The organism is Streptomyces yokosukanensis (assembly GCF_001514035.1).
GTDB lineage: Bacteria > Actinomycetota > Actinomycetes > Streptomycetales > Streptomycetaceae > Streptomyces > Streptomyces yokosukanensis.
Genome location: NZ_KQ948211.1, coordinates 489,446 through 535,545, shown reverse-complemented (window position 1 = coordinate 535,545; position 46,100 = coordinate 489,446). Strand labels below are relative to the sequence as shown.

General features: G+C 69.3%; 34 protein-coding genes and 2 tRNA genes. 32 read left to right on the top strand and 4 right to left on the bottom strand.

Annotation, left to right across the window (positions count from 1 at the left end; translation table 11 throughout):
• The 9 genes from AQI95_RS17890 to AQI95_RS17850 all read left to right on the top strand — a co-directional run.
• The coding region (locus tag AQI95_RS17890) for an ADP-ribosyltransferase (RefSeq protein WP_279617006.1) at positions 1–1,602 on the top strand (1,602 nt) is incomplete at its 5' end.
• Positions 1,603–1,649: 47 nt separating this feature from the next.
• The gene (locus tag AQI95_RS17885; RefSeq protein WP_067124029.1) at positions 1,650–2,051 is read left to right on the top strand and encodes a hypothetical protein; all 402 of its coding nucleotides are present in this window, start codon (positions 1,650–1,652) and stop codon (positions 2,049–2,051) included.
• Between the two features lie 4 nt (positions 2,052–2,055).
• Positions 2,056–2,769 carry a DUF6508 domain-containing protein gene (locus AQI95_RS17880; RefSeq protein WP_067124027.1) on the top strand — a complete coding sequence of 238 codons (714 nt, stop codon included), beginning with the start codon at positions 2,056–2,058 and terminating at the stop codon, positions 2,767–2,769.
• 112 nt (positions 2,770–2,881) lie between these two features.
• Entirely contained in the window at positions 2,882–3,391 is a 510-nt protein-coding gene (locus AQI95_RS17875) for an HD domain-containing protein (RefSeq protein ID WP_067124025.1), read from the top strand.
• Positions 3,392–3,432: 41 nt separating this feature from the next.
• Positions 3,433–3,726: a hypothetical protein gene (locus tag AQI95_RS17870; RefSeq protein WP_067124024.1), complete on the top strand. Its 294-nt coding sequence runs from the start codon at positions 3,433–3,435 to the stop codon at positions 3,724–3,726.
• Between the two features lie 13 nt (positions 3,727–3,739).
• A complete protein-coding gene (gene eccD / locus AQI95_RS17865; RefSeq protein WP_067124023.1) occupies positions 3,740–5,095 on the top strand; it encodes a type VII secretion integral membrane protein EccD in 1,356 nt (451 codons plus the stop codon).
• Between the two features lie 25 nt (positions 5,096–5,120).
• Positions 5,121–6,617 (top strand): nucleotide-binding protein, encoded by a 1,497-nt coding sequence (locus tag AQI95_RS49025; RefSeq protein ID WP_079071303.1) that lies wholly within the window; start codon positions 5,121–5,123, stop codon positions 6,615–6,617.
• A gap of 48 nt (positions 6,618–6,665) precedes the next feature.
• Complete coding sequence (eccCa, locus tag AQI95_RS17855) at positions 6,666–10,643, top strand: type VII secretion protein EccCa (protein WP_067124022.1); 3,978 nt, start codon at positions 6,666–6,668, stop codon at positions 10,641–10,643.
• 10 nt (positions 10,644–10,653) lie between these two features.
• The gene (locus AQI95_RS17850; RefSeq protein WP_067124019.1) at positions 10,654–12,078 is read left to right on the top strand and encodes a DUF6177 family protein; all 1,425 of its coding nucleotides are present in this window, start codon (positions 10,654–10,656) and stop codon (positions 12,076–12,078) included.
• A 62-nt stretch (positions 12,079–12,140) separates the two neighbouring features.
• Here the strand turns inward: AQI95_RS17850 and AQI95_RS17845 are convergent, their stop codons facing one another.
• On the bottom strand, positions 12,141–13,217 hold the full coding sequence (locus AQI95_RS17845; protein WP_244188766.1) for an acyltransferase family protein: 1,077 nt from the start codon (positions 13,215–13,217) through the stop codon (positions 12,141–12,143).
• 533 nt (positions 13,218–13,750) lie between these two features.
• On the opposite strand from AQI95_RS17845, the gene AQI95_RS17840 reads away from it, so the two are divergent.
• Both AQI95_RS17840 and AQI95_RS17835 read left to right on the top strand, forming a co-directional pair.
• Complete coding sequence (locus AQI95_RS17840; protein ID WP_055703542.1) at positions 13,751–13,945, top strand: hypothetical protein; 195 nt, start codon at positions 13,751–13,753, stop codon at positions 13,943–13,945.
• 93 nt (positions 13,946–14,038) lie between these two features.
• Positions 14,039–14,269, top strand: a complete 231-nt coding sequence (locus AQI95_RS17835) for a hypothetical protein (protein ID WP_067124133.1) — start codon at positions 14,039–14,041, stop codon at positions 14,267–14,269.
• Positions 14,270–14,344: 75 nt separating this feature from the next.
• Here the strand turns inward: AQI95_RS17835 and AQI95_RS17830 are convergent.
• Positions 14,345–14,418 (bottom strand) — tRNA-Gly (locus tag AQI95_RS17830).
• A gap of 161 nt (positions 14,419–14,579) precedes the next feature.
• Between AQI95_RS17830 and AQI95_RS17825 the strand changes: the two genes are divergently transcribed.
• The 5 genes from AQI95_RS17825 to clpX all read left to right on the top strand — a co-directional run bounded on the left by AQI95_RS17825 (position 14,580) and on the right by clpX (position 19,321).
• Positions 14,580–14,656: transfer RNA gene (locus tag AQI95_RS17825), tRNA-Pro, on the top strand.
• A 176-nt stretch (positions 14,657–14,832) separates the two neighbouring features.
• Complete coding sequence (gene tig / locus AQI95_RS17820) at positions 14,833–16,203, top strand: trigger factor (protein ID WP_067124015.1); 1,371 nt, start codon at positions 14,833–14,835, stop codon at positions 16,201–16,203.
• A 321-nt stretch (positions 16,204–16,524) separates the two neighbouring features.
• A complete protein-coding gene (locus tag AQI95_RS17815; protein WP_067124131.1) occupies positions 16,525–17,130 on the top strand; it encodes an ATP-dependent Clp protease proteolytic subunit in 606 nt (201 codons plus the stop codon).
• A 67-nt stretch (positions 17,131–17,197) separates the two neighbouring features.
• Positions 17,198–17,863: an ATP-dependent Clp protease proteolytic subunit gene (locus AQI95_RS17810; protein WP_067124013.1), complete on the top strand. Its 666-nt coding sequence runs from the start codon at positions 17,198–17,200 to the stop codon at positions 17,861–17,863.
• A gap of 171 nt (positions 17,864–18,034) precedes the next feature.
• The gene (clpX, locus tag AQI95_RS17805) at positions 18,035–19,321 is read left to right on the top strand and encodes an ATP-dependent Clp protease ATP-binding subunit ClpX (protein ID WP_067124011.1); all 1,287 of its coding nucleotides are present in this window, start codon (positions 18,035–18,037) and stop codon (positions 19,319–19,321) included.
• 155 nt (positions 19,322–19,476) lie between these two features.
• Here the strand turns inward: clpX and AQI95_RS17800 are convergent, their stop codons facing one another.
• Positions 19,477–20,481, bottom strand: coding sequence for a hypothetical protein (locus AQI95_RS17800; RefSeq protein ID WP_067124005.1), 1,005 nt, complete (start codon positions 20,479–20,481; stop codon positions 19,477–19,479).
• 137 nt (positions 20,482–20,618) lie between these two features.
• On the opposite strand from AQI95_RS17800, the gene AQI95_RS17795 reads away from it, so the two are divergent.
• From AQI95_RS17795 to AQI95_RS17730, 14 genes are all read left to right on the top strand, one after another.
• Entirely contained in the window at positions 20,619–23,249 is a 2,631-nt protein-coding gene (locus tag AQI95_RS17795; RefSeq protein ID WP_067124004.1) for a valine--tRNA ligase, read from the top strand.
• Positions 23,250–23,378: 129 nt separating this feature from the next.
• The gene (gene folC / locus AQI95_RS17790; RefSeq protein WP_067124003.1) at positions 23,379–24,893 is read left to right on the top strand and encodes a bifunctional tetrahydrofolate synthase/dihydrofolate synthase; all 1,515 of its coding nucleotides are present in this window, start codon (positions 23,379–23,381) and stop codon (positions 24,891–24,893) included.
• A gap of 9 nt (positions 24,894–24,902) precedes the next feature.
• On the top strand, positions 24,903–25,265 hold the full coding sequence (locus AQI95_RS17785) for a DUF4233 domain-containing protein (protein ID WP_067124002.1): 363 nt from the start codon (positions 24,903–24,905) through the stop codon (positions 25,263–25,265).
• A gap of 67 nt (positions 25,266–25,332) precedes the next feature.
• Entirely contained in the window at positions 25,333–25,746 is a 414-nt protein-coding gene (gene ndk, locus AQI95_RS17780) for a nucleoside-diphosphate kinase (protein WP_067124001.1), read from the top strand.
• Positions 25,747–26,068: 322 nt separating this feature from the next.
• A complete protein-coding gene (locus AQI95_RS17775; protein WP_020940056.1) occupies positions 26,069–27,088 on the top strand; it encodes a rod shape-determining protein in 1,020 nt (339 codons plus the stop codon).
• Positions 27,089–27,250: 162 nt separating this feature from the next.
• On the top strand, positions 27,251–28,186 hold the full coding sequence (gene mreC, locus AQI95_RS17770; RefSeq protein ID WP_067123999.1) for a rod shape-determining protein MreC: 936 nt from the start codon (positions 27,251–27,253) through the stop codon (positions 28,184–28,186).
• 12 nt (positions 28,187–28,198) lie between these two features.
• Positions 28,199–28,876 (top strand): rod shape-determining protein MreD, encoded by a 678-nt coding sequence (mreD, locus tag AQI95_RS17765; RefSeq protein WP_067123997.1) that lies wholly within the window; start codon positions 28,199–28,201, stop codon positions 28,874–28,876.
• A 167-nt stretch (positions 28,877–29,043) separates the two neighbouring features.
• Positions 29,044–31,293: a penicillin-binding protein 2 gene (mrdA, locus tag AQI95_RS17760; protein ID WP_067123994.1), complete on the top strand. Its 2,250-nt coding sequence runs from the start codon at positions 29,044–29,046 to the stop codon at positions 31,291–31,293.
• Entirely contained in the window at positions 31,290–32,489 is a 1,200-nt protein-coding gene (gene rodA / locus AQI95_RS17755; protein ID WP_067123993.1) for a rod shape-determining protein RodA, read from the top strand. Before mrdA ends, rodA begins: the two co-directional genes overlap by 4 nt.
• Positions 32,490–32,639: 150 nt before the next feature.
• Positions 32,640–34,166: a CYTH and CHAD domain-containing protein gene (locus tag AQI95_RS17750; protein ID WP_067123990.1), complete on the top strand. Its 1,527-nt coding sequence runs from the start codon at positions 32,640–32,642 to the stop codon at positions 34,164–34,166.
• Positions 34,167–34,236: 70 nt separating this feature from the next.
• Positions 34,237–36,192 (top strand): TIGR03960 family B12-binding radical SAM protein, encoded by a 1,956-nt coding sequence (locus AQI95_RS17745; RefSeq protein WP_067123989.1) that lies wholly within the window; start codon positions 34,237–34,239, stop codon positions 36,190–36,192.
• Between the two features lie 247 nt (positions 36,193–36,439).
• The gene (locus tag AQI95_RS17740; RefSeq protein ID WP_067123988.1) at positions 36,440–37,621 is read left to right on the top strand and encodes a helix-turn-helix domain-containing protein; all 1,182 of its coding nucleotides are present in this window, start codon (positions 36,440–36,442) and stop codon (positions 37,619–37,621) included.
• A gap of 323 nt (positions 37,622–37,944) precedes the next feature.
• Positions 37,945–38,217 (top strand): hypothetical protein, encoded by a 273-nt coding sequence (locus tag AQI95_RS17735; protein ID WP_159056537.1) that lies wholly within the window; start codon positions 37,945–37,947, stop codon positions 38,215–38,217.
• Between the two features lie 1,082 nt (positions 38,218–39,299).
• Positions 39,300–40,790, top strand: a complete 1,491-nt coding sequence (locus tag AQI95_RS17730) for a replication initiator (RefSeq protein WP_244188765.1) — start codon at positions 39,300–39,302, stop codon at positions 40,788–40,790.
• A gap of 221 nt (positions 40,791–41,011) precedes the next feature.
• Here AQI95_RS17730 and AQI95_RS17725 read toward each other — a convergent pair whose 3' ends face one another.
• A complete protein-coding gene (locus AQI95_RS17725; RefSeq protein ID WP_067123985.1) occupies positions 41,012–42,631 on the bottom strand; it encodes a recombinase family protein in 1,620 nt (539 codons plus the stop codon).
• Between the two features lie 616 nt (positions 42,632–43,247).
• Here AQI95_RS17725 and AQI95_RS17715 point away from each other — a divergent pair.
• Together AQI95_RS17715 and AQI95_RS17710 are read left to right on the top strand one after the other, a co-directional pair.
• Entirely contained in the window at positions 43,248–45,308 is a 2,061-nt protein-coding gene (locus tag AQI95_RS17715) for a restriction endonuclease (protein WP_067123979.1), read from the top strand.
• A 287-nt stretch (positions 45,309–45,595) separates the two neighbouring features.
• Positions 45,596–46,066 (top strand): hypothetical protein, encoded by a 471-nt coding sequence (locus tag AQI95_RS17710; RefSeq protein ID WP_159056536.1) that lies wholly within the window; start codon positions 45,596–45,598, stop codon positions 46,064–46,066.
• Positions 46,067–46,100 lie beyond the last annotated feature (34 nt).

Sequence of the window (46,100 nt, the reverse complement as noted above, 5' to 3'; positions counted from 1 at the left end):
GTCGGCGACATCGCGAAGGGCATCAAGGGCATCGGCAAGATCGACATCCCGGCCCTTCCCGACGGCGCCGTGCACATCCCCGACGGCTCCGTACACATCCCCGACGGCTCTGTGCACCTGCCCGACGGGCGCGTCCTGGAACCGAACGGGAATCTCCTGGACCACGCGGGCAACGTCGAGACGACGATCCCGAAGGAAGTCGCCCCCGGGCTCCCGTCCCACTGGACCATCCCGACATCGGAACCGGCCTCCGTGGGCATCCCCCATGGTGGTGTGGAAAGCGGCGGACACGGAGCCCTCCCGCACACGACGGACGGCGTGTACGGCGGAATGCCGTCGGCCGCGAACGATGGCATCCACGGTGGAGTTCCCCAGCCCGTGGCCAACGGCGTCCATGGCGGGATGCCCCATGTCCAGGGCAGCGGCATTCACGGTGGGATGCCCCATGTCCCGGACAACGGCATTCACGGTGGGATGCCCCATGTCCCGGACAACGGCATTCACGGCGGGGTTCCACACGTCCCCGACAACGGCATCCACGGAGGTCTCCCGCACGGCGCCGGCGACGCGGCCTCCGCGGGCGGGCACGCCGGTACGACGCCCTCGGCGTGGTATCACGACGGGCCGACGGCCCCCGCGCACGACGTGCCGCACGCCACCCCGCACGAGGCACCGACGACCGCCCCGCATCCCGGCGGCCACGACGCCCCGGGCGCGGGCGGCCACCCGGACCACGGCGCCGGTCACGGCGGTCACGACGGCACCGGTCACACACACGACGCCGGGCACGTCGTTGATCACGGTGGCTTCGACCACACCGGACTCGGGCACGACACGGCTGACCTCGCCGGGCACGACGGCGCGGACGCGGCGGCGCACGGGCACTCGGGCACGGAGGTGCCGGGGCACGGTGGGGCCGGGGAGCCGTTCGAGTACAAGCCGTCAATGTCGGACACGGACTTCGACGCCCTCAGCGACGCCGACAAGCACGCGGTGGCCGAGGCCGAACTCGCGCACGGCACGAACACCGCGCCCAGCGCCACCAACGCGGCGGGACTGAACTACGGCAATTCGTACTGGAACAAGTTCCTGGACGACCTTTCCCCCGAGTCGAGGGAAGCGCTGCGCACGTACAGTGGTAACGAGTACGACCAGATCAACAGCCATCTGCGCTTCGGCCACGACCTGGATCCCTCGCTCAAGCACACCATCGAGGAGATGGACAAGGTCATGGGGGCCCGCCCCGTGCCTGAGGACATCATGATCGTCCGCGGCACCGGGGTCGACCACGTCAAGGTCGGTGGCCATCCGATCGACTCACCGCTCGACATGCTCGGCGGTACGTTCGACGACAAGGCGTTCACCTCCACGGCGCTCGGCAGGACACCGCCGCCGCCGTTCGACTCGAAGCCCGTGTGGATGCACCTGCGCGTGCCGAAGGACACCCCCGCCCTCTGGATCGACCACCTCTCCAAGTACCCCGGAGAACGCGAGCTGCTCCTCGCTCGGGGCTCCGAGTACAAGGTGACGCGTGTCTTCTTCGACGAGGCACAGGGCAAGTGGCACATCTACGGCGAGGTCCTGCCGAGGCCGAAGCCGTAGCGTTTGCCGCGTTGAGGAAAAGGCAGAGTAAAGGGAACGTGGATTTCATGAGCAGCGAACGACCGATCAACCGGCGCTTCGACGAGGACATGCACCTCAACCTCGTCGCGCCGGGCCCGTCGCGGTACGCGACGCGGACCGACAAGCCGGTGCGGTACTTCACGGTGGTCGACAAGGAGGGCGGCGCGGCCCTCGGGTATGTCTGGGCGAACGACGAGGACGACGCCGCCGCATGGGTACCTCGTGCGGCCGCCGGTGGCAGGGCCCTCGCCGAGGGCGGTCACTGGCATGCCCGGTTGCAGGAGGCCAAGGGGCGGGGGATCCCGCCGTCGCAGGCCCTCGCGGAGATGCTGTCCAACCCGGAGGGCAACCGTGGCCGGGCCCTGCCGGGTGCCCTCGCCGACGCCCCCGACGCCGCGGCGGTCAAGGCCCTCGCCCAGGAGGCCTGACCGCGTGCCGCACGCCGTGCAGTACGTGGCGGTCGAGGCTCCCGACGGCGAAGTCGTCGGGTACGTCTGGGCCGACTACACCGCAGGCACCCTGAAGTGGGCCCAGCGCGCCGCCACCGGAACCGACGGACACCGCCTCGGCGCGACCTGGTCGGCCAAGGTGGCGCAGGCCGGTGAGCGGGGCCGGCCCCTGGCCGGTGCGCTGACCGGGCTCGCTCGCGACGCCGGCACCGGCCCCCCGGTCGACGCCCCCGGCCCCGAGGCCGTCGCGGAACTCGCCCGCACCGTCACGGACGCCGACGACCGGCGGCTGCTCGCCCAGCTCGACCACGGCGACGCACCGGCCTGGCGGGAACTGGCCGAGGCCTACGCCGCCCTCACCGACGACGACCGCGACATCCGCTGGGGCGGCGGTGAGAAGAACGCGAACGGGTCGATCCAGGTGGCGTACCCGGTCTACAGCAAGCCGCTGTGGCGGGTCGTCGCGGCGCTGTGGGGCATCGGTGCCGTGACCCCGGAGCACCGATTGAGCGCCAGTGCCGATCCCGCGGTGCCACCGCGCGGACGGCTCCAGCCCGCGGACGCCGTACGCGCCGCCACCCTTCTCGCCGCCGGCGAGCGCATCAGCGAGGGGACGGTGGACGAAGCCGTGCGGAGCGGCCTGTTCGACGCCATGGTCCGCGCACTCCTGGACCACCACGCGACACGCGCTCCCTAGGTGTGCAGATTCTGCGGAGGTTTGCCCGACGTCCTGTCGGCCCGGCCGCCCCGGGTGTGCCGCCCGCGCATCCATGTTCTATGTTGCACGGGCAAGGTGAGGGGGACACTGGATGTCGTACGACGGGCGTTCCGCTCCGGTCATGACGCTCGCCGAGGTCGAGGCCGTCGCCCGCGCCGCGCACGCCGCGCAGCGGGACAAGGCCGGGCGGCCCTACACCGAACACCTGCAGGCCGTCGCCGAAGGCGTACGTGCCCGCGGTGGCGGTGACGAACTCGTCGCCGCCGCCTGGCTGCACGACGCGGTCGAGGACGGCGTGCTGAGCGAGGAGTGGCTGGCGGCGGCTGCGCTCACCCGGCGCACCAAGGACGTCGTACGGGCCGTGACCAAGCGGCCGGACGAGGAGCCGCGGGCGTACGCCGAGCGGATCCTGGCCACCGAGGGCGCACGGCTCGTCAAGGCGGCCGACCTCGCGCACAACGCGGACCCGCGCCGACTGGCCGCTCTCGACGAGCCCACCGCACGGCGGCTGACCCAGAAGTACGCCACCATGCGGCAGTACCTCGGCCTCACCCCCGAAACCTCCGGAACCTCCGAAACCTCCGACGACCGACACACCTGACACACCTGACCCACAGAGAGCACAGGCACAGGACCAACTCAATGGCACGGGACTACGACAGCCAACTGCTGGAGTCGGTGGCGGTGCGCCGGCGCCGGATGCGCGACGCCCTGCTGTTCGGCGCACAGCGCGCCCGGCGCTCGGCGGACGAACGGCTCGGCAAGGTGTTCGCGGGCATCGCCATCGCGGCCGTACTGTGCGCCGGCTGCGTCGGGTGGTCCTTCCTGCAGACCACCCTGGCCAAGCAGAAGCAGCAGCAACAGCAGCAGGAACAGCAGTACGGCACTCCCTCCGCACAGCCGTCCTCGGCATCCTCGGCCACAACTTCGCGATGATAGGTTCCGGTAAGTGGTGAGCACAGCAACGACGTCCCGGACGCATCTGAGCCGGGTCACGCTGGTCGGTGAACGACGGCGTGCCGACATCGTCCTGCCGTCGGACACTCCGATCGGCCAACTGCTGCCCGACATCCTGCAGTTGCTCGACGACCGGGCCGCCTCGCGGCCCATGACCCGGCAGCTGATCACCTCCGACGGCTCGGTGCTGCCCCAGGAGGCCACCCTGTCGTCGGCCGGGGTGCCCGACGGCGCCGTGCTCCAGCTCGTGCGCGCCCATGCCGCGCCGCCCGCGCCCGTCGTGCACGACGTCACCGACCAGGTCGCCGACGACCTCGATCTGCGCGCCTGGCGCTGGCGGCCCGCCGCCCGCCGGGCCAGCGCCGGGGTGGCCACCGTCGTGTTCGCCGTGGCCGCGGCCCTGCTGGCCCGGCGCGAGTTCACGCTCGAGTCCGTCACCGCCGTACTCGCGGCCGTCACCGTCGTGTTCCTGATCGCCGGCGCCCTCGTCTCGAAGATCGGCGACGGCAACCGCGGACTCGCCACGGCCCTGCTGCTCGCCTCCGGCGGACTCGGGCTGCTCGCCGCCTGGACCGCCGCCGACGCCTACGGCTGGTCCGGCCCCGCCCGGCTGGCCGCCGTCGTCGCGGCGCTGGTGCTCACCCTGGTGCTGCTCGCCTACTGCTCCCCGCTCGGCCGCGGCGCGCTCCTCGGAGCCGGGGCGACCGCTTCCATCGCCCTGGTGTGGGAGGCCGTCGCCGCCGTACAGGACCGGTCGGACCGGCTCGGTGCGGTGATGGCGGTGTTCTCCGTCGTGCTGCTCGGACTGCTGCCCCGGCTCGCGCTGATGGCCTCGGGCCTGACGGGACTCGACGACCGGCGCTCCGCGGGCGCCTCGGTCAGCCGCCACCAGGTCGCCAACGCGCTCGCCGCGACCCACCGCGGGCTCGCGCTCGCCACCATCGCCACCGTCGTCTCCGCCGCCGCCGGCGGCTGGCTGCTGACCACGTCCGGCCGGCCGACCGCGTGGACGGTGGCCCTCACCTCGCTCACCGCCGTCGTGCTGCTGTCCCGGGCCCGCGCCTTCCCGCTGGTCGCCGAGGTCGTGGCGCTGTTCGGCGGGGCCGCGCTGCTCGTCGTGCGGCTCGCGGTGGAGTGGGTGGACCACGCGGGCGGCGCCGGGGCGCTGGTGCTGCTGTGCGTGGCCGGAGCGCTGCCGCTGCTGGTCCTCGCGGTCCAGCCGCCCGAGCATGTGCAGGTACGGCTGCGGCGGATCGGCGACCTGATCGAGTCCGTCGGCGTGATCGGGCTCTTCCCGCTCGCCGTCGGAGTGTTCGGCATCTACGGGCAACTGCTCAACAAGTTCTGAGGCCAGGGCAGGAGTGAAGGGCGACATGCCGAGCGGGGACAACTGGCAGGGCGATGTGCTGCGCGAGCTGAGGGACGGCTCGCCCCGGCAGCAGCCCGCGCCGGAGCAGCAGCAACAGGGGGCCGGCGCCCCGGGACAGCCGGGCACTCCCGCGCAGGGTCCCGAGCCGGCGTACGGCTACCCGCCGCAGCAGGCGTACGGCGATCCGTCCGCGGCCCACGCGCAACAGGCACCGCGGCAGGGCGGCCCCGCGCAGGGGCCCACCCCGGCGTACGGCTACCCGCAGCAGCAGCCGTACACCGACCCGTCGGCCCACCAGCAGCAGGCCTACGCCGCCGAGCAGCAGGCCTATGCCGAGCAGCAGGCGTACGCCGAGCAGCAGGCCTACGCCGCCCAGCAGCAGCGGTATGCCGAGCAGCAGCAGTACGCCCAGCAGCAGTACGCCGAGCAGCAGCGGTATGCCGAGCGGCAGCGGCACGCGGAGCAGCAGAGGTACGCCGAGCAGCAGCGGCAGGCCGAGCAGCAGCCGTACGCCGAGCCGCAAGCCGTTGCGCCGCAGGCCCAGGCACGCCCGCAGCAGGGACGGGCCGCGCAGCGCGGTACGCCCGACTCCCGGCCGGTGCTCGACAAGCGGGTCGCCGCCGCCGCGCTCAAGCCGCGCCACGGTGAGGCGTTCGGCGCCCGTGCCCTGCGTGCCGTACGCCGTACCGTTTCCTCCTCGGCGGCCCGCGAGGTCGCTGGCGCCGCGGCGACCGCCGAGGTGCTGCAGCAGGCCGTCACCACCGGCCGCCAGATCGCGGTGACCTCCATCCGCGGCGGCTCCGGCAAGACGACCCTCGCCGCCCTGCTGGGCGCCACGTTCGCCCACTACCGCCAGGACCCCGTGCTGCTCGTCGAGGCCGACCCGGCGCTCGGCTCGCTGCCGCTGCGGCTCGGCGCGGAATCGCTGCGCTGGACCACCGGAGACCTCGCCGCACTGGTGGAGCCGCAGATGTCGCTGCTCGACGTCACCGGATACCTGGTGCAACTCCCCGGCAACGCCTGGCTGCTGCCCGGCAGCCAGGGCCAGGTCGGCGCCATGCTCGACACCAAGGGCTACGAGCGGGTCATGGTGGCGCTGCGCCGCTACTTCGGGGTGACCGTCGTCGACTGCGAGACCCTGCCCGCCGAGGTCGCCCGCACCGCGCTGTCCGCCGCGCAGGCCCGGGTGCTCACCGTGCCCGCGACGCTGGAGGGCATCGCCAGCACCCGCGCCGTCCTGGAGTGGATGCGCAACCTGCCCCGGCATGTGCTGGCCTCCACCGTCCTCGTGCTGACCGAGATCGCGCCGCACCCCGGCCTCGACCTCGCCAAGGCCACCGAGGAGCTGACCGCGACCGGAGTCACCGTGAAGGTCCTGCCCTACGACCGTCATCTCGCGGCCGGCGGCGTCATCCGCACCGATCTCCTCGCCCGGGCCACCCGCGACGCCGTCACCCGCCTGGCCGCCGACGTCTTCCAGCTCTCCCAGAAGCAGCGCTGACCGCCCGACAGGAAGGGACCCGAGGAACTCGAGGACGAGGCAACGAAGATGAGCACCCGACTGATCCACCGCCCCGCGCGCACCACCCGGCCGCCGGCCGCCCCCGAGCCGCGCACCATAGAGGCACCGCCCAACCTGCCCGAGGGCAAGGCCGGCTCCGTGCTGCACTCGCTGCTGCCCATCGCCGGGGTCATGTCGTCCGTCGTGATGATGACCATCGTGCGCAACAGCCAGTTCGCCGGGCTGGGCGCGATCATCCTCGTCGTCACCCTGACCGGCTCCCTCGCCATGGCGTTCTCCCAGCGCGGCAAGGCCCAGCGCACCCGCCGCACCCAGCGCGAGGCCTATCTGGCCTACCTGGAGGACCTGCGGGAGCAGCTGGCGGGGGAGGAGCGCGAACGGCGCGAGAGCACCCAGGTGCTCAACCCGCCGCCGGACGCGCTGTACGACATCGTGCGCGACCCGGCCCGCCTGTGGGAACGGCGACGGACGGACGGGGACTTCCTGCGGGTGCGCGTCGGCACCGGACAGATGCCGGTGCGCGATCTGAAGGTCGCCCAGCAGGGCTCCTCCGTGCTCACGCCGCCCGACCAGTTCATGCTCAACGAGGCCTCCGCGCTCAGCTCCCGGTTCAGCACCGGCACCGAACTCCCGCTCACCGTTCCGCTCGACCGGGTCGGCAACATCAGCCTCATCGGCCCGCGCGAGGACACCCTGCGCGTCGTCCGCGCGCTGCTCGTGCAGGCCGCCGCCACCCACGCGCCCGACGACGTGGCCCTGGCCGTGGCGGCCCCCGGCGACCGGCTGGCCGACTGGGAGTGGGCCAAGTGGCTGCCGCACATGCTCGACGCCGAGCAGTTCGACGGCCCGGTCGCCGCCCGCCGGATCGCCCCCTCGCTGCCCCAGCTCGCCCGGCAGATCAACGGTGAGCTGCGCCGCCGCGCCTCCTACGCCGCCGAGGTGCGCCGCGGCCTGTCCGGCCAGGACGCCCTCGCCATGACCTCCCGGCTGCTCGTCGTCGCCGACGCGCACGGCGACGACGCCGTCGACCTGCCGCGCCCCGACGACGCGGTCGGGCTGCGGGACATGAGCGTCACCGTGCTGCATCTGCTCGACGAGCGGGTGCAGGAGCCCGGCAGCGTCGGCGTACGCATCACCGTCGACGGCGTCCGGATCCTCATCGAGGACCTCCGTGAGGCCGAGCCGATCAGCGCCCACGGCACGGTCGACGAGGTCGGCACCGCCCTCGCCGAGGGACTGGCCCGGATGCTCGCCCCGCTGCGGCTGTCCGCGGAGTCCCTGGTCGACGCCCCGCTGACCGGCCCGGTCGACTTCGCGGAGCTGCTCGGCATCGACGACGTCGCCCAGCTCGACCTGCACCGGCTGTGGGCGCCGCGCGGCGAACGCGCCTTCCTGCGCGTCCCGATCGGTGTCAGCGACAGCCACGAACCCGTGCTTCTCGACCTGAAGGAGTCCTCCGAGCTGGGCATGGGCCCGCACGGCCTGTGCGTCGGCGCCACCGGCTCCGGCAAGTCCGAGCTGCTGCGCACCCTCGTCCTCGCGCTGGTCGCCACCCATCCGCCGGAGGATCTCGCGCTGGTCCTCGTCGACTACAAGGGGGGCGCCACCTTCGCGCCCTTCGCGGACCTCCCGCACGTGGCGGGTGTGATCACCAACCTGGAGAACCAGGCCGGTCTCGTCGAACGCGTCCACGCCTCGCTCGCCGGTGAGGTCAAGCGGCGCCAGCAGGTCCTGAAGGAGGCGGGCAACGTGGCCGACATCGGCCACTACGCCGCCCTGCGCGCCGAGCGCCGCCCCGACCTCGACCCGCTGCCGCACCTGTTCGTCGTCATCGACGAGTTCGGTGAACTCCTCACCGCCAAGCCGGACTTCATCGATCTGTTCCTGTCCATCGGCCGTATCGGGCGCTCCATCGGCGTGCATCTGCTGCTGTCCAGCCAGCGCATCGAGGGCGGCAAGCTCAAGGGCCTGGACACCTATCTGTCGTACCGGCTCGGCCTGCGCACCTTCTCCGCGGACGAGTCCCGCACGGTCCTCGACACCACGGACGCCTTCCACCTGCCCCCGCTGCCGGGCTTCGGCTACCTCAAGGTCGACACCAGCCACTACGAGCGGTTCAAGGCCGGCTATGTCTCCGGCGGCTACCGCGGGCCCGTGCAGCGCGACACCGAGGACACCGGGCCGCTGGCCCTGGAGTACACGGCGTACAACTCGCTGGGCCAGGACGAGAGCGCGGGGCCCGAGGAACCGCAGATGCGGCGCCGGGAGACCGGGCCGACCGAGATGGGCGTCATGGTCCGGCAGATCGAGGACGCCGGCACCCGGCCCGTACGCCAGATCTGGCTGCCCCCGCTGCCCGACGCCGTCGCCCTCGACCAGGTCGCCGGGCCCGTCGAGGTGGGCCCGCGCGGTATGCAGCTGGCCCGGCGCCAGGGCCCGCTCCAGGTGCCGCTCGGCGTCCTGGACGACCCGACCCGGCAGTGGCAGGGCCAGTGGTACCTGGACCTGACGGTGGCGGGCGGTCACGCGGCGGTCATCGGCGGCCCCCAGTCCGGCAAGACCACCCTGCTGCGCACCCTGGCCCTGTCCCTGGCGCTCACCCACACGCCGCAGGAGGTCGGCATCTACGGCCTCGACCTGGTCGGCGGCGGTCTGCAGGCGCTGTCCGGACTGCCGCACGTGGGCGGCGTGGCCGGCCGGGCGGACCGGGAGCGGTGCGCCCGCACCATCGACTCCGTGCGCGGCATGCTGGACCAGCGCGAGGAGCTGTTCCGCCTGCACAACGTCGACTCCCTGGAGCAGCTGCGCACCCTGCGGGCCGCGGGCCGCGTCCCCGAGCTGGCCTCCACGGAGATCGTGCTGCTCATCGACGGCTTCGGCGCCCTGCGCGACGACTTCGAGGAACTCGACGACGCGGTCGGCGACATCCTCAAGCGCGGCAGCGGCTACGGCATCCACGTGGTCGCCGCCATGCTGCGCTGGAACGACGTGCGCATCGCCGCCCAGTCCCAGTTCGGCACCCGGGTGGAGCTGCGGCTCAACGACGCCGGCGAGTCCAGCATCGAGCGCAAGCTCGCCCAGACCCTCTCGCCCGAGGAGAAGGGCCGCGTCCTCACCGACGGCAAGCTCTTCGCCCAGGTCGCGCTGCCCCGCACGGACGGCGTCGCCGACACCGCCGACCTCGGCGCGGTCCTGGAGCGCACGGCCCGTACGATCCGCGCCACCTGGACCGGCGAGACCGCCCAGCCGGTCAGGGTGCTGCCGCACCTCCTGGAGCCGCAGCTGCTGCCCGGCCCGGCGGCCGAACCGCGCCGGGTCCCGATCGGCCTGGACCAGACCCAGCTGGCACCCGTCCTGCTCGACCTGTTCCGGCACGACCAGCACCTGGTGATCATGGGCGACAGCGAGTGCGGCAAGACCAACCTGCTCAAGGCGGTCGCCCAGGGCCTGATCGAGCGCTACGGCGAGGACGAGCTGGTCTTCGGCGTCATGGACCCGCGCCGCGGGCTGCGCGGCGCCATCCCGGAGGAGTACCGGGGCGGCTACGCCTACAACGCCAAGCTCTGCGCGGGCCTGTCCGCGGGCATCGCCACCGAACTGGAGAAGCGACTGCCCGACGAGAGCGCGGGCGGCGAGGACCTGGAACCGGGCAGCTGGGGCTCGGGCCCGCGGATCGTGATCCTGGTCGACGACTACGACGTCCTCACCACAGCGGGCCAGCAGCCGCTCGCCCCCTTCCTGCCGTACATCCCCTCGGCCCAGGACATCGGCCTGCACTTCGTCCTCACCCGCCGGGTCGCGGGTGCCTCGCGCGGCCTGTACGAGCCGCTGCTGCAGAGCCTGCGCGAGTCCGGTGCCTCGGCGCTGGTGATGGCGGGCGACCGCAGCGAGGGCCAGCTCTTCCCCGGCGTGTACGCCGGCCAGCAGCCGCCCGGCCGCGGCGTCCTGGTCCGCAGGGGCGAGCCGAACCGGCTGATCCAGACCGTCTACGCGGGGAACAGGTGAGAGGTAACCCATGACGAAGGATGTCGTCGCGCTCACCAAGGCGATGCCCGACCCGCTCAGCGTGCTCGCGGGGCTGCTCGCCGGCGGCCCGGACATACTGGCGGGAGTCGAGGGGGACGGCGCGGTGGTGCAGCTCTGCGACGAGCAGGGCCGCCCCCTCGTCTCCGTCGAGGCGCCCCAGCTGGTGCAGGTCAGGGGAGAGGCGCAGCGGCTGCTCGGAGCGGTCGAGCCCGAGGTGCCGTACTGGTGGACCGAGGCCCGGGCCACCACCGGCGTCAAGGAGGCCGAGCAGCTCGCCGGGGCCTTCGCGGCCCGTATCGCGACCCTGGTCGGCGGCACCGCCTGGCCGCGGGAGGCGGCGCGGTCGCTGGCGGTGGTCAAGACCGACGGGATGCGCGCGGCGCCGACCCCGGCCGCGGCGCAGCCCGCCGTGGACGTGCTCACCGACAAGGTCGCCGTGGTGATCCAGGACCGTCCGGTGGTCGCGATGACCGCCTGGCTCTCGGACGCCTTCCGCGCCGCCGCGAACGCGAACCTGGGCCTGCAGATCGTCACTCCGCCCGGTACGCGCCTGTCCCCGGCGGTCCGGGGCAGCCTGCCGGGCTGGCCCTCGCGCTGGGTGGTGCAGGACGAGAGGGCCGGCTACTACGACGGCCTGTCCGGAGCGGTGCTGCACTGGGCCGACGGGCTGTTCGTGACGGTCGAGTCCCCGGACGCGACGCCGGAGGACCCCCGGACCCCCATGGCCGATTCCTTCACCCCGACGTCCATGGACGACGGGGAGCGCCAGCTGGCCGTGTCCTTCCGGGCGATCCACCCGGCGGACGAGCGGCTCGTGCTCGGCGGTGCCCTGGAGGCCGTGTGGCGTGAGCTGACCGGCGAGCCGCCGGCCGGCTGGGGCACCGAGGAGCCCGCCAATCTGCCCTGGTCGCTGCGGCAGCTGACGGACCTGGCCCATGAGCGGGCGCCCGAGCCGACCTGGCTGGTGGTCGTCGGCAGCCCCGAGCGCCCCGGCCTGGCGACGGTCCGGATCAGCCGGACGAAGGGCGGTGTGGAGGAGGACGTCACCCTGGCGTTCGGCTACGGCCCCGGCGAAGAGGTGCCGACGGACGCCGATGTGACGCGGGCGGCGGAGATCCTCGCCACCCGGCACGATCTGCAGTCGATGCTGGTCCAGGTTCGCCGGGCCCGCCGTGATCTGTCCGTGCCGCCGCGCTTCGAGGGCCCCGGCGTCCCGTACGCCTTCGTCCTCGGCGCCGACGAGGTGCGGGAGATGCCCGGCGACCGGGCCCGGCGCACTCCGCTGCCCCGGTCGCCGCGCGAGTTGGGCCCGAAGCGGCGCCCGGCGTTGTACTACTCCTTCCGGGGCGACCCTTCCGACCTTTCGGGATGGGCCGACTTCGAGCGCCTGATGCGGCATCTCAAGGGCGACTGACGCGCTGTGCCGGCGACCGGTGCACTCGGGCGGCGAGTGCACCGGAGGCCTCCGCGGGGCGCTCAGCCCACCGGCGCCTTCTCCCGCTCACGGGCGCGTTCGGCGGCGTCCTGCTTGAACGCCCACTCCATCTTCGGCTCCATCGCGAACCGGAAGACCCGCTGCACGGGCTTGGTGCACAGCACGGTGACGGCGGCGGCGAAGAGGAGGGTGACCAGGATCTCGCCGAGCGGGTGGTGCAGCCAGGCGTGGTCGAACCAGCCGCGGTACTCGGCGAACTTCACCAGGAAGCCGTGCAGCAGATAGCCGTACAGGGTGCCCGCACCCAGTGCCGTGAACCATGTCCTGCGGCCCGGTACCCAGGCGAAGAAGCAGGCCGTCAGCAGCAGCGAGCAGCCCATCAGCGCGAGCGTCATCACCGGGCCGGACCACCAGGGCGCGGCCAGCTCCTGCGCGGCGTCGCGGTGGTAGAACCACGCGGTGTTCATACGCGGCACCGCCCACCAGCCGACCAGCAGCGCGGCGGCGAACACCGGCACCGCGGCGATCCGCACCGAGCGGCGGCGCACCAGCTGGAAGTGCTCGGGCTTCATGCACAGGCCGAGCACGAAGTACGGCAGGAACTGCAGCACGCGCTGCAGATCGAGGTCGTCACCGATGCTCGGGGCGGCGGACGCCAGCATCGCGATGCCGAGGGCCACCGCGAACGGCGAGCGCACCAGCTTCCAGATCGGTGTCGTCAGCCGCCAGATGAACAGCGCGACCAGGAACCAGGTCAGATACCAGGGATCGAGGAGGGAGATCTCCTCGTGCGAGCCCGTGACCAGGTTCTTGAAGAGCGGGTAGGCGGTCTCGAAGAGGACGTAGGGCACCACGACACCGGTGATCAGCCGTTTCAGCCGGTCCGGGCGCATGTCGAAACTGCGCGAGAAGTAGCCGGAGATGATGATGAACGCCGGCATGTGGAAGCAGTACACGACCGTGTACACGCCCTCCAGGATCCGGCTGTCGCCCTTCAGTGGCTCCCACGCGTGCCCCATGGCGACGAGCACGATCGCCAGGTACTTGGCGTTGTCGAAGAACGCGTCGCGCTGTCTGCCGGGTCTGTCCGCCTTCGCCGGGCCCTTCCGTGCGCTCATCGGGGTACGCGGACCGGGTACTCCGTCCACCGGCGACTGTGCCGGGGGGAGCGGCCTGCGGTTCTGGCCGGGGGACGAGGCGGCGTCAAACATCTGTGGCACCCTAGCGTCGTCTGTGGGATTTCGTAAAACCCCCGCAGTCATTCCTGGTTATCGCCTTCGCCTACCCCCCGATTTACAGAACTCGACCTCGCCTTCTACGTGATGGTGCGCACACAAGGGTCGTCAGTTCACCCTCGATGTCCCGATTCATCCCGACTAAATGGTGCATACGGCGTCTCTGTGCGATCAATTCGAATTACCTGCGCACGAGATGTGTGGACGCGGAAACGAAGTCGCGCAATTGCCCGGGAAGTCGGGCGCGGACAGCCTGTCGAATTACTGTGCGGCGGGTCGTCCGCCCCGGTCCGGTGTCCGACGTTGTGTCACGAGCCGCATGAGGCGGCCGGGTTGGTGGCACGATGGTTCTGGCGGGGGTGCGGTGGCCGTACCCCCGGGCCGGGAGAGCGGACCGACCGAGGGTGTGATCAGTTGTGGCCATTTCACTGTCTGTGGTGCTGCTGTTGGCGATCATCCTGGTAGTGCTCCTACGAGGGGGGAACATCAAGGCGGGGCCGGCGATCGTCGCGGTCCTCTTCGGCTTCTTCCTCGCCTCGACCGGCATGGCCCCGTCCATCGACCGCTTCCTGAACTCGATAGCGGACTCCATCAGCTCGATCAAGTTCTGATCCGCCGGGGCGGGTCCCGTACCTGGACGGCCACGCGGGGGACATGCCCGTGGTGAGCCGTGTCGGGTGATCGGCATGGTCGTTGGAGCGGGCATGCGAAAGATCATCATGACCGCCACGCTGGCCATGGCTGCCATGGCCATGGCAGCCCCCGCTCATGCGAGCACCGGGCCGACCCCTTTCAGCAACTGGACCTTCTCGCCGGCATCCGTCTGCGGGCTGGAAGGGGCTGAGGTGGCGGCGCTGCCCATTCTGACCAACTTCGTCCCCATCCACTCCAACAGCTGCTCGAACGGCAACGTGCTCGACCACCCGGGGATCTAGGCCGAACGCGCGACCCCCGGAAACGATTCAGGGCCAGGTCGGAGGAATCATCCTCTGACCTGGCCCTGAGCCGTATGGAGCGGGCGACGGGAATCGAACCCGCGTAGCTAGTTTGGAAGACTAGGGCTCTACCATTGAGCTACGCCCGCAACAGTGCGCCGCAGGTCGGTGACCGCGGCACTGAAGGCATCGTAGCGGGTCGCCCGCCGCCGAGGCCAACGAGTTGGTCCGCGAGGCGCCCGCTCGCGCCGCCTCGGGAAATGCGGCCGACGCGACCGGCTCGGGCATGTACCCTACGTCTCGCACCAGACGGGGTGTGGCGCAGCTTGGTAGCGCGTCCGCTTTGGGAGCGGAAGGCCGTGGGTTCAAATCCCGCCACCCCGACCACCTGCTCACGACGTCGTGATGATCGCCTTTTGGGGCGATGAGCGGCTCCGGTTACTATGCAAGCTGCGCGCCCGTGTGACCCGGCCCTCACGGCCTACGTACTCCTCCGGGCGGCGAATCCGCCGGACCCGACTGGCTCCGGCAACCCAAGCAGTCAGCCACAAGGAGACCGAACCGTGAAGAGCGCCGTGGAGACCCTGAACCCGACCCGGGTTCGGCTCACTGTCGAGGTGCCCTTCGAGGAGCTCAAGGACAGCCTCGACGCGGCGTACAAGAAGATCAACCAGCAGGTCACGGTGAAGGGCTTCCGCAAGGGCAAGATCCCGGCCCGCGTCATCGACCAGCGGTTCGGCCGCGGTGCGGTGCTGGAGGAGGCCGTCAACGACGCGCTGCCCAAGTTCTACACCGAGGCGGTCAACGAGGCCGAGCTGAGCCCGCTGGGCCAGCCCGAGGTCGACATCACCGAGCTGAAGGACGGCGAGACGCTGAACTTCACCGCCGAGGTCGACGTCCGCCCGGCCCTGGAGATCCCGGACTACTCCGGCATCGAGGTCGAGGTCGACGCGGTCGAGGTGACCGACGAGGACATCGAGAAGTCGGTCGAGCAGCTGCGTGAGCGCTTCGCCTCCACCTCCCCGGTCGAGCGCGCCGCCGAGGACGGCGACGTCGTCACCATCGACCTGGAGGCCAAGGTCGACGGAGAGGTGCTGGAGGACGGCATCGCGAGCGGCGTCTCGTACACCATCGGCTCCGGTGAGCTGCTGGACGGCATCGACGACGCCGTGAAGGGCAAGTCCGCCGGCGAGGAGGCCACCTTCGCCTCCGAGCTGAAGGGCGGCTCGGCCGCGGGCAAGGAGGCCGAGGTCACCGTCAAGGTCAGCCAGGTCGCCGCCCGTGAACTGCCCGCGCTGGACGACGAGTTCGCGCAGCTCGCCTCCGAGTTCGACACCCTGGACGAGCTGAAGGCCGACAGCCGCAAGCGCCTTGCGAACATGAAGCAGTTCGACCAGGCCACCCAGGCCCAGGAGCGCGTCCTGGAGAAGCTCCTCGAGCTGGTCGAGGTCCCGGTCCCCGAGAAGCTGCTCGAGGACGAGATCAACACCCGCAAGCACAACCTGGAGCACCACCAGCTCGGCCAGATGGGCCTCGACCTCGAGAAGTACCTGGAGATCCAGGGCAAGACCGCCGAGGAGTTCGAGACCGAGACCCGCGAGGCCGCGGTCAAGGGCATCAAGACCCAGTTCGTCCTCGACGAGCTGGTCAAGAAGGAGCAGCTGAACGTCAACCAGGAGGAGCTGACCGAGCACCTCATGCGGCGTGCGGCCTCCTCCGGCATGTCCCCCGACCAGTTCGCCCAGGCCGTCGTCGAGGGTGGCCAGGTGCCGCTCCTGGTCGGCGAGGTCGCCCGCGGCAAGGCCCTGGCCGTCGTGGTCGAGGCCGCCACGGTGAAGGACACCAACGGCGAGATCGTCGACCTGGACGACGAGGAGGAGGAGACCGAGGCCGCCGAGGCGTCGGAGACCTCCGAGGAGAACGCCGAGGGCTGAGCGGTCCTACGGCGCCTCTGAAGCGCGTACAGCGGGCCCTGGGGACTCTTCCCCGGGGCCCGCTCGCATACCCGCCACCGTGGCCGGCCGCAGGGGCGCGGGGAACTGCGCGAACAACCCCCACCCACCCGCGGCCCGACGACAACGGCACCGCTTCCCCCACGAACCGCACCGGCTCCGGAGCGGAGCGCTACGCCCCCGGCGAACACCCGCATTCCCGGGATTCCCGGAAGGGACCATCGCGTTAGGGTCCATGAAAGGCAGAACAATGAGACGGCCCGGCGCCGTCGTAGACGAGCAGGTGGATACGTGACGAATCTGATGCCCTCCGCCGCCGGCGAGCCTTCCATCGGTGGTGGCCTCGGTGACCAGGTCTACAACCGGCTGCTCAACGAGCGGATCATCTTCCTCGGCCAGCAGGTCGACGACGACATCGCCAACAAGATCACCGCGCAGCTGCTGCTCCTCGCCGCCGATCCGGACAAGGACATCTTCCTCTACATCAACAGTCCCGGCGGTTCGGTGACGGCCGGCATGGCGATCTACGACACCATGCAGTACATCCCGAACGACGTGGTCACGATCGGCATGGGCATGGCGGCCTCGATGGGCCAGTTCCTGCTCACCGGCGGTACGGCGGGCAAGCGCTTCGCGCTGCCGCACACCGACATCATGATGCACCAGGGCTCCGCGGGCCTGGGCGGTACGGTCTCGGACATCAAGATCCAGGCCCAGTACCTGCTGCGCACCAAGAAGACCATGTCCGAGCTGACCGCGCTGCACTCCGGCCAGACCGTCGAGACGATCGTCCGCGACGGCGACCGCGACCGCTGGTTCACCCCGGCAGAGGCCAAGGAGTACGGTCTCATTGACGAGATCATCACGCACGCCTCGGGTGTTCCGGGAGGCGGCGGCACCGGTGCCTGACCGGCCCGGCCACGCCACGCACCGCCGAGACCCCAGCCCCCCGAACGCCACCAGGACGGTGAACCCCATGACCAACTTCCCCGGCGCCGCCAGCGGCATGTACGAAGGGCCCCGCCCCGACAGCCGCTATGTCATCCCGCGCTTCGTCGAGCGCACCTCCCAGGGCATTCGCGAGTACGACCCGTACGCGAAGCTCTTCGAGGAGCGCGTGATCTTCCTCGGCGTCCAGATCGACGACGCCTCCGCCAACGACGTCATGGCGCAGCTGCTGTGCCTGGAGTCGATGGACCCGGACCGGGACATCTCGATCTACATCAACAGCCCCGGTGGCGACATGACCGCCCTCACGGCGATCTACGACACGATGCAGTTCGTGAAGCCCGACATCCAGACGGTCTGCATGGGCCAGGCGGCCTCCGCGGCGGCCATCCTGCTCGCCGCCGGTACGCCCGGCAAGCGCATGGCGCTGCCGAACTCCCGTGTGCTGATCCACCAGCCGGCGGGCTCCACCGGCCGCGGCCAGCTCTCCGACCTGGAGATCATCGCCAACGAGTTCACCCGGATGCGTGAGCAGCTGGAGAACATGCTGGCGAAGCACTCGAACCAGCCGATCGAGAAGATCCGCGAGGACATCGAGCGCGACAAGATCCTCACGGCCGAGGAGGCGCTGGAATACGGCCTTGTCGACCAGATCATCTCCACCCGCAAGCTCAACAACAGCTCGGTCCGCTGACGCGGAGCGGCTTGTTCTCCGCCCCCCTTGGCGCGGTCCACGTCAAAGTGAACCCTGCCAAGGGGGGCCCGAACACCGGGCCCGGCAAGGTACCGTCGGACATAAGGCAGCACCAGGAGCCGCTGGATTCGAAAGCGTCCAGGCGTCTCCCAGGCGAAGGGGAAGCACACCGTGGCACGCATCGGTGACGGCGGCGATCTGCTCAAGTGCTCGTTCTGCGGCAAGAGCCAGAAGCAGGTCAAGAAGCTCATCGCAGGGCCCGGTGTGTACATCTGCGACGAGTGCATCGATCTCTGCAACGAGATCATCGAGGAAGAGCTCGCGGAGACCAGCGAGGTGCGCTGGGAGGAGCTGCCCAAGCCCCGCGAGATCTACGAGTTCCTCGAGGGCTACGTGGTCGGCCAGGAGGCGGCGAAGAAGGCCCTCTCCGTCGCGGTGTACAACCACTACAAGCGGGTCCAGGCGGGCGAGAACGGCGGCTCGAGCGGCCGTGACGACGCCATCGAGCTGGCCAAGTCCAACATCCTCCTGCTGGGCCCCACGGGCTCCGGCAAGACCCTCCTCGCGCAGACCCTGGCGCGCATGCTGAACGTGCCCTTCGCGATCGCCGACGCGACGGCGCTGACGGAGGCGGGCTACGTCGGCGAGGACGTCGAGAACATCCTCCTGAAGCTGATCCAGGCGGCGGACTACGACGTCAAGAAGGCCGAGACGGGCATCATCTACATCGACGAGATCGACAAGGTGGCCCGCAAGAGCGAGAACCCCTCGATCACCCGCGACGTGTCGGGCGAGGGCGTCCAGCAGGCCCTGCTCAAGATCCTCGAAGGCACCACGGCTTCCGTCCCGCCACAGGGCGGCCGCAAGCACCCGCACCAGGAGTTCATCCAGATCGACACGACGAACGTCCTGTTCATCGTGGGCGGTGCGTTCGCCGGCCTGGAGAAGATCATCGAGGCTCGCGCCGGCGCCAAGGGCATCGGCTTCGGCGCGACCATCCTCTCCAAGCGCGAGCTGGAGTCCAAGGACGTCTTCGAGGACGTCATGCCCGAGGACCTGGTCAAGTTCGGCATGATCCCCGAGTTCATCGGCCGCCTCCCGGTGATCACGAGCGTCCACAACCTGGACCGCGAAGCGCTCCTGCAGATCCTGGTCGAGCCCCGCAACGCCCTGGTGAAGCAGTACCAGCGGCTCTTCGAACTCGACGGCGTGGAGCTGGACTTCGAGCGCGAGGCCCTCGAAGCCATCGCCGACCAGGCCATCCTCCGCCAGACCGGCGCCCGCGGCCTGCGCGCCATCATGGAGGAAGTCCTCCAGGGCGTGATGTACGAGGTCCCGTCCCGCAAGGACGTGGCCCGCGTGGTCATCACGGCAGACGTGGTCCTGTCGAACGTGAACCCGACACTGATTCCGCGGGACGCGCGGGGGCGGGGGTCGGGGGAGCAGAAGTCGGCGTAGTGCCGTACCGAACATAGAAGTGATGCCCGGCACCGGTGAGGTGCCGGGCATCACTCATTTCCGCCATTGGGCCATGGAAGGGCTTGAACCCTGGCGGGGCGTCCCAAGCTGTCGGTGGGACGCCCGCTGGATTGGCTGCATTGCTTACACCAACGTCACATCTTCACACGCACGTCGTTGCGGAGCTTGGCCGCCAGGTCCGCTGTGTCGTTGATCGTGCCACCGTCACCTGAGGCGAGCATCGCGACGCTGAATGCCGAGACCCGTGCGATCGTGCTGTGGTCGGCCCAGATGCAGACCGGCACCTTGGCCGTCTTCGCCGTTCCGCTGGACGACGCCGACGAGTTGGTGTTGTCCAGCTGGATCACCTGGCATTTCATGATGCCGTTGGAGAAGCCCGACGGGGTGACCGTCTCGGGGCTGCCGATCAGTTTGCCCTTCAGGTCCGAGCCGCTCTGGTCCTTCTCGGACTCCAGCTTGGCCTTGGCGAACACGGCGTCGAGGACCGCTTCGGGATTGTTGATCGTGCCGTAGACACCGCTGAAGGTGATTCCCTTCGCGGTGAGGCCCGTGCCGCTGCGGTAGGTTCCGCCGGCACCCTGCGGGTTCTTGACTCCCGCCTTCTCGAAGTCCTTGAGGTCGGACGAGGAGACCTCTTCGCCGGACCCCGAGTTCTCCTGCTTCGTGTAAGTACCGTTGATGACCGACGCCGGAGCCGTCAGCTTGTGCGGTCCGTCGTCCGCGACGCTGCTGCCGCCACCCCCGCCGAACGCGAAGTACGCCCCCACCGCCACCGCCGCCACCACGGCGACCGCGCCGATGATCAGGCCCGTCTTCTTCTTGCCGCCGCCCGGCTGCGGCGGCTGCGGCATGCCGTAGGGCTGCTGGCCGTAGGGGGGCTGCTGGCCGTAGGCGTTCGGCTGCGGCGGCATGCCGCCCTGCTGGGGGTAGCCGTAACCCGGCTGCGGCGGTGCCGGAGGCGTCTGCTGGGGGTAGCCGTAGCCGGGCTGCGGGGCCTGCGGCTGCTGGCCGTACGGGCCAGGCTGGCCCGGCTGGCCGTAGGGCCCCGGCTGGCCGTAAGGAGCAGGCTGCCCCGGCTGTCCGTACGGACCCGGCTGCTGGGGCTGCTGGCCGTACGGGCCCGGCTGGTTGTAGCTCATTTCTGGGTTCCCCCTATGACGCTTATATGTTCCACACATCCTGGACCAGCCCCAGGGAACCCACCTCACCGGGGGCCGCACCGTTACAGAACAAACGCGTTTCGGGACCACCCCGTGACCCCTCTAAACTGACCCTCGTGACCGAGAATGCTCAGCAGCAGCCACCCGCGCCCGACCCCGAACTGCCGACCCAGTACGCGCCGGCCGATGTAGAGGGGCCGTTGTACGAGCGCTGGGTAGAACGCGGTTACTTCGAGGCGGACGCCAAGAGCGACAAGCCGCCGTACACGGTCGTGATCCCGCCGCCGAACGTCACCGGCAGCCTGCACCTGGGTCACGCCTTCGAGCACACCCTCATCGACGCGCTGACCCGTCGCAAGCGCATGCAGGGCTACGAGACGCTGTGGCAGCCGGGCATGGACCACGCCGGCATCGCCACGCAGAACGTCGTCGAGCGCGAGCTGGGCAAGGAAGGCAAGTCCCGGCACGACCTGGGACGGGAAGCCTTCGTCGAGCGCGTCTGGCAGTGGAAGGGCGAGTCCGGCGGGCAGATCTCCGGGCAGATGCGTCGTCTCGGTGACGGCGTCGCCTGGTCGCGTGAGCGCTTCACCATGGACGAGGGCCTGTCGCAGGCCGTCCAGACCATCTTCAAGCGGCTCTACGACGACGAGCTGATCTACCGCGCCGAGCGCATCATCAACTGGTGCCCGCGCTGTCTGACGGCCATCTCCGACATCGAGGTGGAGTACCAGGACGACGACGGCGAGCTGGTCTCCATGAAGTACGGGGACGGGGACGACACCATCGTCGTCGCCACCACCCGTGCCGAGACGATGCTCGGCGACACCGCCGTCGCCGTCCACCCCGAGGACGAGCGGTACAAGCACCTCGTCGGCAAGCTCATCAGGCTCCCGCTGACCGACCGTTCCATCCCGGTCGTCGCCGACGAGCACGTCGACCCCGAGTTCGGCACCGGCGCCGTCAAGGTCACCCCGGCCCACGACCCGAACGACTTCGAGATCGGCCAGCGCCACGACCTGCCGTCCATCACGGTCATGGACGAGCACGCCGTCATCACCGTCCACGGCCCCTTCCAAGGCATGGACCGCCTGGAGGCCCGCTCGGCGATCGTCGCCGCGCTGCGCGCCGAGGGCCGGATCGTCGCCGAGAAGCGGCCGTACGTCCACTCCGTCGGACACTGCTCGCGCTGCAAGACCACCATCGAGCCGCGCCTGTCCATGCAGTGGTGGGTCAAGGTCGGCCCGCTCGCCAAGGCCGCCGGTGACGCGGTCCGCGAGGGCAAGGTCAAGATCCATCCGCAGGAGATGGAGAAGCGGTACTTCGACTGGGTCGACAACCTCCACGACTGGTGCATCTCGCGCCAGCTGTGGTGGGGCCACCGCATCCCGGTCTGGTACGGCCCGGAGGGTGACGTCGTCTGCGTCGGACCGGACGAGGAGCCGCCCGGGACCGAGGCGGAGGGCTGGCACCAGGACACCGACGTCCTCGACACCTGGTTCTCCTCCGGCCTGTGGCCGTTCTCCACCCTCGGCTGGCCCGAGCAGACCGAGTCGCTCGCGAAGTTCTACCCGAACTCCGTCCTGGTCACCGGCTACGACATCCTCTTCTTCTGGGTCGCCCGGATGATGATGTTCGGCCTGTACGCGATGGACGGCACCCCGCCGTTCCACACCATCGCCCTGCACGGCATGGTCCGCGACCAGTTCGGCAAGAAGATGTCGAAGTCCTTCGGCAACGCGGTCAACCCGCTGGACTGGATGGACAAGTACGGCTCCGACGCCCTGCGCTTCACCCTCGCCCGCGGCGCCAACCCCGGCGTCGACGTCCCGATCGGCGAGGACTGGGTCCAGGGCTCCCGCAACTTCGCCAACAAGATCTGGAACGCCACCCGCTTCGCCCTGATGAACGGCGCGACGGTCCAGGGCCCGCTGCCCGAGCCGTCCCGGATGTCGGCGACGGACCGCTGGATCCTCTCCCGCCTGAACTCCGTGGTCGCCGAAGTCGACGCGTACTACGACGACTTCCAGTTCGCCAAGCTGTCGGACGCCCTCTTCCACTTCGCGTGGGACGAGGTCTTCGACTGGTACGTCGAGCTGTCCAAGACCGTCTTCCAGGCGGGCGGCGCGCCGGCCGAGGTCAGCAAGCGGGTCCTGGGCGAGGTCCTGGACGTCACGCTGAAGCTGCTGCACCCGGTCGTCCCGTTCGTGACCGAGACCCTGTGGACGACCCTGACCGGCGGCGAGTCGATCGTCATCACCGACTGGCCGAAGGACAGCGGCCTGCGCGACGCCGCCGCCGAGCGGGAGATCGAGACCCTCCAGTCGGTCATCACCGAGGTCCGCCGCTTCCGCGCCGACCAGGGGCTCCAGCCCGGCCAGCGCGTCCCCGCCCGCCTGGCCCTGGACGGCACGGCCCTCGCCCCGCACGAGGCCGCCATCCGCCAGCTGCTGCGCCTGCAGCCCGAGGGCGAGAGCTTCACGGCGACCGCCACCCTGCCGGTCGGCGGCGCCGAGGTCGCGCTCGACCTCTCCGGCACGATCGACGTGGCGGCCGAGCGCAAGCGTCTCGCGAAGGACCTGGCCGCCGCCGAGAAGGAGAAGGCCCAGGCCACGGGCAAGCTCGGCAACGAGGCGTTCCTGGCCAAGGCTCCGGACAACGTGGTGGACAAGATCCGAGGACGCCTGGCCAAGGCGGAGGAGGACATCGCGCGGATCACCGCCCAGCTGGAGAAGCTGCCGCAGGCGTGAGCAGTTCCGCCTGACGAAGGCCCCCGGTGCGCATGAGGCACCGGGGGCCTTCGCCTGCGTCGCACCCACCTCGACCGGCCCCACCGAGCCACCGCACCCTTTGTCGGTGCGCCTCCGTAGACTGACCCTGTGAGCGACCACCCGCACGAGAACGACCAGCCCGACCCCCTCGACGGCTTCGACGAAATCGTCGAGGCCGAGACCACCCGCGACCCCGACCTCGCGGTCATCGAGGCCGGCAGCCGTACCCTGCGAACCCAGGGCGGGCAGCCGTCCGCCGACGTACCCACGCGGCCCGAGGACCCCGAGGTCGACCGGGCCCTGCGCGAGGTGGAGACGGAGCTGGCCACCCGCTGGGGCGAGACCAAGCTGGAGCCCTCGGTCAGCCGCATCTCCGCGCTGATGGACGTGCTCGGCGCGCCGCAGCGGTCGTACCCCTCGATCCACATCACGGGCACCAACGGCAAGACCTCCACCGCCCGCATGATCGAGGCGCTGCTCGGCGTCTTCGAGCTGCGCACCGGTCGCTACACCAGCCCGCATGTGCAGTCGATCACCGAGCGGATCAGCCTGGACGGCACCCCGATCTCCGCCGAGCGGTTCATCGAGGCGTACGAGGACATCAAGCCGTACGTCGAGATGGTGGACGCACAGCAGGAGTACCGGCTGTCCTTCTTCGAGGTGGTCACCGGCATGGCGTACGCGGCCTTCGCGGACGCCCCGGTGGACGTGGCCGTCGTCGAGGTCGGCATGGGCGGATCCTGGGACGCCACCAACGTCATCGACGCCGACGTCGCCGTGATCACCCCCATCGCTCTGGACCACACCGACCGGCTCGGCGAGACGACCGCGGAGATCGCCGCCGAGAAGAGCGGCATCATCAAGCAGGGCGCGACCGTGATCCTCGCGCAGCAGCCGGTGGACGCGGCGCAGGTGCTGCTGAAGAAGGCCGTCGAGGTGGACGCGACCGTGGCCCGCGAGGGGCTGGAGTTCGGGGTCGTCGCCCGGCAGGTCGCCGTCGGCGGGCAGCTGGTCACACTGCGCGGCCTCGGCGGTGAGTACGAAGAGGTCTACCTCCCCCTCCACGGCGCCCACCAGGCGCACAACGCCGCCGTCGCCCTCGCCGCCGTCGAGGCGTTCTTCGGCGTCGGTGCGCAGCGCGCCGACCCGCTGGACATCGACTCCGTGCGCAAGGCCTTCGCGGCCGTGTCCTCCCCGGGCCGTCTGGAGGTCGTACGGCGCTCCCCGACCGTGGTGCTGGACGCGGCGCACAACCCGGCGGGCGCCGAGGTCACCGCCGAGGCGGTGCGGGAGGCGTTCGACTTCAGCCGGCTGATCGGCGTGGTGGGCGCGAGCGGCGACAAGAACGTGCGGGGCCTGCTGGAGGCCTTCGAGCCGATCTTCACCGAGGTCGTCGTCACCCAGAACTCCAGCCAGCGGGCGATGGACGCGGACGAGCTGGCCGCGATCGCCGTCGAGGTGTTCGGCGAGGAGCGGGTGCAGGTCGAGCCGCGGCTGCCGGACGCCCTGGAGGCCGCGATCACGCTGTCCGAGGAGGAGGGCGAGTTCGCGGGCGGTGGCGTGCTGGTCACCGGTTCCGTCATCACCGTCGGCGAGGCCCGGCTGCTGCTGGGGAAGGGCTGAGACTGAAGGATGCGTACGCTCTGTGCGTCGACACTGATCGGCGAGTTCTTCGTCATCGGGTTCGCCGGTCTTGTCGCCATGAAGGACCCGAGCCTGGCCGTCTCCACGGTGTGGCTGGTCAGCGGAATCGCGATGGTGCTGTGTGTGCTGCTGTGCGGCATGGTGACCCGGCCCGGCGGGGTGGCCCTCGGCTGGGCCCTGCAGATCGCGCTGATCGCCTCCGGCATCTTCGTCCCGACCATGTACTTCATGGGCGTGGTGTTCGCGGCGCTGTGGTGGGCGTCGGTGCACTTCGGCAGAAAGGTGGACGAGGCGAAGGCCGGCTTCGCCGCCCGGACGGAGTCCGGCTCCTCGTCGGCTGACGCTGCGTAACGGGCGTTCCGACACGCCCTGTAACCTCGTCCCACCACCGCAGACGTCCGTCAGAAGGAGCCCTCCCGTGAGCCAGCGCACCCTCGTCCTGCTCAAGCCCGACGCCGTCCGTCGAGGCCTGACCGGCGAGATCATCAGCCGTATCGAGCGCAAGGCCGGCTGGCAGATCACCGCGCTGGAGCTGCGCAGCCTGGACCAGGACACCCTGGAGCAGCACTACGGCGAGCACAAGGGCAAGCCCTTCTACGAGCCGCTGGTGGAGTTCATGTCCTCCGGTCCGGTCGTCGCGCTGATCGTCGAGGGCGAGCGGGTCGTCGAGGGCGTGCGCGCGCTCGCCGGCCCGACCGACCCGATCGCCGCCGCACCCGGTTCCATCCGCGGCGACTACGGCGTGATCGTCCGCGAGAACCTGATCCACGCCTCCGACTCCGAGGAGTCCGCCGAGCGCGAGGTGAAGATCTTCTTCCCGGGCCGTGCCTGAACCGGGAGTGAGCCCCGCGCGGAGTTTTCGCTAATTTTTCTGAGTGGGCGTCAGCTGGTTCCGGTGGCGCCTGACCAGGGACGGCCGTACATTTCCGGCCGTCCCTTGGCATATGCCTAGTCGATCGGGGGAACGCGTGCCTCCGATGGACCGTCTCCACAAGCGGGGCGGGCCGCCATCTGGTGACAATGGCGGAGACCCTCGCGCAGTGTCCGTGCAGGCGCGTTTACGATGGAAGCCTTCACGTCACAGCACCCGCCTCGCCGACCTGATATGCCCTCAAAAGCCCGGGAAGGCCAGATGAATCCGGATGGGGAACTCAATGTCGTTCATCGGCCGTGACATGGCTGTCGACCTCGGGACCGCCAACACGCTGGTGTACGTCAGGGGTCGTGGAATCGTACTCAACGAGCCCTCCGTCGTCGCGATCAACACCAACACCGGTGGAATCCTCGCGGTCGGTGCCGAAGCGAAGAAGATGATCGGCCGGACGCCGGGCAACATCGTGGCCGTGCGCCCGCTGAAGGACGGCGTGATCGCCGACTTCGAGATCACCGAGCGGATGCTCCGCTACTTCATCCTGAAGATCCACAAGCGTCGCTACCTCGCCCGGCCGCGGGTCGTCGTCTGCGTGCCCTCCGGCATCACGGGCGTCGAGCGCCGTGCCGTGATCGAGGCGTCCTCCCAGGCCGGCGCCCGCCAGGTGCACATCATCGAGGAGCCCATGGCCGCGGCCATCGGATCCGGCCTGCCGGTCCACGAGGCCACGGGCAACATGGTGGTGGACATCGGCGGCGGCACCACGGAGGTCGCGGTCATCTCGCTCGGCGGCATCGTCACCGCCCAGTCCATCCGGGTCGCGGGCGACGAGCTGGACAACGCGATCATCCAGTACATCAAGAAGGAGTACAGCCTTCTGCTGGGCGAGCGCACGGCCGAACAGATCAAGATCACGATCGGTTCCGCGTACGACCTCGACTCCGACGAGCACACCGAGGTCCGCGGCCGGGACCTGGTCTCCGGGCTGCCGAAGACCGTGGTCATCTCGGCCGCCGAGGTCCGCAAGGCCATCGAGGAGCCCGTCAACGCCATCGTGGACGCGGTCAAGACGACCCTCGACAAGTGCCCGCCGGAGCTGTCCGGCGACATCATGGACCGAGGAATCGTTCTGACCGGCGGTGGAGCCCTGCTGCGCGGGCTCGACGAGCGGCTGCGCCGGGAGACCGGGATGCCGATCCACATCGCCGAGGACCCGCTGGACAGCGTCGCGCTCGGCTCCGGCAAGTGCGTCGAGGAGTTCGAGGCGCTGCAGCAGGTCCTGGACGCCCAGCCGCGCAGATGACGTAAGTCTTCGATTCCGCCGCACGAGACGTTCTCCTCTCGTGCGGCGGATCGTTGATGAGAGGCATAAGCTCCCACAAATGGCCCCGTCGGGTTGCGAATCGCTCAAGCGCCCGCGAAGGGGTTCCCGAATTCCTATCGAGGAAGGGCACGGCCGCCGCACGTGAGGGACACGAAAGAGAGCCGGCTGCTCCTGGTCCTGCTGGTTGCCATCGCATTCGCACTGATCACAGTGGACATCCGCGGGGGCAGGAACTCCCCGGTCGACGGTGCCCGGCAGGCTGCGGCCGCCGTGTTCGGCCCGGTCGAGAACGGACTGTCCTCGGCGGTCGAACCGGTCGGCAACGCCGTCTCGGCGATCCGGGACTCCGGCAGCCGCCACGACCGGCTCGCCGCCCTGGAGAAGGAGAACGCGGCCCTCAAGGCGAAGCTCGGCAGCGACGACCGCAACCGCAGCCGGCTGAAGCAGCTCGACAAGATGCTGAAGGTCGCCGGCGAGGGCCAGTACGGCATCAAGGGCGCCCAGGTCGTCGCCATAGGGTCGGCGCAGGGCTTCTCCTGGACCATCACCATCGACGCGGGTGCGGCCGACGGCATCAAGCGCGACATGACCGTCCTCAACGGCGACGGACTGGTCGGCCGGGTCACCACGGTCGGTCCCGACACCTCCACCGTGCTGCTCGCCAACGACCCCGACTTCACCGTCGGCACCCGCATGGAGGGCAGCGACGAACTCGGCTTCGCCTCCGGTCAGGGCGACCGCCCGCTGCGCGTGGAACTGCTCAACGGCAAGGCGGAGGTGAAGAAGGGCGACCGGCTCGTCACCTTCGGCTCGGAGGCGGACCGGCCGTTCGTACCGGGCGTCCCGGTCGGCGTGGTCTCCCGCGTCGACCCCTCCAACGGCGGCCTGACCCGCACGATCTACGTCACCCCGTACGTCGGCTTCACCAAGCTCGACATCGTCGGCGTGGTCGTGCAGGCACCGAAGAAGGACCCGCGCGACGAGGTCCTGCCGAGCAAGCCCCACCCGACCCCGACACCGACGGTGACCGTCACGGTGACGCCGTCCGCCGACGCCTCCTCCAACGAGCAGCAGTAGGAGCCGAACCCCATGCGCCCCAACCGGATCCTGCTCTCCACCGCGCTGGTCGTCGTGGCCCTGGTGATCCAGGTGAGCGTCCTCGCCCGCCTGCATCTGCCGGGCGCGGTGCCCGACCTGCTGCTGCTCACCGTCCTGGGCCTCGCCATGGTGTACGGCCATGTCGGCGGCGCCCTCGTCGGCTTCGGCGCCGGTCTGCTCGCCGACCTCGCCCCGCCCGCCGACCACGCGGCCGGCCGCTACGCGCTCGTGCTGTGCGTCATCGGCTACTTCGCCGGGCTGATCAGGCCGGACAACGGCCGCCTGAAGTCGGCAACCGGTCCGATGGCCGTCGTCGTCGCCGCCGCGATCGGCTCCACGCTGCTGTACGCGGGCGTCGGCGCCCTGGTCGGCGACACCGCCGCCCGCCATGTCGGCCTGCCCGGCCTGCTGTTCTCGGCCGCCCTGTACGACCTGCTGCTCGCCCCGTTCGTGGTCCCCGCGATCATGTGGCTGGCCCGTCGCGCCGACAACGACCCGCTCACCGAGGCCGGCCCCGCCGCCAAGGCCGGCGACATCTCGACCGGCTGGCTGTCCTCCGGCACCGGCCTGCGCATCGGCAGCCAGCGCGGCGGCCTCGGCGCGCTGAAGGCCAAGGCCCGCACCCGCTCCACCCGGGTCGGCCGGATCAAGGGGGTCAAGCGGCTGTGAAGCGCGGTCAGGCGCCCGCGGGTCCCGCAGAGTTCACCCGAACGGGGCGGCTCTCCCGGAACGCGGGCTCACAGGCTGGTCGTTCATCATTCGTACGCACGCGGCCGATTCGTACACACGCGCCGCACGCACAGGCATCCGTGCACTGAGAGGGGGAGGCAGCCGCAGTGACCAACATCCCCGAGACCGGTCGGACCCCACGGGTCCAGATCCGGCTCGTCGTGATCCAGATCCTCGTTCTCTCCCTCCTCGGCACGCTCGGCGGCCGGCTGTGGTATCTGCAGATCCGCGAGGGCGCCCAGTACCAGAAGGAGGCCTCCGGCAACCACGTCCAGCAGGTCGTCGACCCCGCCGTGCGCGGCGACATCCTGGACGCCCGCGGCGTGCCCCTCGCGGACAACGAGACCCGTCTGGTCGTCTCCGCCTCCCGCACCGACCTGCTCAAGCAGAAGGACGACGGCAAGGCCGTCCTCACCAAACTGGCCGGCGTCCTCGGCGTGAAGCCCGAGGACGTCATCCAGAAGGTCCGGCTGTGCGACGCCAAGACCCCCCAGCCCTGCTGGAACGGCTCGCCGTACCAGCCGATCCCGATCACCGACGAGGCCACCCCGAAGCAGGCCCTGCAGATCCGCGAGCGCTCCGAGGACTTCCCCGGCATCACCGCCGAGCCCGAGGCCGTGCGCCGCTACCCGGGCCCGGGCAAGTCCAACACCGCGCAGGCCCTCGGCTATCTCTCGCCCGTCACCGACGACGAGATCCAGAAGGCCAAGAACACCAACTCGCCCTATCTGCGCTCCGACATGGTCGGCCGCTCCGGCCTGGAGCGCGAGTACGACAAGGAACTGCGCGGCAAGGCCGGCGTCACCCGCTACGAGGTCGACAACCTCGGCCGGGTCATCGGCAAGGCCAAGTCGGACGCGGCCGAGTCGGGCTCCAACCTGGTCACCAGCATCGACTCCCGGGTGCAGCGCGTCGCGGAGTACGAGCTGGACAAGGCGATGAAGGCCGCCCGCCAGCAGTTCGACAAGATCACCGGTGAGAACTACAAGGCCGACTCCGGCGCCGTCGTGGTCATGGAGGCCAAGACCGGCCGGATCGTCGCGATGGCCTCGGCCCCCACGTACGACCCGAACGTATGGGTGGGCGGCATCTCCGCCAAGGACTACAAGGCCCTGACCGGCAAGAGCTCCGACTACCCGCTGCTCAACCGGGCCATACAGGGTCAGGCGGCCCCCGGTTCGACGTTCAAGGTGGTCTCCACGGCCGCCGCGGTCCAGGCCGGCTACGTGTGGGACGGCGGCTACCCCTGCACCAGCTCCTACTCGGTCGGCGGCCAGGTCTTCAAGAACTTCGAGGGCGAGAACTTCGGCCCGATCTCCCTGGGCCGCGCCCTGGAGGTCTCCTGCGACACCGTCTTCTACGGCCTCGCCGACCAGCAGTGGAAGAAGGACGGCGGCATCAACCCCAAGAAGGGCCAGCCGAAGGACTGGTTCTTCAAGACCGCCCACCAGTTCGGCCTCGGCAAGCAGACCGGCATCGACCTGCCCAACGAGGTCACCGGCCGCGTCCCGGACCGCCAGTGGAAGCTCGACTACTGGAAGGCCAACAAGGACGCCTGGTGCAAGTCCGGCAAGAAGGACGGCTCCTACGTCCAGAAGATCTATTACGAGAACTGCCTCGAAGGCAACAAGATGCGCGAGGGCGACGAGATCAACTACTCCATCGGCCAGGGCGACACGCTCGTCACGCCGCTGCAGGAGGCGATGATCTACGGCGCCGTCGCCAACGGCGGCACCGAGTACGTCCCGACCATCGGCAAGGCGATCGTCAGCGCCGACGGCAAGAGCGTGCAGGAGATCAAGCCCAAGGTGCAGCGCAAGCTGCCGGTCAGCCAGGCCACCCTCAAGGGGATGGACGACGCCTTCGCGGGCGTCATCACGCGCGGTACGGCCGCCTGGAAGTTCAACGGCTGGCCGCAGGACAAGATCGCCCTGCACGGCAAGACCGGTACGGCGGAGGTCTACGGCAAGCAGACCACCGGCTGGCTGGCGACGTACACCAAGGACTACTCGGTGATCATGACGATCTCCCAGGCCGGTACCGGTTCCGGTTCCGCTGGTGAGGCCGTGCGCAACATCTACAGCGCGCTCTACGGCGTCCAGGGCGACGGCTCCATCGACAAGAAGAAGGCGCTGCTGCCCGAGCCGCAGAAGGGCCTGCCGCAGATCCGCAAGGACGGCACCATCGCCGCCCCGAAGGTCACCGGCGACCCGGGCAAGGACGCCGAGGCCGCGCAGAAGAACAACCCGAGCAACGGCGACAGCCAGCAGCCCGCCGCCACATCGTCGCCCGGCACGGGCAACCGCAACACCCGCAGGCGGCCTCGCAAGAGGGGAAGCCGGAGGATGCCCTCATGACCGGCGCGAACAGCTTCTCCGTCTCCGGGTACGGCCCGGAGCGGGCCGGCTGGACCAGGATCTTCGCCCGTGACTCGGTCGCCCGCAGGCTGGACTGGCCGATACTGCTGGCGGCCCTCGTGCTCTCGCTGGTCGGCTCGCTGCTGGTGTACTCCGCCACCCGCAACCGCACCGAGATCAACCAGGGCGACCAGTACTACTTCCTGGTCCGCCATCTGATGAACCTGGGCATCGGGTTCGCCCTGATGATCGGCACGATCTGGCTCGGCCACCGCGCCCTGCGCAACGCCGTGCCGATCCTCTACGGCGTCTCGCTGCTCGGTGTGCTGCTGGTGCTCACCCCGCTCGGCGCCACCATCAACGGCAGCCGCAACTGGATCGTGTTCGGCGGCGGCTTCTCGCTCCAGCCCGCCGAGTTCGTGAAGGTCTCGATCATCCTGGGCATGGCGATGATACTGGCGGCGCGGGTGGACGCCGGGGACAAGCCGTACCCCGACCACCGCACCGTGATGCAGACGCTCGGTCTGGCCACCGTGCCGATCCTGATCGTGCTGCTCATGCCCGACCTCGGCACGGTCCTGGTCATGGTGACCATCATCCTCGGCGTGCTGCTCGCCTCCGGCGCCTCCAACCGCTGGATCTTCGGTCTTCTCCTCGCCGGCGTGCTCGGCTGCATCGCCATCTGGCAGCTGCACATCCTGGACGAGTACCAGATCAACCGTTTCGCTGCCTTTGCCAACCCCGCCCTCGACCCCGCGGGCGTCGGCTACAACACCAACCAGGCCCGTATCGCCATCGGCTCCGGCGGCCTGACCGGGGCCGGACTCTTCCACGGCTCGCAGACCACCGGCCAGTTCGTGCCCGAGCAGCAGACGGACTTCGTCTTCACGGTCGCGGGGGAGGAGCTGGGCTTCCTCGGCGCGGGCCTGATCATCTTCCTGCTGGGCGTGGTGCTGTGGCGCGGCTGCCGCATCGCCCGCGACTCCACCGAGCTGTACGGGACGATCGTGGCCGCCGGGATCGTCGCCTGGTTCGCCTTCCAGGCCTTCGAGAACATCGGCATGACCCTCGGCATCATGCCGGTCACCGGTCTGCCCCTGCCGTTCGTGTCGTACGGCGGCTCGTCGATGTTCGCGGTCTGGATAGCGGTGGGACTGCTGCAGTCGATCAAGGTGCAGAGACCCATGTCGGCGTAGCCCTCCGACGACTGCGCCGTGATCGTGGACGGATGCCGGTGCGCGGGGCGGACGCGGAGGCGCGTTCACCGGGTGGATGTGTGGAATTTTCCTGCCATTCACCCGGGGCGGCCCCTGCCGTGCCGCCCCGAGGGCCACTAGATTCAATTCATGGCGGATGCGAAACGCGAGATCGAGCGCAAGTACGAGTCCGACGACAGCGGGCTGCCCGACCTGACGGGCGTCGGCGGCGTGGCGGCGGTCCTGGACAAGGGCCTGATGGAGCTCGACGCCACCTACTACGACACCGCCGACCAGCGCCTGGCCGGCGCCGGCCTCACCCTGCGCCGCCGCACCGGAGGCTCCGACGCCGGCTGGCATCTGAAGTTCCCGGTCGCCCCCGGGGTGCGCGACGAGATCCGGGCGCCGCTCTCCGACACCGTCCCCGAGGAGATCGCCGCCCTGGTCCGCTCCCGGGTCCGGGACGCCGAGCTGGTCCCGCTGGTCCGGCTGCGCTCAGCCCGTGATGTGCGCCACCTGGTCGACGCCGACGGCGCCCTGCTGGCCGAGGCGAGCGTCGACGCCGTGACCGCCGAGCGCATCGGCGGCCGGGCGGCGGCCGCCCAGTGGACCGAGATCGAGGTGGAACTGGCCGACGAGGGCGACCCCGCCTTCCTCGACCAGGTGGAGAAACGGCTGCGCAAGGCGGGCGTACGCCCCTCGAAGTCGCCGTCGAAACTGGCCCGGGCCCTGGAGCAGACGGAGGAGCACCGCCGTAAGGGCCGTAGGAGCCGCAAGAGCCGCGAGAAGGGCGGGCCGGCGGCGCCGGAGACGGCCGGCGAGCACGTCCTCGCCTATCTGCGCGTCCAGCGGGACGTGCTGGTCGAGCTGGATCCGGCCGTCCGCCGGGACGTTCCCGACTCCGTGCACCGTATGCGGGTCGCCACCCGCCGCGCCCGCAGCACCCTGCGCAGCTTCCGCTCCGTCCTCGACCGCACCGTCACCGACCCCATCGGCGCCGAGCTGAAGTGGCTCGCAGGCGAGCTGGGCCTCGACCGCGACCAGGAGGTGATGGCCGAACGCCTGACAGCCGCCCTCGACGCGCTCCCGCCCGACCTGGTCGCCGGCCCGGTCCACGAGCGCCTCTCGACCTGGGCCGAGGCCCGCCACGGCGGCGCCCACAGCCGGCTCACCGAGGTGCTGGACTCCCGCCGCTATCTGACCCTGCTGGACACCCTGGACGGTCTCCTCGCCGCCCCGCCGCTGCGCAAGGCCGCCGCGAAGCAGCCGGACCAGGTGCTCACCAAGGCCATGGACAAAGACCTGGCGACCCTCTCCGCCCTGGTCGAGCAGGCGATCGACGTTCCGCCCGGCGGGGAACGCGACGTCGCCGTGCACGAGGCCCGCAAGAAGGCCAAGCGCACCCGGTACGCGTCCGAGGCCGCCGCACCCGCCCTCGGAAAGCCGGCCCGCTCCCTGACCAGGGCCATGAAGTCCCTGACCACCCTCCTCGGCGAGCACCAGGACAGCGTCATGACCCGGCGGACCCTGCGCGAGCTGTCCGCGGGGGCGCACGCCGCGGGGGAGAACGCGTTCACGTACGGGGTGCTGTACGGGCGCGAGGAGGCCCTGGCCGTGCGGGCGGAGGCGGAGCTGCCGGGGCTGTGGAAGGAGATCAGAACCCCGGCCGCCGGCTGAGCGTACGAGGGACGCCGCCGGGCGGGTTACGCTTGATGGTCACCCCTGTCAGCTCATGAAGGTTCGCGAGATGCCTGTCGAGTCGGTTTTCCCGCAGCTCGAAGCTCTGCTCCCGCACGTGCAGAAGCCGATCCAGTACGTCGGTGGAGAACTCAACTCCACCGTCAAGAACTGGGACGAGTGCGACGTCCGCTGGGCGCTCATGTACCCGGACGCCTACGAGGTAGGTCTGCCCAACCAGGGCGTCATGATCCTCTACGAGGTCCTCAACGAGCAGGAGGGCGTCCTCGCCGAGCGCACCTACAGCGTGTGGCCGGACCTGGAGGCGCTGATGCGCGAGCACGGCGTCCCGCAGTTCACGGTCGACAGCCACCGCCCGGTGAAGGCCTTCGACGTCTTCGGCCTCAGCTTCTCCACGGAGCTGGGCTACACGAACATGCTCACCGCCCTGGACCTGGCCGGCATCCCCCTGGAGTCCAGGGACCGCACGATCGACGACCCGATCGTCCTGGCCGGCGGCCACGCTGCGTTCAACCCGGAGCCGATCGCGGACTTCATCGACGCGGCGATCATCGGCGACGGCGAGCAGGCCGTGCTCGACATGACCCGGATCATCCGCGCGTGGAAGGCCGAGGGCTGCCCCGGCGGCCGCGAGGAGGTCCTCTTCCGCCTGGCGAAGACCGGTGCGGTGTACATCCCGGCGTTCTACGACGTCGAGTACCTGCCGGACGGCCGTATCGCCCGCGTGGTCCCGAACAGGTCGGGCGTCCCGTGGCGCGTCTCCAAGCACACCGTCATGGACCTGGACGAGTGGCCGTACCCCAAGCAGCCCCTCGTCCCCCTGGCCGAGACGGTCCACGAGCGCATGTCGGTGGAGATCTTCCGCGGCTGCACCCGCGGCTGCCGCTTCTGCCAGGCGGGCATGATCACCCGCCCGGTGCGCGAGCGCTCGATCACCGGCATCGGCGAGATGGTCGACAAGGGCCTGAAGGCGACGGGCTTCGAGGAGGTGGGCCTCCTCTCCCTGTCCTCGGCCGACCACTCGGAGATCGGGGACATCGCGAAGGGCCTGGCGGACCGGTACGAGGCCGACAAGATCGGTCTGTCCCTGCCCTCCACCCGCGTCGACGCCTTCAACGTCGACCTGGCCAACGAGCTGACGCGCAACGGCCGCCGCTCCGGTCTGACCTTCGCCCCCGAGGGCGGCTCCGAGCGCATGCGCAAGGTCATCAACAAGATGGTCTCGGAAGAGGACCTGATCCGTACGGTCGCGACGGCCTACGGCAACGGCTGGCGCCAGGTGAAGCTGTACTTCATGTGCGGCCTGCCGACGGAGACCGACGACGACGTCATGCAGATCGCCGACATGGCGATGCACGTCATCCAGAAGGGCCGCGAGGTCTCGGGCGCCAACGACATCCGCTGCACGGTCTCGATCGGCGGCTTCGTCCCGAAGCCCCACACCCCGTTCCAGTGGGCGCCCCAGCTCTCCGCCGAGGACACGGACGCGCGCCTGGAGAAGCTCCGCGACAAGATCCGCGGCGACAAGAAGTACGGCCGCTCGATCGGCTTCCGCTACCACGACGGCAAGCCGGGCATCGTCGAGGGCCTCCTGTCCCGCGGCGACCGCCGCATCGGCGCGGTCATCCGCGCGGTCTACGACGACGGCGGCCGCTTCGACGGCTGGCGCGAACACTTCTCCTACGACCGCTGGATGGCCTGCGCCGACAAGGCCCTCGCCCCCTTCGGCGTGGACGTCGACTGGTACACCACCCGCGAGCGCACCTACGAGGAGGTCCTGCCCTGGGACCACCTCGACTCCGGCCTGGACAAGGACTGGCTCTGGGAGGACTGGCAGGACGCCCTCGACGAGACAGAGGTCGAGGACTGCCGCTGGACCCCGTGCTTCGACTGCGGCGTCTGCCCCCAGATGGACACTCGGATACAAATCGGTCCGACCGGCAAGAAGCTGCTGCCTCTGACGGTCAAGAAGCCTGCGACCAGCGGAAACGCGAGTCAGTCATGAGCGAGGCGTTACGACGCATCGCCGATGCTGTGACGGACGTCACTGAAGGCGACGTGAATGCGGTGCTGATTGCACTTGGTGTCGCGGGCAGGGAACGGCAACCTGCCCGCGAGGCGTGCCGGACGCCGCTGCCGTCGCCCACGAGCGCACCGGACATTCACTCGGAGGTTGAGTGGGTCTGAGCGCGGGCGTAGTGACGTAACGCGAAGCCTGCACCAAGTTTTGGCTGTCGCCGTACGCTCGAATCATGAGCGCCAACATCGGCAAGCGGCTCCAGGACGTACGCAAGCGGCGCGGTATGACGCAACGTCAGCTAGCGAGCGAGTCCGGCGTGTCGGTGTCCTTGATCCGGAAACTGGAGCAGGGGGAACGGGCTGACACGCGCCTGGAGACTGCGCGCCGACTGGCACAGGTCCTGCGGGTACCCACAACCATCCTTATGGGTGAACACGAGGATGAGTCGGAAGTGGCGCCTTCGACCGGCGATCGCTGGGAGGCTGTCCGGCGTTCGCTCGTGGCTCCGATTCGGGTGGATGGTGTGGCGGAAGAGCCGACTGTGCGCGGTGTGCAGGAGGCCTTGGAATCGGCTCTGCCGCTCTTCTCCGGCGATCGTTTCGCGGAGCTGAGCGTGATCCTTCCGCCCTTGCTGCGGGACGCTGACATCATCGCCGAGAGTGGCCCGGAGGGGCGGGCCGTACGCGTCCGGCTCTCGCAACTGACAGGCTGGCTGCTCACTCAGACTCGGCAGTTCGAGGCGGCTGACATCGCGCTGTCCCGGTCGCTGGAGGAGTCGTCGGACCGGCTTCAGGCGGCGGCGACGGTGAGCACTCAGTGTTGGCTCTTGCTGCGGCGTGGCCGCTTGGCTGAGGCGCGGGAGTTGGCAACGCGGTGGGCGGATGAGGTGGAGCCGCGCATCTCGCGTGCGACTCCGGCGGAGCTGAGCGCGTGGGGTTGGTTGCTGCTGCGGGCTTCTGCCGCAGCGATCCGCGACAACCGGGCCGGAGAGGCTGAGGAGGCCTTGCGCTATGCCAACTCGGCGGCAGTCGCCCTGGGGCGGGAGTTCGCTCCGCGTGACGACTTCTTGCAGGCGTTCGGGCCGGTCACGGTCGCTTTGAAGCGTGCCGAGAATGCCATGATCGTCGACAGGCCGGACCTGGTGCTCAAGCTCTCGAAGCGCATCCCGACCAGCGGCATGCGGCCCACCTCCAACAACCGCAACCGTCACCTGCTGGACGTGGCAGAGGCGCATGCTCGGTCACGTGACTACGCGAAGTCGGTTGAGGTCTTGCAGGGGATCCGCGCCGACGCTCCACAGTGGCTGCCTAACCAACGCTACGCGCGGGACATCTTCGGCCGAGTGATCGGGCGTCGGCGCACCCTCACGCCGGAGATGCGGGAGCTGGCTGACGCGATCGGCGTACCAGTGTGACGCGGTGTGTCACTTCGGGCTGGCCCCTCGTCAAAGTGCCATTGAGGTGTGTTCCTGTCGTTACATAGCGTAATTTGCATGGCGACCCAAGGTAGAGCAGCAGAGACAGCTGTCCGTGAGGGCATGACCACGGTCGATGCCGACGCGCGTCAGCGGGAGTACACGACCTATGCCCCGGCCGGTGAAACGTGCCCGGCGTGTGGTGTGCCGATCAAGACCCTTGAGAGCTGCCGCCGGGGGATGCTGGCTCGTCGGGACTCGTCTCCGATCCTGGCCTACTGGCACACGGCTTGCGCACCGAAGGGGGCGGGGCAGTGATCCCCATGGAGATCTTCAGGAGCAGCAAGAAGGCCGCTGCTGACGCGCATGAGGCGCTGTTCCAGGCATTGCTGGCGATCGGGATTCCGAGGCGGGATCTTGGCTGGCTGGCTCCGCGCGTGGCGCCGGACGGTCGGCCGGTGGTGGCTATGGGGACGTGGAACGCTGATGTGGTGCAGAAGGTAGCGGCGCATCTGATGGCGTCACCCGCGCATGTCCAGGCGACGCCGGACGGCCGTGTCGTGGCCGATCACGCCCGTGTGACACGGGACGAATGACCCCGGCTCGCTGACGACGGCGAATCAAGGTTCAGCGAGTCGGCTGCCCCGCCTGTGCGTCTCCCCCCGGCGCATGGGCGGGGCTCTCTGGAGTTTGGGCGTGTGGTGCGGTGATGGCGAGCTGTGTGCACGCCGCCGGCCGTAGAGGCTTTTGGGCGGGAGCTGCCATGGGGCGAGTGAACAGGGGGCCTTACGCTGCCTGGCGGATCGGGCAGTCTTTGGGACCTGCCCGCAATAGCCCGATCGGCCCCCTGTTCTTCGAGGCTCGCCCCATGGTGGCTGCCTAAAAGCCTCGGAGGCCGTCGGCCCCAGCCCAAGAGGATGTGAACATCAGCCTCGTCCCTCCAGCGAGGCCGAGTCGCCCGACACCGCGCAGGACGGGCTCTTGGGCTGGCTGGTGTGGGTGTCGTGGTCTGGGTCGGCGGCTGAGCCGCTGGAGGCCGTGAGCCCCGGGCCACAGTCCACGGGATCGAGGCGGGCAAGGTGGGCCCGTGCTGGATCTGGCGCACGTCTCCGGGGCCGCCTGGTGTGCGCCGGGGCGGCGGCGCCCCGGACCGGACCGGCCGAAGGCCGCATGCCGGGCCGGGGTGCGGCAAGCCGCCCCGGCGGCGCGCCGAAGGCGCGCCCTGGAAGAAGTAAAGCCAGATTCCGCCACGTCCCGAACCGCTGACCGCTCCCGGCTCCCGATGGGCGCATGGCATGCTGCGCAACCGGCCGGACACGCCTGCTCTGTCCACCGATCCCGGAACTGCGTAACGCCCGCTCTCCGGACGTGCCCTCAGGTGCCCTGACCCCGTTGGCAATTCGGTTGACCTGCTGTCCTCGATCTGGATCGGCCGTCTGCTGATGTGGTTCTTACTCCAGGAGATTCCGGCATCGGAGCCCCCGTCGCCTAGGTGATTCGGTGATCCACATGGCACGGAAAAATCACGACCTCTGTCGGCGTCAAGTCTTATAATTCAAAGGCAAGTTGGCTGCGCCTGATCAGGGCGTATGCAGGACGCGCGCCCTGTAAGCGCAAAGGAGAAAAGCCATGGACACCCGTTACCTACTTCCCGACTTGAGGCTCTGGAGGCCGCGTGATGTCTGCCGAATCCGGCAACAGCATCACACCCAAAATCCATCCGTCCGCCGCGTCGTCCGTTCCGGTCGAGCGTTCCGATGCGCTGGCACGCGAACTACGTCTGCAAGCTCTCTCAGAGGCGGACCGTGATCTCATACGGCTCGTCAGTGATCCACTCTTTTCCCGCTGGAAAGAGCAGATCAAATCCATTGGCGGTTGCGCCAACCCGATTTACCTGTCCGGCTCCACGGTCACTCGTGATGCTGTTACGGGTGAGGTGATCTCGTCCTACTCGACCGACGGGGAGCCGGGTGAGCGGCTGGCCGTGCGCTGCCGTAACCGGCGTGCCTCGGCGTGTGAGCCGTGCTCCCGGCTGCACGCCGGGGATACCTTCCAGCTCGTTCGTGCGGGCCTGTCCGGCGGTAAGGGCGTGCCCGATGCGGTGCGGGATCGCTCCCGGCTGTTCGTGACGCTCACGGCCCCGTCGTTCGGGCCGGTGCATCGCGCACTCGGCGGGGCGCCCTGCCGTCCTCGCCGGGATGATCCGCGCTGCGAGCACGGGCGGCGCCTCGGCTGCGGCTTAACGCACACCGAGGATGACCCGCTGGTGGGCATGCCGCTGTGCCCGGACTGCTACGACTACGTGGGGCACGTGCTGTGGCACGCGCACGCCGGGCGGCTGTGGGACCGGTTCACCACTGCCGTGCGGCGGTACTTGGCTTCGGCCGGTGGTGTACCGCGCTCGAAGCTCGGTGACCACCTGGTGGTGTCCTTCGCCAAGGTCGCCGAGTTCCAGCGGCGCGCGGCCATCCACTTCCATGCGGTCGTGCGCCTGGACGGCCCGGACGGGGCTGGCTCGTCCGGGCCGGCCTGGGCGACGGAGGATCTGATCTTGGATGCGGTCGAGCATGCCGCCGCTTCGACCTTCGTCATGGTGGCGGACTCCGACGCGTACGGGACGGAGCGGATCGGGTGGGGAGGGCAGTTCGATGCCCAGCCCATCCGGCCCTTCTCTGATGGCGACGCTCCGTCAGATGCGGCTGTGGCGGGGTACGTGGCCAAGTACGTGTCCAAGAGTGCGGCCGACACGGGCGCCGGACTGGACTACCGGGTCACCAGCCTGGAGGGCATCCGCGCGGCCGTCGTCACGCCTCACGTACGGGCTCTGATGGCCACCTGCTGGCGCCTGGGCGGCCTTGCCGAACTGGAACACCTCCGGCTTCGGTCCTGGGCTCATGGTGTCGGCTATCGGGGGCACATCCTCACCAAATCCCGCCGTTATTCGACTACCTACACGGCTCTTCGTGAGGAGCGGGCCGAATACCGGCAAGGTGACACGGAGCCGGGTGACAACTCGGCCCTAATTGCGGAGTCGAGTTGGCGCTATGTGGGCTCCGGTTACACCCCCGGAGAGGCTGGGATAGCTGTCGGAATAGCCGAAGGCATCGCCCAGTCCCGACGGCTCTACAAGGAATCACTGGAGGATGGCGACTGGAGGTGGGTGAAGTGACTGCGATTGTTCCCGAGCGCCGAACTCGGATGTTCGCTCCGGCACCGACTCCCCTTCCCCGGGCAACGGTCCAGAGCGCGATAGAGAGTGAGATCGTGATCGTGGACGAGAGTGGCATTGAAGAGCCGTTCGACCCCACGGCCTGGCTCGAATGACACAAGGGAGCCGCCTTCCCCTTCGCGTTGGGGAAGGCGGCTCCCGTTCGTGTGTACGGCCAGGCGTCAGAAGGCTTCCGCGAAGTCGTCTTCTTTGAGTATCAGGCGGCCTCGCACGTCCTTAGGAATCATGAGTTTCATGTGGATGTGCGGCGCCCGGATGCCCTTCACCTTGGTCCGCTTGATCTTGCACTTCACGCCGACCCGGAGGAGATCGGCAGCCATGGCCTCCATGCCGCCTTCCTCCCAGCGTTCCCGGAACGACTTGCCGTTGTGCACGGCTACCCAGCGGTCCTGAGTGGACTCAGGATCGGCGGCCTCCAACTGCTTGATCAGGTCGTCCATCGTCTTCTCAGCCTGCTCTTTGGTGAACCGCGTCTTCGTGAATCGTCCCCCCGGCTCAAGGCCGGTCATGTAGTAGCTGATGGACTGTTCGAGGCGCTGCTGTTCTTTGCGGGCCTCGGCTCCCTGCCGGTACTCGCGCGTCATCACCGGTTCGTCTCCGAGAACCTTCAGGACGTCGTCCACCAGCTTCCTGTAGATCGCCTCCGGGTGGGGCGCGCCCTGACCGCCGCTCTTGCATTCGTAGCACCGAAGATAGGCGTATGACCTGCCGTTGTAGCCGGTCTTGTGCACCCTCATGTTGGTGCCGCAGTCATGGCAGATGAGGACTCGGAGGAACTTGGTCGCCCCATCGGGCTTGCGCGCGGGTTGGTCCCGTCGGCGTTGGTCCAATGCGCTCTGGAGGCTATTGAACTCATCCTCGGTGAAGATGGGGTCCGCTACTCGGATGGGCTTCGCGTTGCTGCCCAGCACGATCTTCGAGCGGCGTACCCCTCCGTTCTTGTCCTCTTCTACGCGGTACCCCATGAGCGCCGGATTCCTGAGCCGACGGATCAGAGTCGACGTCGTCAGTCCCGGCCCACAGAGTCCTGCACGTACGAGGACTCTGACCATGCGCCGGGCGGATGCGGGCTTCGCTCTCATGGCAGCGTTGCGGCACCACTGAAGCGCCTTGTACGCGTCCTCGTTGATGACCAGGACGGCCCTCCCGCTCTCGTTCTGCGCCGTCTCGTAGCCGTACGTGGGCTTACCCACCAGCCAGCCACTCTGTGTCTTGGTGTAGTCCCAGAGGCTCGCCACACGCGTGCTCGTGTTGGCTGCCTCGATTTCGGCAATACCGCCGATGATCGTGACCATGATCTTTCCGGCCGTGGTCGTCAGATCGATCGAGTCGTTCTTGGAGACCAGGTTCTTCCCGTACTTCAGGCACCAATCGATCACGGTGCTGAGGTCGGTGAGGCGTCGCACGAAGCGGTCCAGCTTCCAGAAGAGCAGTACGTCAAACTCGGGCGCCCGGTTGTTGAGCCAGTCGCCCAGCTCCTTGCGCTTCCACGGCGGGACCTTGGTCGCCGACACGTTCAGGTCGCTGGCGACGCCGACAACTCGGTAGCCGCGGTCCCTGGCGAGCATGCGTAGATCAAGTTCCTGCCGGACTGGCGACGTCGTGTCGTCGGTGAGGACGGACAGCCGGACAGATAACAAGGCTCGCGGGGCGTCGTCCGGTAACAGGGCCTCCGCCTTCTTCAACTCCTTCAAGAGGGCAAGGTCTGCCGTCGTCCACTCGGCCTCAACGGCGTACTGCTTCTGCTCTGCTGCGGTTTGCGTTCTGGTTCGTTTCCCCATGTCGGCCAACGTACCTTGGATTTAACGGAGTTGGTGTCTGCCCCCAGATGGACACGGCCATACAAATCGGCCCGACCGGCAAGAAGCTGCTGCCGCTGACGGTCAAGAACGCAGGTCCGACGCCGGCTTCGGGCGGTCACACGCACTGAGGTGGGCGAGGCGCTCGATCGGGTGATCGAGGCTTTGGCCGGGGTGAGTGAGGACGAGGTGGTCGCCGTGTTGGCTGCTATCGGTCCATCGAGCCGTCGGCGGCCGGTGCGCCCGGTTACGTCTCACACGCCTCTGCCGGAGCCCAGGGGAGCCTCGTTTATCCACTCCGAGGTGGAATGGGTCCGAGGCGCCGCGACGCTGTGAGGCCCGCTGAAGACCTTGAGGAGCCCCCTCCGATTCGGAGGGGGCTCCATCGCTTTCGGGGTGGGTTTGGAGGCGGCGCGGGACACGGCACCGCCGCGCCGTATGGGTGCTGAGACCTGCGCGGACTACCGATTTCAGTCGCCCTCGGCAAGTGGACGTCCGGGCCGGCGATTGCTGGATAAAGTCGTTTTGTCGCAACTGGTTGCGGGGGCAACCAAAGTTTGGTCGGCGCTGCCGACGTCCTTGGGGAGGGCTTGAGCGCATGAGTCGTCGCTCTGCTGGTTTCGTCAACACGTGGGCTGAGGCGCAGCGCGCGCATCAGCGCCAGATCGAGGCCGAGCAGAGGCGGCGCCGAGAGGAAGCCCGACTGGCGCGGGACTACCAGCGACGTGCGGCTCAGGGGCATCGGGAGTACCGGCAGGCGGAGGCCAGGCGACGGACGGAGGAGCTGGACGCGCAGGTTGCGACCTTGCAGGGACTTCTGACCGAAGGGTGTCAGGCGCCGGCTTTCAGGGCGACATCTTTGATGCGTGTGGAAGACATCCCGCCGTTCGACCCGGGGCAGCTCGCGTGGCCCGTGCGTATGCCGGATCAGAGCCAGTACCGGGCACAGGGCGGCTGGACGGCGAGCCGGCGTGCACAGGCGGAGGCCGAGGCGCGGGCCCGCTTCGAGCACGACTGGCACCAGGCGCAGGCAGCCGAGGCGCAGCGGCAGCAGCAACTAGCCGCCTTCCGGCGGGACTACGAGCAAAGGGCCGAGGCGCAACGAGCCGAGGTGCGGCGGCACAACGCGGGCATCACCGAGGTGACGGCAGGTGTCAGGCGGGGCGATCCCGAACTCGTGGTCGAGTACTTCTCCGCCGCCCTCTACGCGTCGACTGCCTGGCCCGGAGGCTTCCCCCGGCAATTGATGGCCGCCTTCGATCCGGCGGCCAGGCAGTTGGTGCTGAACTGGGAGCTGCCCGGGTACGACGTCGTGCCGGAGGCCAAGGCGGTGAGGTACGTACCGGCACAGGACCAGGACAAGGAGACGGCGCGTCCCGTGACGCAGCGCCGTGCACTGTACCGGGAGGCGCTGGCGCAGAGCATGCTGCTGGTTCTGCACCAGCTCTTCGCTGCGGACGAGCACCGAATTCTTGATTCGGTGGCGTTGAACGGCTTCGTGGACGCCCCCGACCCCGCGACGGGCAGGCAGTCCCACATCTTCCTGGCCACTGCCATGGCCCAGCGGGCAGCTTTCGCCGACTTCCACTTGGAGCAGGTGGACGCGACCAGTTGTCTGACGGCAGCACTTCGGGGACAGCTCACGACCCGTCCGGACCAGCTCACCTCCGTGCGGCCGAGCCGGCAGCCCGTGGAGGTCGGGAACCAGGTCGTCACCCATGGCGGTGGTGGCGAAGAGCCAGACCTGTACGACATGGACCCGATCGCTTTCGAGTCCCTCGTCGCCGACCTGTTCCGCGCCATGGGCATGCAGGCAGTGACGACGCAACGTTCGAACGACGGTGGTGTGGACGTCGACGCACTGGACCCGACGCCGATCCGCGGCGGCAAGATCGCCGTCCAGGTGAAGCGCTACCGCAACACCGTGCCGCCCACCGCGGTACGCGACTTGTACGGCACGGTCCAGGACGTCGGCGCCAACAAGGGTGTTCTGGTGACGACATCGGGCTTCGGTCCGGGCTCGCACACATTCGCCCGCGGAAAGCCGCTGGAGCTGATCTCGGGCAGCGAACTGGTCGACCTGCTGCACCGGCACGGGCTCCGCGGACGTCTGGGAGAGGGCGGGCGACCGACTCCCACGCACCCTGAGCCGTCCGCTCCGGCGACCCCGGCTGACGACTACAACATCCTCGGCATGATGTGGTCCGGCAATGTCGCGTTGGACGTCTGCGCACTCGTCTGCCGAGGCGACCAGGTCCTCAGCGAGGACCACTTCGTCTTTTTCAACAATCCGCAGACCCCGGACGGTTCGGTATGCGCGGCGACGGCTTCGGCGCCGGACAAAGCGGCGATCAGGGTCTCCTTCGACGCGCTGCCGCAAGGCGCTGATCGGTTCGTTCTGGTCGCCGCCGTGGATCCGGAGATCAATCCGGACGCGGATCTTTCCGGTTTCACGGATGCCTGTATCCGCTTGCTCGACCCGTCGATGAACGACCTTGACCGGCTTGAGGTCTCCGACGGTCGTGCCGGCGAAACGGCGCTGGTGCTTGGTTCCTTCCGACGGAGATCAAGTGGCGACTGGGACTTCGTGCTAGGAGGAAAGGGCTACACAGGAGGTCTGGAGGAGCTTGTCCAGGAGTACGGCATCGAGGTGGAGTAGCCCCGCCGGCGGCCGGCGCTTCGGTCCCTCGCCCGTCAGCGCCGCTGGTGTGCTCTCGGGCGCCTCTGCCGGGCCCTGGGAGTGCCTCGCAGAGCGTGACTCGCCATACGGCGTCGACCTGTGGGGCCTGATCGTCTTGCCGACGCCCTGGAGGGCGACAAAGCTGGCTGTGTGAGCCTTCCGGAACGCGCTCAGAAGGGAGGAGAGCCCGCAGCCCAGCCGATAGACGATCAAAGGGAGAGGGAGCCATGACGGCACAGAGCTCCGCGAGGTCGGCGACTCCAACCGTGACCAGGCAGCCCGACGGTCTCGGCAAGCGGGTCGGGGAGGTAGCGGAAATCACCGTTCTCTTCGATGCCGTACCAGGCGGGGCGGAGAGGTTCCACCAGAACGCCGCCAAGATCCAGGACGATGCCTTTCAATACGAAAAGGTCGTCGGCACTGTCCACGACTTTCGTGTCACGTTCATCAACAATGACACCCAGGTCATAGGCGCGGTCACCTATGACGGCGACTTCAAGCCGTACATGGCTGACATCTTCGCCAACGCCGCACCGTGGTTCGATGAAATGTTCGAAGGTGTCGTTGAGGGCTGGCCCGGGGCGACCTCTCCGAACATCGTCGACTGGCTGGCGACGAAGATCGTGGAGGCCGACATGTGGTACGCCTCCAATCCGACCATGACGGTCGAGGACACCACCAAGGCGCAGAAGGTCACGCAGGCGTTCAACGCGTTGCTGGATACCGCGTCCAGCTAGCAGCTGTCTCGCGTCCCAGGCGCCTGTAGTCCCG

Excerpts from the sequence above, each read along its gene's own strand:
- AQI95_RS17885 (WP_067124029.1), top strand. The coding sequence starts at position 1,650 with ATGAGCAGCGAACGACCGATCAACCGGCGCTTCGACGAGGACATGCAC.
- AQI95_RS17875 (WP_067124025.1), top strand. The coding sequence starts at position 2,882 with ATGTCGTACGACGGGCGTTCCGCTCCGGTCATGACGCTCGCCGAGGTC.
- AQI95_RS17870 (WP_067124024.1), top strand. The coding sequence starts at position 3,433 with ATGGCACGGGACTACGACAGCCAACTGCTGGAGTCGGTGGCGGTGCGC.
- AQI95_RS49025 (WP_079071303.1), top strand. The coding sequence starts at position 5,121 with ATGCCGAGCGGGGACAACTGGCAGGGCGATGTGCTGCGCGAGCTGAGG.
- eccCa (WP_067124022.1), top strand. The coding sequence starts at position 6,666 with ATGAGCACCCGACTGATCCACCGCCCCGCGCGCACCACCCGGCCGCCG.
- AQI95_RS17850 (WP_067124019.1), top strand. The coding sequence starts at position 10,654 with ATGACGAAGGATGTCGTCGCGCTCACCAAGGCGATGCCCGACCCGCTC.
- AQI95_RS17845 (WP_244188766.1), bottom strand. The coding sequence starts at position 13,217 with ATGAGCGCACGGAAGGGCCCGGCGAAGGCGGACAGACCCGGCAGACAG.
- AQI95_RS17835 (WP_067124133.1), top strand. The coding sequence starts at position 14,039 with ATGCGAAAGATCATCATGACCGCCACGCTGGCCATGGCTGCCATGGCC.
- AQI95_RS17815 (WP_067124131.1), top strand. The coding sequence starts at position 16,525 with ATGCCCTCCGCCGCCGGCGAGCCTTCCATCGGTGGTGGCCTCGGTGAC.
- AQI95_RS17810 (WP_067124013.1), top strand. The coding sequence starts at position 17,198 with ATGACCAACTTCCCCGGCGCCGCCAGCGGCATGTACGAAGGGCCCCGC.
- AQI95_RS17800 (WP_067124005.1), bottom strand. The coding sequence starts at position 20,481 with ATGAGCTACAACCAGCCGGGCCCGTACGGCCAGCAGCCCCAGCAGCCG.
- AQI95_RS17785 (WP_067124002.1), top strand. The coding sequence starts at position 24,903 with ATGCGTACGCTCTGTGCGTCGACACTGATCGGCGAGTTCTTCGTCATC.
- AQI95_RS17775 (WP_020940056.1), top strand. The coding sequence starts at position 26,069 with ATGTCGTTCATCGGCCGTGACATGGCTGTCGACCTCGGGACCGCCAAC.
- mreD (WP_067123997.1), top strand. The coding sequence starts at position 28,199 with ATGCGCCCCAACCGGATCCTGCTCTCCACCGCGCTGGTCGTCGTGGCC.
- rodA (WP_067123993.1), top strand. The coding sequence starts at position 31,290 with ATGACCGGCGCGAACAGCTTCTCCGTCTCCGGGTACGGCCCGGAGCGG.
- AQI95_RS17750 (WP_067123990.1), top strand. The coding sequence starts at position 32,640 with ATGGCGGATGCGAAACGCGAGATCGAGCGCAAGTACGAGTCCGACGAC.
- AQI95_RS17745 (WP_067123989.1), top strand. The coding sequence starts at position 34,237 with ATGCCTGTCGAGTCGGTTTTCCCGCAGCTCGAAGCTCTGCTCCCGCAC.
- AQI95_RS17740 (WP_067123988.1), top strand. The coding sequence starts at position 36,440 with ATGAGCGCCAACATCGGCAAGCGGCTCCAGGACGTACGCAAGCGGCGC.
- AQI95_RS17735 (WP_159056537.1), top strand. The coding sequence starts at position 37,945 with ATGGAGATCTTCAGGAGCAGCAAGAAGGCCGCTGCTGACGCGCATGAG.
- AQI95_RS17730 (WP_244188765.1), top strand. The coding sequence starts at position 39,300 with ATGTCTGCCGAATCCGGCAACAGCATCACACCCAAAATCCATCCGTCC.
- AQI95_RS17725 (WP_067123985.1), bottom strand. The coding sequence starts at position 42,631 with ATGGGGAAACGAACCAGAACGCAAACCGCAGCAGAGCAGAAGCAGTAC.
- AQI95_RS17715 (WP_067123979.1), top strand. The coding sequence starts at position 43,248 with ATGAGTCGTCGCTCTGCTGGTTTCGTCAACACGTGGGCTGAGGCGCAG.